At 55.9% G+C, this 57,671-nt stretch carries 51 protein-coding genes (2 of these 51 cut by a window edge); 31 read left to right on the forward strand and 20 right to left on the reverse strand.

What is annotated here, in order from left to right:
* From glmU to glmS, 3 genes are all read left to right on the forward strand, one after another.
* Positions 1–513, forward strand: partial view of a bifunctional UDP-N-acetylglucosamine diphosphorylase/glucosamine-1-phosphate N-acetyltransferase GlmU gene (glmU, locus tag AWM69_RS02825; RefSeq protein WP_218725709.1) — the final stretch only. The gene continues 855 nt to the left of window position 1, outside the view; the window shows 513 of its 1,368 coding nt (coding positions 856–1,368); its start codon lies beyond the left edge, outside the window; the stop codon is at positions 511–513.
* A 266-nt stretch (positions 514–779) separates the two neighbouring features.
* Positions 780–1,547 (forward strand): DeoR/GlpR family DNA-binding transcription regulator, encoded by a 768-nt coding sequence (locus tag AWM69_RS02830; RefSeq protein ID WP_048381566.1) that lies wholly within the window; start codon positions 780–782, stop codon positions 1,545–1,547.
* A 9-nt stretch (positions 1,548–1,556) separates the two neighbouring features.
* On the forward strand, positions 1,557–3,392 hold the full coding sequence (glmS, locus tag AWM69_RS02835; RefSeq protein ID WP_131654210.1) for a glutamine--fructose-6-phosphate transaminase (isomerizing): 1,836 nt from the start codon (positions 1,557–1,559) through the stop codon (positions 3,390–3,392).
* Between the two features lie 182 nt (positions 3,393–3,574).
* Here the strand turns inward: glmS and AWM69_RS02840 are convergent, their stop codons facing one another.
* Entirely contained in the window at positions 3,575–4,537 is a 963-nt protein-coding gene (locus AWM69_RS02840; protein WP_218725710.1) for a bifunctional GNAT family N-acetyltransferase/nucleoside diphosphate kinase regulator, read from the reverse strand.
* A gap of 234 nt (positions 4,538–4,771) precedes the next feature.
* Between AWM69_RS02840 and AWM69_RS02845 the strand changes: the two genes are divergently transcribed.
* Both AWM69_RS02845 and cfaB read left to right on the forward strand, forming a co-directional pair.
* The gene (locus AWM69_RS02845) at positions 4,772–6,103 is read left to right on the forward strand and encodes a serine hydrolase (RefSeq protein WP_218725711.1); all 1,332 of its coding nucleotides are present in this window, start codon (positions 4,772–4,774) and stop codon (positions 6,101–6,103) included.
* Between the two features lie 153 nt (positions 6,104–6,256).
* Positions 6,257–7,444: a C17 cyclopropane fatty acid synthase CfaB gene (gene cfaB, locus AWM69_RS02850; RefSeq protein WP_131654208.1), complete on the forward strand. Its 1,188-nt coding sequence runs from the start codon at positions 6,257–6,259 to the stop codon at positions 7,442–7,444.
* A 52-nt stretch (positions 7,445–7,496) separates the two neighbouring features.
* Here cfaB and cls read toward each other — a convergent pair whose 3' ends face one another.
* Positions 7,497–8,936, reverse strand: a complete 1,440-nt coding sequence (cls, locus tag AWM69_RS02855; RefSeq protein ID WP_218725712.1) for a cardiolipin synthase — start codon at positions 8,934–8,936, stop codon at positions 7,497–7,499.
* Positions 8,937–9,070: 134 nt separating this feature from the next.
* Between cls and AWM69_RS02860 the strand changes: the two genes are divergently transcribed.
* Positions 9,071–9,589: a DUF3617 domain-containing protein gene (locus AWM69_RS02860; RefSeq protein ID WP_218725713.1), complete on the forward strand. Its 519-nt coding sequence runs from the start codon at positions 9,071–9,073 to the stop codon at positions 9,587–9,589.
* Between the two features lie 32 nt (positions 9,590–9,621).
* Here AWM69_RS02860 and folE2 read toward each other — a convergent pair whose 3' ends face one another.
* Positions 9,622–10,518: a GTP cyclohydrolase FolE2 gene (folE2, locus tag AWM69_RS02865; RefSeq protein ID WP_218725714.1), complete on the reverse strand. Its 897-nt coding sequence runs from the start codon at positions 10,516–10,518 to the stop codon at positions 9,622–9,624.
* 146 nt (positions 10,519–10,664) lie between these two features.
* Here folE2 and zigA point away from each other — a divergent pair, with 146 nt between their 5' ends.
* From zigA to AWM69_RS02880, 3 genes are read left to right on the forward strand one after another with little or no spacing between them, the layout of a single operon-like run.
* On the forward strand, positions 10,665–11,873 hold the full coding sequence (gene zigA / locus AWM69_RS02870; RefSeq protein ID WP_218725715.1) for a zinc metallochaperone GTPase ZigA: 1,209 nt from the start codon (positions 10,665–10,667) through the stop codon (positions 11,871–11,873).
* Complete coding sequence (locus tag AWM69_RS02875) at positions 11,873–12,523, forward strand: DUF1826 domain-containing protein (protein ID WP_218725716.1); 651 nt, start codon at positions 11,873–11,875, stop codon at positions 12,521–12,523. Before zigA ends, AWM69_RS02875 begins: the two co-directional genes overlap by 1 nt.
* A 40-nt stretch (positions 12,524–12,563) precedes the next feature.
* Positions 12,564–13,544, forward strand: a complete 981-nt coding sequence (locus AWM69_RS02880) for a GTP-binding protein (protein ID WP_218725745.1) — start codon at positions 12,564–12,566, stop codon at positions 13,542–13,544.
* A 332-nt stretch (positions 13,545–13,876) separates the two neighbouring features.
* Here AWM69_RS02880 and AWM69_RS02885 read toward each other — a convergent pair whose 3' ends face one another.
* On the reverse strand, positions 13,877–14,278 hold the full coding sequence (locus tag AWM69_RS02885; RefSeq protein WP_131654202.1) for a DUF3301 domain-containing protein: 402 nt from the start codon (positions 14,276–14,278) through the stop codon (positions 13,877–13,879).
* A 113-nt stretch (positions 14,279–14,391) separates the two neighbouring features.
* Between AWM69_RS02885 and pdxY the strand changes: the two genes are divergently transcribed.
* Complete coding sequence (gene pdxY, locus AWM69_RS02890) at positions 14,392–15,264, forward strand: pyridoxal kinase PdxY (protein ID WP_218725717.1); 873 nt, start codon at positions 14,392–14,394, stop codon at positions 15,262–15,264.
* A gap of 21 nt (positions 15,265–15,285) precedes the next feature.
* Here pdxY and AWM69_RS02895 read toward each other — a convergent pair whose 3' ends face one another.
* Complete coding sequence (locus tag AWM69_RS02895) at positions 15,286–15,771, reverse strand: acyl-CoA thioesterase (RefSeq protein WP_048381721.1); 486 nt, start codon at positions 15,769–15,771, stop codon at positions 15,286–15,288.
* A 286-nt stretch (positions 15,772–16,057) separates the two neighbouring features.
* Here AWM69_RS02895 and AWM69_RS02900 point away from each other — a divergent pair, with 286 nt between their 5' ends.
* Positions 16,058–17,818, forward strand: coding sequence for a cation:proton antiporter (locus AWM69_RS02900; protein WP_131654200.1), 1,761 nt, complete (start codon positions 16,058–16,060; stop codon positions 17,816–17,818).
* A gap of 46 nt (positions 17,819–17,864) precedes the next feature.
* Here the strand turns inward: AWM69_RS02900 and AWM69_RS02905 are convergent, their stop codons facing one another.
* The 3 genes from AWM69_RS02905 to uvrD form a co-directional block, all read right to left on the reverse strand.
* Entirely contained in the window at positions 17,865–18,272 is a 408-nt protein-coding gene (locus tag AWM69_RS02905) for an SMI1/KNR4 family protein (RefSeq protein WP_048381724.1), read from the reverse strand.
* Positions 18,273–18,406: 134 nt separating this feature from the next.
* Positions 18,407–19,249, reverse strand: a complete 843-nt coding sequence (locus tag AWM69_RS02910; RefSeq protein WP_218725718.1) for a Tim44 domain-containing protein — start codon at positions 19,247–19,249, stop codon at positions 18,407–18,409.
* Positions 19,250–19,546: 297 nt separating this feature from the next.
* A complete protein-coding gene (gene uvrD, locus AWM69_RS02915) occupies positions 19,547–21,730 on the reverse strand; it encodes a DNA helicase II (RefSeq protein WP_131654198.1) in 2,184 nt (727 codons plus the stop codon).
* A gap of 235 nt (positions 21,731–21,965) precedes the next feature.
* Between uvrD and AWM69_RS02920 the strand changes: the two genes are divergently transcribed.
* From AWM69_RS02920 to AWM69_RS22755, 3 genes are all read left to right on the forward strand, one after another.
* A complete protein-coding gene (locus tag AWM69_RS02920; RefSeq protein ID WP_218725719.1) occupies positions 21,966–23,849 on the forward strand; it encodes an EAL domain-containing protein in 1,884 nt (627 codons plus the stop codon).
* Positions 23,850–24,005: 156 nt separating this feature from the next.
* A complete protein-coding gene (gene hexR, locus AWM69_RS02925) occupies positions 24,006–24,872 on the forward strand; it encodes a transcriptional regulator HexR (protein ID WP_047279049.1) in 867 nt (288 codons plus the stop codon).
* Positions 24,873–25,066: 194 nt separating this feature from the next.
* Positions 25,067–25,279 (forward strand): PA3496 family putative envelope integrity protein, encoded by a 213-nt coding sequence (locus AWM69_RS22755; protein ID WP_131654196.1) that lies wholly within the window; start codon positions 25,067–25,069, stop codon positions 25,277–25,279.
* On the opposite strand, the gene AWM69_RS02930 is transcribed toward AWM69_RS22755, so the two are convergent.
* Complete coding sequence (locus tag AWM69_RS02930; RefSeq protein ID WP_131654195.1) at positions 25,221–26,183, reverse strand: LysR family transcriptional regulator; 963 nt, start codon at positions 26,181–26,183, stop codon at positions 25,221–25,223. The genes AWM69_RS22755 and AWM69_RS02930 overlap by 59 nt on opposite strands.
* A 190-nt stretch (positions 26,184–26,373) precedes the next feature.
* Between AWM69_RS02930 and AWM69_RS02935 the strand changes: the two genes are divergently transcribed.
* The 4 genes from AWM69_RS02935 to AWM69_RS02950 all read left to right on the forward strand — a co-directional run bounded on the left by AWM69_RS02935 (position 26,374) and on the right by AWM69_RS02950 (position 31,429).
* Positions 26,374–27,789: an acetyl-CoA carboxylase biotin carboxylase subunit gene (locus tag AWM69_RS02935; protein WP_048381600.1), complete on the forward strand. Its 1,416-nt coding sequence runs from the start codon at positions 26,374–26,376 to the stop codon at positions 27,787–27,789.
* Positions 27,790–27,800: 11 nt separating this feature from the next.
* A complete protein-coding gene (oadA, locus tag AWM69_RS02940; RefSeq protein ID WP_218725720.1) occupies positions 27,801–29,609 on the forward strand; it encodes a sodium-extruding oxaloacetate decarboxylase subunit alpha in 1,809 nt (602 codons plus the stop codon).
* Between the two features lie 222 nt (positions 29,610–29,831).
* Positions 29,832–31,157, forward strand: a complete 1,326-nt coding sequence (locus AWM69_RS02945; protein ID WP_218725721.1) for a type II toxin-antitoxin system HipA family toxin — start codon at positions 29,832–29,834, stop codon at positions 31,155–31,157.
* Positions 31,154–31,429: a helix-turn-helix transcriptional regulator gene (locus AWM69_RS02950; RefSeq protein ID WP_218725722.1), complete on the forward strand. Its 276-nt coding sequence runs from the start codon at positions 31,154–31,156 to the stop codon at positions 31,427–31,429. The genes AWM69_RS02945 and AWM69_RS02950 overlap by 4 nt, the downstream gene beginning before the upstream one ends.
* 55 nt (positions 31,430–31,484) lie before the next feature.
* On the opposite strand, the gene AWM69_RS02955 is transcribed toward AWM69_RS02950, so the two are convergent.
* The 3 genes from AWM69_RS02955 to AWM69_RS02965 are packed head-to-tail and all read right to left on the reverse strand — an operon-like array spanning position 31,485 to position 33,266.
* The gene (locus AWM69_RS02955) at positions 31,485–32,165 is read right to left on the reverse strand and encodes a GNAT family N-acetyltransferase (RefSeq protein WP_218725723.1); all 681 of its coding nucleotides are present in this window, start codon (positions 32,163–32,165) and stop codon (positions 31,485–31,487) included.
* Between the two features lie 14 nt (positions 32,166–32,179).
* A complete protein-coding gene (locus tag AWM69_RS02960) occupies positions 32,180–32,632 on the reverse strand; it encodes a GNAT family N-acetyltransferase (RefSeq protein ID WP_218725724.1) in 453 nt (150 codons plus the stop codon).
* A gap of 4 nt (positions 32,633–32,636) precedes the next feature.
* The gene (locus tag AWM69_RS02965; RefSeq protein WP_131654189.1) at positions 32,637–33,266 is read right to left on the reverse strand and encodes an FMN-binding negative transcriptional regulator; all 630 of its coding nucleotides are present in this window, start codon (positions 33,264–33,266) and stop codon (positions 32,637–32,639) included.
* A gap of 89 nt (positions 33,267–33,355) precedes the next feature.
* Here AWM69_RS02965 and AWM69_RS02970 point away from each other — a divergent pair, with 89 nt between their 5' ends.
* Positions 33,356–34,903, forward strand: a complete 1,548-nt coding sequence (locus tag AWM69_RS02970) for a PLP-dependent aminotransferase family protein (protein WP_218725725.1) — start codon at positions 33,356–33,358, stop codon at positions 34,901–34,903.
* 53 nt (positions 34,904–34,956) lie between these two features.
* Here AWM69_RS02970 and AWM69_RS02975 read toward each other — a convergent pair whose 3' ends face one another.
* The 6 genes from AWM69_RS02975 to aspA all read right to left on the reverse strand — a co-directional run bounded on the left by AWM69_RS02975 (position 34,957) and on the right by aspA (position 42,708).
* Positions 34,957–36,057, reverse strand: coding sequence for a polyamine ABC transporter substrate-binding protein (locus AWM69_RS02975; protein WP_218725726.1), 1,101 nt, complete (start codon positions 36,055–36,057; stop codon positions 34,957–34,959).
* Positions 36,058–36,062: 5 nt separating this feature from the next.
* Complete coding sequence (locus tag AWM69_RS02980; protein WP_131654186.1) at positions 36,063–37,100, reverse strand: histone deacetylase family protein; 1,038 nt, start codon at positions 37,098–37,100, stop codon at positions 36,063–36,065.
* A gap of 214 nt (positions 37,101–37,314) precedes the next feature.
* Positions 37,315–38,307, reverse strand: a complete 993-nt coding sequence (locus tag AWM69_RS02985; RefSeq protein WP_131654185.1) for an AraC family transcriptional regulator — start codon at positions 38,305–38,307, stop codon at positions 37,315–37,317.
* Between the two features lie 60 nt (positions 38,308–38,367).
* Complete coding sequence (locus AWM69_RS02990) at positions 38,368–39,366, reverse strand: asparaginase (RefSeq protein ID WP_131654184.1); 999 nt, start codon at positions 39,364–39,366, stop codon at positions 38,368–38,370.
* Between the two features lie 57 nt (positions 39,367–39,423).
* Entirely contained in the window at positions 39,424–40,845 is a 1,422-nt protein-coding gene (locus AWM69_RS02995) for a sodium:alanine symporter family protein (protein WP_218725727.1), read from the reverse strand.
* Between the two features lie 438 nt (positions 40,846–41,283).
* Complete coding sequence (gene aspA / locus AWM69_RS03000) at positions 41,284–42,708, reverse strand: aspartate ammonia-lyase (protein ID WP_131654182.1); 1,425 nt, start codon at positions 42,706–42,708, stop codon at positions 41,284–41,286.
* Positions 42,709–42,887: 179 nt separating this feature from the next.
* Here aspA and AWM69_RS03005 point away from each other — a divergent pair, with 179 nt between their 5' ends.
* The 5 genes from AWM69_RS03005 to AWM69_RS03025 all read left to right on the forward strand — a co-directional run bounded on the left by AWM69_RS03005 (position 42,888) and on the right by AWM69_RS03025 (position 46,610).
* Positions 42,888–43,805, forward strand: coding sequence for a LysR substrate-binding domain-containing protein (locus AWM69_RS03005; RefSeq protein WP_048381627.1), 918 nt, complete (start codon positions 42,888–42,890; stop codon positions 43,803–43,805).
* 241 nt (positions 43,806–44,046) lie between these two features.
* A complete protein-coding gene (gene purE / locus AWM69_RS03010) occupies positions 44,047–44,538 on the forward strand; it encodes a 5-(carboxyamino)imidazole ribonucleotide mutase (RefSeq protein WP_003438120.1) in 492 nt (163 codons plus the stop codon).
* A gap of 11 nt (positions 44,539–44,549) precedes the next feature.
* On the forward strand, positions 44,550–45,635 hold the full coding sequence (locus tag AWM69_RS03015) for a 5-(carboxyamino)imidazole ribonucleotide synthase (RefSeq protein WP_218725728.1): 1,086 nt from the start codon (positions 44,550–44,552) through the stop codon (positions 45,633–45,635).
* A gap of 106 nt (positions 45,636–45,741) precedes the next feature.
* Complete coding sequence (locus AWM69_RS03020; protein ID WP_048381630.1) at positions 45,742–45,990, forward strand: GlsB/YeaQ/YmgE family stress response membrane protein; 249 nt, start codon at positions 45,742–45,744, stop codon at positions 45,988–45,990.
* Positions 45,991–46,073: 83 nt separating this feature from the next.
* A complete protein-coding gene (locus AWM69_RS03025) occupies positions 46,074–46,610 on the forward strand; it encodes a DUF3299 domain-containing protein (RefSeq protein WP_218725729.1) in 537 nt (178 codons plus the stop codon).
* A gap of 50 nt (positions 46,611–46,660) precedes the next feature.
* Here the strand turns inward: AWM69_RS03025 and AWM69_RS03030 are convergent, their stop codons facing one another.
* Both AWM69_RS03030 and AWM69_RS03035 read right to left on the reverse strand, forming a co-directional pair.
* On the reverse strand, positions 46,661–47,560 hold the full coding sequence (locus tag AWM69_RS03030; RefSeq protein WP_218725730.1) for a D-hexose-6-phosphate mutarotase: 900 nt from the start codon (positions 47,558–47,560) through the stop codon (positions 46,661–46,663).
* 57 nt (positions 47,561–47,617) lie between these two features.
* Positions 47,618–48,019, reverse strand: a complete 402-nt coding sequence (locus tag AWM69_RS03035; RefSeq protein ID WP_003438129.1) for an acyl-CoA thioesterase — start codon at positions 48,017–48,019, stop codon at positions 47,618–47,620.
* A gap of 367 nt (positions 48,020–48,386) precedes the next feature.
* On the opposite strand from AWM69_RS03035, the gene AWM69_RS03040 reads away from it, so the two are divergent.
* From AWM69_RS03040 to AWM69_RS03070, 7 genes are all read left to right on the forward strand, one after another.
* Complete coding sequence (locus AWM69_RS03040) at positions 48,387–49,676, forward strand: MFS transporter (protein WP_218725731.1); 1,290 nt, start codon at positions 48,387–48,389, stop codon at positions 49,674–49,676.
* Positions 49,677–49,846: 170 nt separating this feature from the next.
* Entirely contained in the window at positions 49,847–50,851 is a 1,005-nt protein-coding gene (locus AWM69_RS03045; protein ID WP_048381639.1) for a phosphate ABC transporter substrate-binding protein PstS, read from the forward strand.
* Positions 50,852–51,011: 160 nt separating this feature from the next.
* The gene (locus AWM69_RS03050; RefSeq protein WP_218725732.1) at positions 51,012–53,297 is read left to right on the forward strand and encodes an ABC transporter permease subunit; all 2,286 of its coding nucleotides are present in this window, start codon (positions 51,012–51,014) and stop codon (positions 53,295–53,297) included.
* Positions 53,298–53,312: 15 nt separating this feature from the next.
* On the forward strand, positions 53,313–54,983 hold the full coding sequence (gene pstA, locus AWM69_RS03055) for a phosphate ABC transporter permease PstA (RefSeq protein WP_048381643.1): 1,671 nt from the start codon (positions 53,313–53,315) through the stop codon (positions 54,981–54,983).
* A 161-nt stretch (positions 54,984–55,144) separates the two neighbouring features.
* On the forward strand, positions 55,145–55,978 hold the full coding sequence (pstB, locus tag AWM69_RS03060; protein WP_048381645.1) for a phosphate ABC transporter ATP-binding protein PstB: 834 nt from the start codon (positions 55,145–55,147) through the stop codon (positions 55,976–55,978).
* Between the two features lie 110 nt (positions 55,979–56,088).
* Positions 56,089–56,850: a phosphate signaling complex protein PhoU gene (gene phoU, locus AWM69_RS03065; protein WP_218725733.1), complete on the forward strand. Its 762-nt coding sequence runs from the start codon at positions 56,089–56,091 to the stop codon at positions 56,848–56,850.
* A 161-nt stretch (positions 56,851–57,011) separates the two neighbouring features.
* Positions 57,012–57,671: the 5' portion of a response regulator gene (locus AWM69_RS03070; protein ID WP_218725734.1), read on the forward strand. The gene runs 240 nt beyond the window's last position; the window shows 660 of its 900 coding nt (coding positions 1–660); it begins with the start codon at positions 57,012–57,014; its stop codon lies off the right edge, out of view.

Raw genomic sequence — 57,671 nt, forward strand, 5'->3', positions numbered from 1 at the left:
GACGTGATCATTGGTCCTAACTGCGTGATCAAAGACAGCACTTTGCGCAAGGGCGTCGTGGTTAAAGCCAACAGCCACCTCGAGGGTGCTGTTATGGGCGAGGGCAGTGATGCTGGCCCATTCGCCCGCTTGCGCCCCGGCAGCGTGCTCGATGCCCGTGCCCATGTGGGTAACTTTGTTGAGCTGAAAAATGCCCATCTGGGTGAGGATGCCAAATGTGGTCATCTGACGTACCTGGGCGATGCCGAAGTTGGGCCGCGCACCAATATTGGTGCGGGGACCATCACCTGTAACTATGATGGAGCCAACAAGTGGAAAACCGTATTGGGCGCTGATGTCTTCATTGGTTCGAACAACTCACTGGTTGCCCCTGTGGATATCTCCAATGGTGCAACGACTGCAGCCGGTTCAACGATCAATCAGAATGTGACCGCTGAGCAGCTGGCGGTGGGCCGCGCACGCCAGCGCAACATTGATGGCTGGAAGCGTCCGGTTAAGCTGCCAAAGCCTTAAAGAATGTTATCCACAAGCCTGAAAGCTCTGCTTGTGAGTAATTCAAGTTATCGTATAACTGTTTTAAATCAATGCCTTATATAAAAGCCTTATCCACTGTCTGTGGATAAGGCTTTTTTGTGTTGTCTCGTTAACTCGTCTGAGTGCCCAGTCACACGGCTTTTTATTGAGTTATGCACAGAAAATTATCTCAACAATTTCTTGACGAGAATTTCGAGATAAGGTCTTATTGCTTTCGTTATCTTTCGAAACGAAACTTAAGCGCTATGTCGAAACGCAACACGCCTCAACGCAGACACAACATCCTTGCTTTGCTCGCCCAGCAAGGCGAAGTCAGTGTGGATGAGCTGGCCAAACGTTTCGAAACGTCGGAGGTGACGATTCGTAAGGATTTGGCTGCTCTCGAAAGCAACGGATTGCTGCTTCGACGTTATGGGGGGGCAATCAGCATGCCGCAAGAGTTGGTCAGTGATCTTCCTCAGCCTGTTTCTCATTACAAGCAAGCAATTGCTCGTGCGGCAGTTGGCCTGATTCGAGAACATGCCCGCATCATTATTGATAGCGGCAGTACGACGGCTGCAATGATTCCACAGTTGGGCCAACAACCTGGCCTGGTGGTAATGACCAACTCTCTGCATGTTGCCAATGCGTTAAGCGAGCTTGAACATGAACCTGTGTTGTTGATGACGGGTGGCACCTGGGATCCCCATTCCGAGTCCTTTCAGGGACAGGTAGCTGAACAGGTGTTGCGCTCGTACGACTTTGATCAATTGTTTATCGGCGCTGACGGCATCGATCTGTTGCGCGGTACGACAACTTTTAACGAGTTGTTGGGTCTGAGCCGGGTCATGGCTGATGTCGCGCGTGAAGTAATCGTGATGGTCGAATCCGACAAGATTGGTCGAAAGATACCCAATCTGGAACTGCCCTGGAGCAGTGTCCATACCCTTATTACTGATGATCGCTTGCCGATAGAGGCGCGCGAACAGATTCAGGCCCGGGGCATAACACTGTTATGCGCCGCCGTTAGTTAGGAGAACATTATGTGTGGAATCGTAGGCGCAATTGCTGAACGTAATATCACGGCCATTTTGCTCGAAGGCCTGAAACGCCTTGAATACCGGGGCTATGACAGCGCCGGTGTTGCAGTGTTTACTAACAACGGCACGCTAGAGCGCATACGCCGTAACGGTAAGGTTTCAGAGCTGGAACAAGCGCTGGCCGGTGAGCCTTTGGTAGGCCGTCTGGGTATTGCTCACACGCGTTGGGCTACTCATGGTGCTCCGTGCGAACGCAATGCACACCCGCACTTCTCTGGCTCTGACCTGGCTGTAGTGCACAACGGCATCATTGAAAACCATGAAGCCCTGCGTGAGCAACTCAAAGGTTTGGGTTATGTATTTACCTCTGACACTGATACCGAAGTTATTGCTCACCTGCTCAATCACAAGCTCAAAGACAACAGTGATCTGACCACGGCCCTGAAAGCGACGGTTAAAGAGTTGCACGGTGCTTACGGTTTGGCTGTGATCAGCGCGCAGCAACCGGATCGCTTGGTCGCTGCGCGTAGCGGTAGCCCATTGGTGATTGGTTTGGGGATGGGTGAAAACTTCCTGGCCTCCGATCAATTGGCACTGCGTCAAGTGACTGACCGTTTCATGTACCTGGAAGAAGGCGACATTGCAGAAATTCGCCGCGACAGCGTGCAGATCTGGGATGTAAATGGCCAGACGGTTCAGCGTGAATCCGTGCAGTACCGTGATGGTGCCGAAGCCGCTGATAAAGGTGAGTACCGTCACTACATGCTCAAGGAAATCCACGAGCAACCAGCCGTTGTACAACGCACCCTGGAAAACCGTCTCGGTCAGGATCAGGTTCTGGTTCAGTCCTTCGGCCCACAAGCCGCGGAACTGTTTGCCAAAGTACGCAATGTTCAGATCGTTGCCTGTGGCACGAGCTACCATGCCGGGATGGTTGCCCGTTACTGGCTTGAAGCACTGGCGGGCATTCCGTGTCAGGTCGAAGTCGCGAGCGAGTTCCGTTACCGCAAAGTAGTGGTCCAGCCGGACACACTGTTTGTTTCGATCTCGCAATCGGGCGAAACGGCCGACACCCTGGCGGCGCTGCGTAATGCCAAAGAACTGGGCTTCTTGGGTAGCCTGGCTATTTGCAACGTGGGGATCAGTTCCCTGGTGCGTGAATCTGACCTGACACTGCTGACCCAAGCCGGTCGTGAAATTGGCGTCGCCTCGACTAAAGCCTTCACCACTCAGTTGGTTGGTTTGCTGCTGCTGACACTGTCGCTGGGTCAAGTGCGCGGCACCCTGGAAGAGGGCGTCGAAGCTCAATTGGTAGAGGAACTACGCCGTTTGCCTGCGCGCCTTGGCGAAGCGTTGGCGATGGACGGCATCATTGAAAAAGTTGCCGAACTGTTTGCCGACAAGCATCACACCTTGTTCCTTGGCCGCGGTGCTCAGTTCCCGGTAGCAATGGAAGGAGCACTGAAGCTCAAAGAAATTTCGTACATCCACGCAGAAGCTTACCCGGCGGGTGAATTGAAGCATGGTCCGCTGGCGCTGGTTGATAACGACATGCCAGTGGTGACGGTTGCACCTAACAATGAATTGCTGGAAAAGCTTAAATCCAACCTGCAGGAAGTCCGTGCTCGTGGCGGTGAACTGGTCGTGTTTGCGGATGAGCAGGCAGGCATGGTCAACGGCGACGGGACGCATGTGATCAACATGCCGCATATCCATGATGTACTGGCCCCGATCCTTTACACCATCCCGCTGCAACTGCTGTCTTACTACGTTGCAGTGCTTAAAGGTACCGACGTAGACCAGCCGCGTAACCTGGCTAAATCCGTTACCGTGGAGTAATCCTTCGGTACCTGATTCAGCGTTGGATTAAGTTAATCAAAACGGTCGCGGGAGCCGGGCAGGACTGTCCTGCCGCCTCCTGCCCTTGACCCTCCAACGGGTCGCATCAGGCACGCAAAGCGAGGCCCCGTCCTTTGGGGGATCCTCGCGCCTGACGGACAAACATTGAGCAGAAGGCTCAATTACAGGTGGAAATCGCCCGCAGCCTCCGGCTGGTAAAGCACTTTCCTGATCTCAATCCGTCGGGTCCGATCGGAAATTCGCCAGTTGATGGCATCCCCCTCCTGATAGCCCAGGATAGCGGCTCCGATTTCGGAATCCACGGAATGCTTCCCCGCGTTGCTGTCCGCATCTTCAGGGTATACCAAGGCCACTTCGATCTCTTCGTCGTCCAGCTGCAGCAAGGCTCTGGAGTTCATCGTGACGACATTGCACGCCACCTGCTGCGGCTTGACGACAATGGCTCGCTCAAGCTCATGTTCGAGTTCAACAACGGCCGGGCCTTGCTCGAGCGCGATTAGGCTCTCAAGTCTGGCCTTGTCGATTTCAGTGATGTAGATCCTGGTGGAGTCGTTAACGGCACTTTCGCGCAAGAACTGGCGATAGCGCCCCGCCGTCATGGAAAATGATTTCAATGTCGGCGTTTCGCTCTCGAGCAAAAAGCCGCTGCGCAGAAAGGCCTTCAGCGAGCGCGCGTTGTCCGGGTGGATCTTGGCGATGAGCTTCTCGGCGCGCATGTCGAGGAATGCCAGTTTCATGCCTTCGCGGATTGTGCGGGCGCCAAGGTTCCGGCCCCATTTGTCGCTGTCTCCAATGACCAGGACTATCTCGCAATTTGAGCCGGTCTTGATTAGACGGACAAAGCCTACCGGGGCATCATGCCGGTCATAAGCCATGAAGAACCGGCCACCCCGGTTGAATAGATGGGTCAGGATCGGCAATTGAGTCCGATCGATGGCTTGCCCGATGGAGCGGGAGACATGACGCGAATCGCTCAGATAGCAGGTGACGCGCTCATCCTCCAACCAATCCATCAGCTTCAGCGCGTGCGTTCGAGTAATTTCTGGGCACAGCGAAATGAAAGGCTTGTTCATCTTCACCCCAATTATTTGTAAAGGATGAAAGCCTGTCATGGCTATGACCATGATGGTTCTTTCGGCAACCGGCTATTTTAAGACATATCGCGGGCGTGTTTCGACTCGACCCGCACTTGTCCTGCAGGTCGAGCCGTCTTTTGCCCCCTGATATTGGCCAAGGCTAATCCGAACGTAGCTATACAAGGCACTGGCTTTATCGCAAGGTGAATGCGGTCATGAGCTGAAAAGGAACATTCAGTTCAGTGCTTGGCCTGAGTCTCGTTCCTTAACTGAGGCGTTTGTATGTTTAAAGATTTATTAAAACCCGCCCGGAAAAGCGCGTTTTTTTTGCTCTCATGTCTGGCGGCCTCCGTAGCCAGCGCTGTGGATAAAAATGCTTATCCGGATGCTGCTGCCAGTGATCCAGCAAAAATGGGCTGGATGGTGGGTGCTCCGCCACCGCCCGATCGTATTATTCGCTTCGCCGACGGTAGTTATTTTAATTTCCCTGCCATGCGCTGGAGCGTTTCACATTTCCGTCAATTGATGCCCACCACGAATGTGTCCCGGGGGTTAGGGGCGCCAGTTCCGTTGGCGCGAGCATTACGAGGCGACATCGATACATTGAGTTTTGTGCCGTTGGGCGCCACGCAACCGATGACGTGGGAACAATCCCTGGCGGCGAATTACACCGATGGCATCGTAGTGTTGCATCGCGGAAAAATTGTTTACGAACGCTACTTCGGTGTCCTGACTCCGGAAGGGCAGCACGGTGCCATGTCTGTTACTAAATCAGTGGTCGGCACTTTGGGCGCCATGTTGGTGGCGGATGGCACGCTGGATGCGAATAAAAAAGTCGCGGACTATGTGCCGGAGTTGGCGGCGTCTGCCTTTGGTAGTGCCACGTTGCGTCAGGTACTGGATATGACCACCGGGCTCAAATACAGAGAAGACTATTCCGATCCGAATGCAGAAGTCTGGCAGCACGCTCAAGCCGGCAGCCCGTTGCCAAAACCAAAGGACTACACCGGGCCGCGCAGTTACATGGAGTTTTTATTGACGGTTAAACCGTTAGGCGAACATGGCAAAGCATTCGCTTATAAAACCGTGAATACCGATGTTCTGGGTTGGGTAATCGCACGAGTGACCGGGCGCAATGTTGCGCAATTACTGTCTGAAAAAATCTGGCAGCGCATCGGAGTGGAACAGGATGCCTATTTCACTGTTGACTCTATCGGCACGCCATTCGCCGGTGGCGGGCTGAATACGGGTCTACGGGATTTGGCACGCTTTGGGGAAATGATCCGTAACGAGGGCCAATATCTTGGCCAGCAGATCGTTCCCAAAGCGGTTGTGGAAGACATACGCAGCGGCGGTGACAAAGAGGCCTTTGCCAAGGCCGGGTATGACCTGCTCAAGGGTGGCAGTTACCGAAACATGTGGTGGGTCACTCACAATCCTGACGGCGCCTTCATGGCACGTGGGGTGTATGGTCAGCGCATCTACATCGACCCCAAAGCCGAGATGGTCATTGTGCGTTATGCCTCCAATCCGATTGCCAGCAACTCAGCAAATGATCCGGTGACTATTCCTGCGTTCGAGGCTTTGGCCAAGCAGTTGATTCATCGCCCATGATGAAACATGCGATCAGCCGCTGAGCTGATCGCATTGACTCTCCGTAACACCTCCGCGCTCAGACGTCTGCCCTCGGGGTCGAGAAGCTGAAAGTTTCAGTTAATCGTCTACCCTATCTATAGCTTCGATGCCTGAATGAGGGAGGACCCACTGATGCTCGCGCAATTGCCACCAGCCTTACAAAAACTTCAGCTTCCATTACGTCTAAAGCTTTGGGATGGGCATGAATTTAATTTTGGCCCTGCACCCAGTGTCACGATTGTGGTCAAGGATCCACAGCTTGTGGCTGAGTTTACTCATCCGAGCCTCGGACTATTGGGCAGTGCATTCGTTGAAGGACGCCTTGAGCTTGAAGGCTCCATCAGCGAAGTGGTTCGTGTGTGTGATGAGTTAAGCCAGGCGCTCGTGGACGATGATGAAGGGGCTGTTTCCCCTACGCGGATCTATCACGACAAGGCCACGGATGCCGCATCCATTTCATATCATTACGACCTGTCCAATGACTTCTATCAGTTGTGGCTCGACCGTGACATGGCCTATTCCTGTGGCTATTTCGAAACCGGTGAAGAGAGCCTTGATGATGCACAACAAGCCAAATTTCGCCTGCTGTGTCGCAAGCTGAGATTAAAGCCCGGTGAGTATCTGCTGGATGTTGGTTGTGGTTGGGGTGGGTTGGCGCGTTTTGCCGCGCGGGAGTTTGGGGTCAAGGTATTCGGCATTACTTTAAGCAAAGAACAGCTGTCCTTGGCCCGGGAGCGTGTCAACGCCGAAGGCCTGCAAGACAAGGTTGACTTGCAGCTACTGGACTATCGCGATTTACCACAGGATGGTCGATTCGACAAAATCGTCAGCGTGGGTATGTTTGAGCATGTTGGGCATGCCAACCTTCGTGAGTACTGTGAAATTCTGTTCAAGGCTGTTCGGGAAGGGGGCCTGGTGATGAATCACGGCATCACCGCCAAACATACGGATGGACGCCCGGTGGGGCGTGGTGCCGGAGACTTCATCGAGCGTTACGTGTTCCCCAATGGGGAGCTGCCACACCTTTCCATGATCACCGCGCAGATCAGTGAAGCAGGACTGGAAGTCGTCGATGTCGAAAGCTTGCGCCTGCATTACGCGCGCACCCTGGAACATTGGAGTCAGCGCCTGGAAAACAACCTTGAAGCTGCCGCCAAGCAAGTACCCGAACAAACCTTGCGTATTTGGCGGTTGTACCTCGCGGGCTGTGCCTATGCATTCGCACGCGGCTGGATCAACATCGATCAGATTCTGGCGACCAAACCTTTCGCTGACGGTTCGCTTGAGTTGCCGCCTACCCGACGTGATATTTACAGCTGAGTATTATTGCGAAAGACAAAAGGCCGTGCCGCTAAGAGCGACACGGCCTTTTTTACAGGACCGGCGAAACCAGGCGTGCCACGCGCATCCCAAGTTGTTGCAAGCGGTGGGTCGCCTTGATGTCGGCTTCGGTGATTTCCAGTGACAGGGCGAAGTCGTCGAGCAACATGTGTTCGACCTGTCTGGCAAACGCTCCGTCGACAGTGAGCAGCATCACTTCAAAGTTGAGACGGAAAGATCGGTTATCCATGTTGGCACTGCCGATGGCGCTAATCTCGTCATCGATCAACACTACTTTTTGATGCAGGAAGCCGGGTTGATAACGAAAGATTCGCACGCCGGCACGCACGGCTTCAAAGGCATACAGGCTTGAAGCTGCGTAAACAATCTTATGGTCTGGTCGGGAAGGAATGAGGATTCGTACATCAACCCCACGTAATACGGCGAGTCTTAGTGCTGCAAAGACCGCTTCATCGGGAACAAAGTAAGGGCTTGTGATCCATACCCTGTGATTGGCGGCATGGATGGCTTCGACGAAAAACAGCGAACAGGTTTCATATGAATCTGCCGGGCCGCTTGCGAGGAACTGACAGAGCACGCCACCCTCTGGATAGCTTTGCGGCAGAATCAGCGGCGGGAGTTTGCGCGAGGCCCAGAACCAGTCTTCAGCAAATGATTCTTGCAGGCACGCAACCACTGGGCCGCAAACGTCGACGTGAGTATCACGCCACGGCGACAACGGAGGTTTGGCTCCCAGATACTCATCCCCCACATTGTGCCCGCCGACAAATCCACGGACACCATCCACCACGACCACTTTCCGATGATTACGGAAGTTGATCTGAAACCGACTGATCCAGCCGGCACGGGTTGCAAATGCATGGGCCTGAACACCCCCCGCGCGTAAGGTCTCAGCATAGGATTTGGGTAGGGAGTGGCTGCCAATACTGTCGTACAGCAAATACACGGCAACACCTTCGACAGCTTTCTCTAGAAGTAAGGCATGTAATTTCATGCCTAACTCGTCGTCATGCACGATAAAAAACTGCACCAGAACCACTTCTTTCGCCGCACGAATCGCTTTGAAAATGGCATCGAAGGTATCGGTGCCATTGATCAATAACCGCACCGTATTGTTCGCCAGGCAAGGCATGCGTCCCAACTTCGGCATGGCTCGCAGAGAGGTGTAGGCTTTTGAATTGCGAGCGGCGAGCGCTTCCTCAACCCAGGGTCGCCAGTTCATGTCCGCAATGGCTTCACGCATTTCCTGGTTGGCTACGCGTCGGGCACGAATGTAATCATCGTACGAACTGCGACCGAAGATGAGATAGGGAATAAGGGTTAAGTAAGGAATAAAAAATAACGACATCGCCCAAGCGATCGATCCCTGGGCCGTTCTGACGGTTAAAACCGCATGCAATGCGGCAATTAAGCCTAAGCTGTGAATCAATAAAATAAGGTAGCCAATAATGTGTGGGGCTAGATATTCCATGCGTATCCTTGCTCCTGAAGGGTCCTGCGCTGAGTACTGACAGACTTGGTCTGTTTATGATGTCCCTTTTAATTGTTGTGCAACGCCCGTCCATTTTTGACGTCTAACACGGACACTTTCGAAGGAGTTACTTGATGAATGTTCGTCTTCTTGGGCTATTCATGGCCTGCGGTTTATCGATCCCCATGGCCCAGGCCCAGGTGCTGCAACCAGGACTTTGGGAGCTGACTTCCAGCAACATGCAAGTCGATGGTCAGCAGCTTCCTGATCTGCAGGTAATGTTAGGCCAATTGCAGAACATGTTAACCCCGGAACAAAAAGCTCAATTGGAAAGCCAAGGGCTCACCATGGGCGGTAAAGGTGTTCGAGTGTGCCTGACACCTGACCAAGTAAAATCTGAAGAGGTTCCGCTGACTGATCCTAAGTCAGGTTGTAACCAACAGATCACTGAGCGTAGTGGAAATCAGTGGAAGTTTCGCTTTAGTTGTCCAAAAGCGCAGGGCGATGGTGTGGCCACCTTCCTTAGTGATCGTGAGTTCACCACTCAGGTGAACGGTACTTTCAATGCAACGGGCATCCAGCAGAAAGGCAGCATGGATACCCGCGCTGTGTGGCTGGGACAAAACTGTGGCACCGTCAAACCACGCGCTTGACCTGATTGACCTGACGCAGTGACTGTTGCCGGTCATTGCGATTCCCAGTTCCAGCGGCTCTCGGCGACGGCGTCATGGCTGTGCAAACTTTCTGCATGGACGACTTTCAAGTCGAAACCTTTGACACCAGGAGATGCTTTAAGCGCGACATTCAAGCGCCGCGCAGCATCCTCACAGAACATCAAGTTCTGCCCGTTGGCTAGCGCGAAGGCTTGTTCATCTGCGCGTTTTACGGCGGTTTGTACTGCGGTACCTAATGCACCTTCGGCCATGTCGATGATCTGTATGAACGGAATGTCAGGCAGTTCTGTGTTCATGCGGAGCTGTAAGTAGGCCGTACTTCTTTGGCTATGAGGCGTTGCAACGATGCCGCGTGAACTTCCCAGCCAGCTTAAAACCTCTGCGTGCTGAAGTGATTTGTTGGCAAAGTCATCCACGAATTTTTGCTGAATTAACTGTCGGGCCAATGCCGCCGAGCAGGGGCAGGTTGAGGAATAGATCACTTCAGTTTTTAGTTCCACGTGGAACATTCCGTTTTTCAAAGCAGCATTGATGCTCACTGGGTAGCTCTTCCAGCCACTCAAAGGGCTGATCAATGCGGGGCGTTTGAGTAGCACGTGGGTATGGATTCGCAGGTAGGCACTGATTGATAAATCATCATGACTGTCCAAAAAATGCTGCAAAATTTTCTTCAAAAGTAACGGGTTCAGCTCCTGCGACTCGAGTACTTCTAGCGCTAAATATAAGCGCGACATATGAATGCCACGAGCCTCGCTGTCATCCAGGCTGACCCCCGCATCGGCTGTGGCGGACAGTCGCTGCCCATTTATGACCACGGGCAAAGCGATACCACACATTCCGACCCATTCAAGCGGTACAGCTTGAAGGGTGTTTTGTGACGCAACATCGGGGAGGGTCAAGGCATTCATAGAGACTTCCATCATATAAACGGGTTGGTGTTACAAGATAACAATTTAATGGCGCGCATTGTTATAATGTATCATTATCGGTCGATCGATATCGGTCATGCCAACAAGCGGGCGCTTTGACCTGCCAACCCTGATGAGGATCTTCCATGCCTGAACGTCTACCGGTGACTGTGCTGTCCGGATTTCTCGGCGCAGGAAAAAGCACCCTGCTGAACTATATTTTGCGCAACCGTGACAACCTGCGTGTGGCGGTGATTGTTAACGACATGAGCGAAATAAATATTGATGGCGGGGAGGTTCAGCGCGATGTGAGTTTGAATCGTGCGGAAGAAAAACTGATCGAAATGAGCAATGGCTGCATCTGTTGCACCCTGCGCGAAGACTTGCTCATGGAGGTTGGCAAGTTGGCCCGCGAGGGTCGATTTGATTACTTATTAATCGAGTCGACCGGTATTTCTGAGCCTCTGCCCGTCGCTGAAACGTTCACTTTTCGAGATGAGTCCGGCCAAAGCCTGGCGGATATTGCTCGTTTGGACACCATGGTGACGGTGGTCGATGGCCTGAATTTTTTACAGGATTATCAGGCTGCAGACTGTCTTGCTTCACGAGGTGAAACCCTCGGAGAAGATGATGATCGTTCAATTACGGACCTTTTAATTGAACAAATTGAATTCGCTGACGTTATTTTGATCAGCAAAATCGATCTCATCAGTCGCGCAGATCGCGAGGAATTAATCGCCATTCTGGAGCGCCTGAACGCCCAGGCTGAAATCATCCCGATGGTCATGGGTGAAGTCCCGCTGAAAAAAATTCTTGATACTGGCCGTTTCGACTTTGATCGGGCAGCGCTTTCGCCTGGCTGGTTGCAAGAGTTACGTGGCGAGCATGTGCCTGAAACCGAGGAGTATGGAATCGCCTCCACGGCTTATCGCGCGCGTCGTCCATTTCATCCCGAGCGGTTTTTCAATTTTATTGATCGTCCTTGGACCAATGGCAAATTGCTGCGCTCCAAGGGCTTTTTTTGGCTGGCCAGCAAATACCAGGAAGCGGGCAGTTGGTCGCAGGCGGGCGGCTTGATGCGCTATGGATTTGCCGGGCGCTGGTGGCGCTTTGTTCCTAGAGAACATTGGCCGCAAGACCCGGAAGCCAAGGCTGAAATCCTCCAAAAATGGTTGCCGGACACAGCGGACTGTCGTCAGGAGTTGGTGTTTATCGGTCAGCACATCGATTTCACTCAACTGGCGTCCGAACTCGATGCCTGTTTGTTGAATGAAGATGAAATGGCCTTGGGAGTTGAAGGCTGGTCACAACTTAACGATCCGTTTGGTGACTGGCACGAAGAGGTGACGGCGTGATGAAAGCACAGGTCATGCCCGCGCCAACTACGGTTCAGCACGCCGCAGGGCCAACGCCTGACGTGCTGGCGCGAATACTGGACGATGGCGTTAATCTGGCGATCTGGCAGCGTCAGTTACCTGTGCATATCTCGGATTTCGGGGCTTTGTTGCTCTCTTTTGATGAGCCCTTGGCTGATTCAATCAGCCTTGAAATGGGCAATGAGCACGCATCGCCCAACCTGCAAGGTCTTGCATCGAGGTTTAACGACCTGGAAGGCTATGCAGGCTTCATTTCGGATATTTCCTGGCTGGTCAGTGCCTACAGTTGTCTGTTGGGCGCAAAACGCATTGGGCTGCGTCTCAGGGCCCTGGATAAAGCTATGTGCCCACGTTTTCACGTTGATCATGTGCCGGTGCGTCTTATCACCACTTATGCAGGGGTCGGTAGCCAATGGCTTGAAGAGGGTGCGATGGAACGACGTTGCCTGGGGCAATTACAGGCCGAGCCAACGCAAGCAGGCTTGATCCAGCAAATAAACCAGGGTGAAGTCGCTTTACTCAAAGGAGAGAAATGGCAGGGTAACGAAGGCGCGGGCTTGATCCATCGTTCCCCCGCCTTGGGGCAGGGGGAGCGGCGCTTGATTTTGACCCTGGATTGGCTGGCCTGAGGCATATTGTTTGCTTCGATCAACACAGAAGCTGGCGATGATGTTGCAGAACATTCCTACCCATGTGATTGCCGGGCCTCTCGGTGCCGGCAAAACCAGTCTGATTCAGCACCTGATGACGCAGAAGCCCGTTCAGGAGCGCTGGGCTGTGCTCGTCAATGAGTTCGGTCAAATTGGACTGGACGCAGCCCTGATGAGCCAGGGAGACGAGGCTGTCACGATTGCCGAAGTAGCGGGCGGATGTGTGTGTTGCGTCAATGGTGCACCCTTTCAGATTGGTTTGAGCCGCCTGTTACGCAGGGCAAAACCCGATCGATTATTTATCGAACCCTCCGGTCTTGGACATCCTGCACAAATCCTGAAGCAGCTCAGCGAAGCCCCTTGGCTGGGTGTTCTGGCGGTACAGCCCTGTGTCGTAGTGCTGGATGCGCAAGCAATGGCTCACGGTAAACCGTTGCCTGAGACTCAAAAAACGGCCTTGAAAAGTGCTGGTTTAGTGGTCATGAATAAATCTAATACTGTGCAAAATGAGCAACGTGAGGAGATTGCATACGGCCTGCCAAAGTGCCCTGTTTTGTGGGTAGAACATGGCTGCATCCCGCTAAATTCGCTGCCTGCAGCCAATATGAGCGTTATTCATGCTGTGGATAACTCGTTGATTTATAAGGATTTTAATCAATCTGGAAGCCTCTTTCTCAACCCGAAAACCCCACTGGTCATGCCCCAATTGCAACCTGAGGGGTGGAGTGTGGGTTGGCGTTGGCATGCCTCGATGCAATTCAAGCCGGATGCTCTTGAGCGGTGGTTAAAAAGCCTGGATTGGCGTCGCGCAAAGCTGGTTATCCATACGCCAGCAGGGTGGCTTTCAAGTAATTCTGTGGATAACTCCATCGCGCAGTGGAAACACAGCGAGTGGCGCGCCGATTCACGAATTGAGTTGATCTTTGATCGGGTTCACGACCTGGATGCGCTCCAGTCAGCGCTGAAAAACTGCCTTTTTGAGCTGCCAGATGAGGCTTGATGCTGTAGCGGATGCCAACTGTGCTGGAAAAGAGCTCTGCCTTGAATATTTCAGGGGGGGCGTAGGAGAAAAAGCTCGAAAACAGGGTGTTTTAGGCTGATTCTGTGCTGGTAAAATTGTCCTACAATTATAAATTGTATATGTGAATAACGATCGAAATAAATCCGAAAACATGTCTAAGTCGCGGGTTTTCAGCGGGATCAGGTCGAAGCGAAGAAAAGTTATCCACAGGTACAGTGTTGGGAGCGCGAAACTACCCATAACGTGGACTTTCTTGTGACTGGGCAGGAGGGAAAGCAGCCTGCAGAGCTTCACGGCTGCTTAATAAGGGCTCAATGACGCGTCTTGCGGTGTTCTTCACGCCACTGATTGAGCTCAATGATCTGAGCACTGGGGACTTCTTGCGGCTCGGGCTCGGTTTTGAACGGGTAGGGTGGCAATTCTATTTTTGCGCTATGGGCGCCGAATTGCGTGATGGTCCCGGTATGACGTTGATCACCCGTCACGGTGAATTCAAAGTTGTACACACGTGCCAGACGTTTGCGGCCGTTGCCATCGTGGATGAACCCGATTCTTTTAAGTGCGACATTTTCATCCAGCAACTCGATATCGAGTTTTTTGCAGTGTTGCTTAACCCGCTCCAGCGCCCGCTCGCGCATACCGTGGTTATGCCACAGCCAGGCAGCGCCAGTGGCCAGCAGCATTAGCACAAACATATTTCCAAGGGTCAGCATTACGTGTGCTCCAACAGGTTCAGCCCAGCTTAACTGCGTCTTCAGCCTGTCGTACAGGCTGCTTTTCATCGCATACTGCGTGGCTTGAATCCACCCGTAGTCTGGAATCCGGCATGAAACGTACACCTCATTTACTCGCGATCCAATCCCACGTGGTTTTCGGCCATGCCGGCAACAGCGCAGCCGTTTTTCCTATGCAGCGCCTCGGGGTGAATGTGTGGCCTTTGAACACGGTGCAGTTCTCTAATCACACCCAGTATGGCCAATGGACAGGCGAAGTACTGGCTCCTGAACACATTCCTGCGCTGGTGGAAGGGATTGCTGCGATTGGTGAGTTGGGCAATTGTGATGCGGTCCTGTCGGGCTACCTGGGCAGCGCCGCCCAAGGGCAGGCCATATTGAGAGGGGTGGCGCGCATCAAGGCAATCAACCCTCAAGCACTGTATCTGTGTGATCCGGTGATGGGGCATCCTGAAAAAGGCTGCATCGTGGCCCAAGAGGTCAGCGACTTCCTGCTCGACGAAGCCGTCGCGATGGCGGATTTCCTGTGCCCTAATCAATTGGAGCTGGACAGTTTCTGTGGCCGCCATCCGCAATCATTGTTCGATTGCCTGGCGATGGCGCGCAGCCTTTTGGCGCGCGGACCAAAGGCCGTGCTGGTGAAGCATTTGGCTTATCCCGGCAAGCCGGTAGAGAGCTTTGAGATGTTGTTGGTGACGGCTGAGGGCAGTTGGCACCTGAGGCGTCCTCTGTTGGCCTTCCCGCGTCAACCTGTGGGCGTGGGTGACCTGACGTCCGGATTGTTCCTGGCGCGCGTGTTATTGGGGGACAGCCTGGTTGCGGCCTTTGAGTTCGCGGCCGCAGCGGTGCATGAAGTCCTTCTTGAAACGCAGGCCTGCACCAGTTACGAGTTGCAACTGGTGCGGGCCCAGGACCGCATTGCTCATCCGCGTGTGCGGTTTGAGGCTGTGCCGATCGATTTTTAGTCGTTTCGCCCCTAGAGGGCGTTACATCGATTCGTCTTTCAACTCACGGTAGCGCTGTTCCAGTTCCTGGCGGATCTGGCGGCGTTGCTTGCCCTGGATGAAACGACGCTTGTCTTCACTGTTGAGCGGCTGCAAAGGCGGGACAGCGGCTGGTTTACGAGCGTCATCGACAGCGACCATCGTGAAAAAGCAGCTGTTGGTGTGGCGCACCGAGCGTTCACGGATATTCTCGGTAACGACTTTGATCCCGACTTCCATTGACGTGTTGCCGGTGTAGTTGACCGACGCCAGGAAGGTCACCAGTTCACCGACATGAATCGGCTCACGAAAAATAACCTGATCCACTGACAAAGTGACCACATAGCGGCCCGCATAGCGGCTGGCGCAAGCGTAAGCGACTTCGTCGAGGTACTTGAGCAATGTTCCACCGTGAACATTGCCAGAGAAGTTGGCCATGTCCGGGGTCATCAAGACCGTCATCGATAGTTGGGCGTTTCCGGGTTCCATAGCAGCAGGCTCGCGGTTGTGTTGCAGCAGTGAAATGGGCATCTCTACGGATACTTGTCGATTTTTGAAACAGTATTTAACGGGACGCTGCGGTTTTGACTGCCGTCACGCTTGGGTGCATCTGTTTCCATATATTGCACTGCCTTTTTAGGGGAAGTCGCGGTGTTAACCTGCAAAAGCCCGACAAACGGGTAATTCCTACATTTAAAACGGTTTGTACATACAGCCTAATGGGCTGTGCCTGACGTTCTGTTGTTGTGTAACCATTGAGCAAGGAGCCCACGCCATGCATGCCATCAGTTTTATTCAGGATCTGGCAGTCATCATGCTGGTCGCGGGTGTAGTGACCATCCTTTTCCACCGTTTCAAGCAACCGGTGGTGCTTGGTTATATTGTTGCGGGTTTTATTATCGGCCCGCATACCCCGCCTTTCGGCTTGATCCATGATGAAGAGACAATTAAAACCCTCGCCGAGCTGGGGGTGATTTTTTTGATGTTTTGCCTGGGGCTGGAGTTCAGCCTGCGCAAGTTGTTCAAGGTGGGGGCCACGGCTTTTATCGCAGCGTTTATGGAAATTACGCTGATGATCTGGATCGGCTATGAAATTGGCCGCTGGTTCGACTGGAACACCATGGATTCGCTGTTTTTGGGGGCGATCCTGGCCATTTCGTCGACCACCATCATCGTTAAAGCGCTTAACGATCTGAAGATGAAAAACGAACGCTTTGCGCAGCTTATTTTTGGCGTATTGATCGTTGAGGACATCTTGGGTATCGGGATCATTGCGCTGCTGTCGAGCATTGCAGTCAGCGGCAGTGTCAGTCCCGAAGAGGTGTTTTCGACGGTCGGCAAACTGTCGCTCTTTATGATCGTAGCGCTGGTCATCGGCATTTTGCTGGTACCGCGAGTGCTGGCTTACGTGGCCCGGTTTGAGAGCAATGAAATGTTGCTGATTACCGTGCTCGGGCTGTGTTTTGGCTTTTGCCTGCTGGTGGTAAAGCTGGAATACAGCATGGTTCTTGGAGCCTTTTTGATCGGCGCCATCATGGCTGAATCTCGGCAGTTGCTGAAAATAGAACGCCTGATCGAGCCGGTGCGTGATCTCTTCAGCGCTATTTTTTTCGTCGCCATCGGGCTGATGCTCGATCCGGCAATCCTTTGGGAATATGCGCTGCCGATCGTGGTGATCACCATCGCAGTAGTGCTGGGAAAAATGCTTTCCTGCGGTCTTGGCGCGTTTATCGCTGGTAATGACGGACGTACTTCGTTGCGCGTAGGGATGGGGCTTTCTCAGATAGGCGAGTTTTCATTCATTATTGCGGCGCTGGGTATGACTCTTCAGGTCACCAGCAGCTTCCTGTACCCCGTAGCCGTCGCGGTATCGGTGTTGACGACCCTGATGACGCCTTACTTGATACGCGCCGCAGACCCGCTCTCGCTGAAGCTGGCGAAAGTGGTCCCTGGCCGGTTGTCACGGGTATTCGGGTTGTATGGAGAATGGTTGCGAAGTATTCAGCCTCAGGGACAAGGGGCGTTATTGGCGGCCATGATCCGAAAAATCCTGCTGCAGGTTGGCGTAAACCTGGCATTGGTTATCGCTATTTTCTTTGCGGGTGGTTATTTCGCTCCCAGGATCGGGCGCTATTTACAGGGCTGGATTCTGGAGCCGAGCTGGCAGAACGGGATGATTTGGGGGGCCGCGTTATTACTGTCGCTGCCGTTCTTGATTGCGGCATACCGCAAGCTCAAGGCGCTATCGATGTTACTGGCAGAGATGGGGGTCAAGCCTGAAATGGCCGGACGTCATACGCAGCGTGTGCGTAAGGTGATCGCTGAAGTGATCCCGCTGCTGTCGTTGCTGGTGATCTTTTTGCTGCTCTCGGCATTGTCCGCGAGCATTTTGCCTACCAAAGAGCTGCTGATGGTCATTGCTGTGGTAGCGGCGGGTGTCGTTGCGGTGCTGTGGCGCTGGTTTGTCCGCGTCCATACGCGCATGCAGGTTGCGCTGTTGGAGACGCTGGACAATCACAAGGATAATGGCCAATGACCGCCCGCTGACCAATGGCTGGAAAGCGGGCTTGCCGAGGCAGGTATCAGCTTTCCAGCCAGACGTCCCGCGCCCAGTGCCAGACTGATTCCCAGGTTTCTTCGGTAACCAGTTCTTCTTCACCGGACCATAAAACGACGGTGCCGTCTTCTTCAACACAGTAGTAGTCGTCGCCGTCCTGGCAGATCGGGATCAGTTCGCGTGGGACGCCCAGGTCCCAAGCGGTCGCAGCGACTTCTGGCAGGTAGGTGTGGGACTGCGGATCGGTCACGGTGACCGGTTCCAGGCTGCCGTACACCACATCACTGACGGTCAGCAAAAATTCTCTGAAGACAAACGGGATGTCGATGAACAATTGCTCTTCGATTTCCACCAACTGGTCTTCCTCAGGCAGTTCCAAAGGAACTGGCACAGGCTCGTTTTTTTCGCGTAGCTCTTCGATGATTTCTTCCACGACCTCAATCCTCATACTCTATGGCGCGGTTTATATGACGCGCTTTATACAGTAGCTCGTTATAAGTGCAATCGTGAAATGCAAAGCCCCGGACAAGTCCGGGGCTTTGGGTGTAGCAGGTGATGCGTGCAGGATCAGCCGTTTTGGCGAATACCGGCGACCAGCCACGGCTGGTTTTCACCTTGCTGGCGTTCCATGTTCCAGCTTTCGCTGAAGACTTCACCCTGATCAAAGCGCGAGGACTTCGATACGCCGCTGAAGGTCAGCGTGGCGATGGTTTTGTCTGCGCGATCATCCAGACCGTCCAGTTGCACGGTCAGATTGTCGATGTAGGTGGACTGGAAACCATCCCCCAGGTCGGCACGCTCGCGCTTGAGGAAATCGAGCATTTGCGGAGTTACGAACTCGGCGATTTTGTCCATTTCATTGGCATCCCAGTGCTGTTGCAGGGATTGGAAATGGTTGCGCGCAGCTTCCAGGAAGCTTTGTTCGTTGAACCAGGCCGGTGCGTTGATCACCGGACGTGCTGCCGAACTGCCGCCGAAGATCGACGGAGCTGCAGGCTTGGCATCGAAGGCTTCACGTTGCATCGGTGCGTGACCGGCAGGCGCCATGAAAGTCTGTTGTTTACGACGACGCGCGGCGATGAAGCGAAAGATCAGGAAGGCAATGACTGCCATGATCAGGATGTCGAAGATCTGCATGCCCTGGAAGCCGTCGCCCATGAACATGGAGGCCAGCAGGCCGCCAGCAGCGAGGCCGGCCAAAGGGCCTAACCAGCGCGAAGCACCACCGGCCTTGGCTGCTGCGCCCGCAGCAGCAGGAGCGGCGGCTGGAGCGGCTGGAGCGGCTTGGCGAGTTTGGTGGCTAGGGGCCGAACCAAAACTCTTGCCACCGCCGAAGCGTTTGGCGTTTGCGTCGAGGCTCATCGTCAAGCCGATGCACAACGCCATGGCGATGCTAAGAAAACGTTTCATAAAGGGTTCCCATTTGTGGATGACACGCGCGCCATGTTGCACAGGTGAGGTGTGTCTGGCTAGCGCTAGAGTGTTTCGGGCTTTTGCCTAGTTGTAGGTAGGACGAGTCTCTATATTTTGTAGGTATAGATGAATGTCTCGATGGCAAAGCCCGTGATGAAGTACTCGAGCCGACTCTGGCAAAGAGGGCGGACAACGCCGCAAAGGTAGCTGGCAACAGGGCCCAGAATGTTCAGGAGGAAAATACACCTGAGCCCATGTTGTTCACTTTATCGTCTGAAGGCTGTCGTGTTGCTGTCAGACAGCCTCAAGTTTGGCATAGCCCATCATCAGCCACTTGCTGCCTTCGGAGAAGTTAACTTGCACCCGTGCTTGAGCGCCAGCGCCCTCAAAGTTGAGGATAACGCCTTCACCAAACACGGCGTGCTTCACCATCTGACCGAGTTTGAATTCGGTTTCAGGGATCTCTGACCCGCCAAACAAAGTGCTGGCGCTTTGCTTTTGGCCGCCGCCGAAAGGACGGCTGACGCTGTTGGACAGCCGAACTTCCTGAATCAGGCCTTTGGGTACTTCACGGACGAAACGCGAAACCTTGTTATAGGTTTCGCTACCGTACAAGCGTCGGGTTTCAGCATAAGTCATGACCAGATTGTGCATGGCCCGAGTGATGCCCACGTAGGCCAGACGGCGTTCTTCTTCAAGGCGGCCGGGTTCTTCCAGGCTCATCTTGTGAGGGAACAGACCTTCTTCCATGCCGACCAGGAACACATACGGAAATTCCAGCCCTTTGGCGCTGTGCAGCGTCATCAACTGGATGCCGTCTTCATGTTCTTCAGCCTGTGTGTCACCGGCTTCCAGCGAGGCGTGACCGAGGAAAGCCGCCAGAGGCGACAGTTCTTCGTCTTCGTCATTGCTTTCGAAGTTGCGCGCCGCGCTGACCAGTTCCTCAAGGTTCTCTACCCGGGCCTGGCCTTTTTCGCCTTTTTCCGCCTGGTGGTAGGCAATCAGCCCGCTTTGTTCAATCACGGTTTGGGTCATCAGATGCAGAGGCATCTCCATGACTTTTGCCGACAGGTTTTCGATCAGTTCGACAAAGCCGGCGATGGCGCCCGAAGCGCGACCGGGCAGGGCTTTATTGGCGATCAGTTGGCGCATCGCTTCCCACATCGACACGTCGCTGTGTCGAGCATGTTCGCGAATGGCTTCGACGGTTTTTTCGCCGATGCCGCGAGCCGGTACGTTGATGACCCGCTCTAGAGCGGCGTCATTGCCTCGACCTTCCAGCAGGCGCATATAAGCCATGGCATTTTTGATTTCGGCCCGCTCGAAGAAGCGTTGGCCACCGTAAATACGGTACGGAATACGCTCACGCAGCAGCGCTTCTTCAAGCACACGTGATTGGGCGTTGGAGCGGTACAAAATAGCGATATCGCTGTGAGCAAGACCGGTTTTCAGGGCGCTTTCGATGGTTTCGACAACGTAACGTGCTTCGTCATGTTCGTTGAAGGCTGCGTATAGATTGATCGCTTCGCCTTCGCCGCCGTCGGTCCACAGCTCTTTGCCCATACGTCCGCTGTTATTGGCAATCAGGGCGTTGGCCGCTTTGAGGATGCCGGCGGTGGAGCGATAGTTTTGCTCCAGGCGGATGGTTTCGGCATCCGGGAAGTCGGTCGAGTACTGGTAGATGTTCTCAATCTTGGCGCCGCGCCAGCCATAAATCGACTGGTCGTCATCCCCTACGACCATCAGGCTGTCGCCGCCCTGGGCCAGCAATCGTAGCCACGCATACTGGACGGCGTTGGTGTCCTGGAATTCGTCCACCAGAATATGCCGGAAACGCTTCTGGTAATGCGCCAGCAAGCCCGGATGGTCACGCCAAAGATCCAGGGCACGCAACAGCAGTTCAGAGAAGTCGATGACGCCTGCGCGTTGACAGGCAACTTCGTAGGCCTCGTAGATGTTGCGCATGGTGGCCAGGAACAAGTCGCCGCTGGCTTGAATATGTTTAGGGCGCAGACCTTCGTCTTTTTGACCGTTGATAAACCATTGTGCCTGACGCACTGGCCAACGTTGTTCGTCCAGCCCCAGTTCACGAATCACACGTTTGACCAAGCGTTGCTGGTCATCGCTGTCGAGAATCTGGAAGGTCTGGCTCAGTCCGGCTTCTTGCCAGTGCGCCCGCAGCAGACGATGCGCGAGGCCGTGGAAGGTGCCTACCCACATGCCGGCCGGGTTGATGCCCATGAGCTGTTCGATGCGGTGGCGCATCTCGGCAGCGGCCTTGTTGGTGAAGGTCACCGACAGCACAGAGTGCGGGGAGGCGTTTTCGACCTGGATCAACCAGGCGATACGGTGCACCAACACACGGGTTTTGCCGGAACCTGCGCCGGCCAGAACCAACTGACGCCCGACACTGGCCGTGACGGCCTGACGTTGGGCATCGTTGAGGGAATTTAACAAGAGAGAGAGATCATCGCGCATCGGCGCATTCTAGGGTGCTGGCTCAAACCGGGCAAACCCCAATGCGGCTTAGTGTTGTCCTGTGCTCGTCCGTCCGTCGAGGTCTTGGGTTGAGTGCTTCAAAACGGAGCACGCAATGCGGCCTTATTCAGCATATTTATTTCATCTATTTAATGACGCGTCACCGTTTGGCCGCAGGCATTGCTTGTGTATGCTCGGGCAACTTTTGGTTGATCCACTGATAAGAATTTTGCCGATGATTCAGAGTTTCAGCTCTCAGGGTGTTTTTTTCGGCATTGGGCTGGGATTTTTCCTGGCACTGCTGGGCGTTTTCGGCTGGCAAGTGAGTCTGACCAACCGGCGCCGTCAGGCGCGTCATGCACACCCTCACGCATTATTCGAAGACTTGCAGCTCGCCAATGTACGCAGTGAGCAGCTGAATGCAGAGCTGGTGCGGGAGGTGGAACAGCGTCACCTGGCCGCCACCGTATTTGAAGCGGCCAGTGAAGGCATTGTCATTCTCGATCCGTCTTACACCGCATTGACGGTCAATCGGGCTTTTAGTCATATCAGCGGTTACTCCGTAGAAGAGTTGATCGGGCGTCGAGTGGATGAGCTGGCCTGTTGCCGCGATGCCAGTCGACATTTTCCGACCATTCAAATTTCGCTGGATCAACTGGATCGCTGGCAAGGCGAACTGGTTGAGACGCGAAAGAACGGCGAGCTGTATCCACAATGGCTTCAGCTCAAGGTGGTACGGGATGATAGCGGGCACATCAGCCATATTGTGGCGTTTGTCAGCGACCTCTCGGCGCGACGAGAGTCCGAAGCACGTGTGCGTCACCTCACGCATTTCGATGAACTGACCGGCCTGGCCAATCGGCTGTTATTCAAAGAGCGTCTGGAGGAGGCCAATCTGCGTGTGCGGCAGGGCTCGCGCAGCCTGGCGTTGCTGCACATCAACCTTGACCGCTTCAAACTGCTCAACGACAACCTGGGGCATGAACTGGCTGATCAAGTCCTGCAAAAAGTTGCGAAACGGATGGTCAAGGCCATGCCTGAAGCCGTCACAATCGCGCGTCTGTCGGGTGATGAGTTCGCGGTGTTGTTCGATGCTTATGGCAGCCTGACCAGCCTGGCGCGAGTCGCCACCCGCCTGCTGAGCAAGCTGAGCCGGCCGCTGGTGATTGAAGACCATGAACTGGTCATCAGTGCCTCCATCGGTATCAGCCTGGTATCTGACATCGCGCGGGATGCTGGCACGCTGGTCAATCAGGCAAACAAGGCCATGCAGCAGGCCAAGCATCTGGGCGGCGGTCGTTTTCAATTTTTTAGTCATAGCCTGCAACACAGCACCTTTGAGCGGTTGCAGTTGGAAAATCAGCTGCGTAAAGCCATCGCCGAACATCAGCTCAAGGTTTTTTATCAGCCCAAGTTATGCCTGGCGACAGGGAAGCTGCAGGCTGCCGAAGCGTTGGTGCGTTGGGATCACCCGCAATTGGGCCGCGTCCCCCCAAGCGACTTTATTGGTCTGGCCGAAGAGACAGGGCTGATCGGTGCCATCGGCGAGTTTGTGCTGCGTGAAGCCTGCCGGCAGGCGTGTGAGTGGCAGCGCGAAGGGCTGGCGCCCATTCGGGTGTCGGTGAACCTGTCGGGGCATCAGTTGCGCCAAGGGACGTTGGTAAGTCTGGTACGTCAGGTATTGGAGGACACCGGTCTGGCGCCGCATTTCCTGGAGCTGGAGTTGACGGAAAGTCAGTTGCTCGAGAATGTTGAATACGTCATTGCGACGTTCCAGCAATTGCACAGGCTGGGGGTGAAGCTGTCGATCGATGATTTCGGTACCGGTCATTCATCACTCAGTTACCTCAAGCGTTTTGAGGTGGACTACGTGAAGATTGATCAGACGTTTATTCAGGGTGTTGGTCGCTGCAGCGAAGACGAGGCTATCACGGTGGCGATCATTGCAATGGCCCACAGCCTTGATCTAAAAGTGGTGGCCGAAGGTGTCGAAGATGAAGTGCAACTGGCATTTCTCAAGGCTCAACACTGTGACGAAGTGCAGGGGTACTTGATCAGTTGCCCGGTCAACTCACTGGAATTGAGTGATTTATTGCGTAGAAATGTAGTCTTTTTGTAGTGCGGTAAAGGGCTACATAGCGCAAAAGCTGCGTGATTGTGGGGCAGGAAGGGCTTGGTTCGTGTGGATTGACTGGGCAGAAAGCGAATTCTTGTAGTATAACTACAAGATTGCTACATCCCCGGTAGCCAACCTTTCCAGACCGAGTCCTGCCCTTTGAACTTGCTGCAACATATTGCCCAGTCACGCCACTTGTTACGTAAATCGGAACTCAAGGTCGCCGATCACGTGCTGCTTGATCCTGCGGCTGTTATGCACAGTTCCATGGCCGACCTTGCCCACAGTGTTGGCATCAGCGAGCCGACCATCGTGCGCTTTTGTCGGGCGATCGGGTGTTCAGGATTTCAGGACCTTAAACTCAAACTGGCGCAGAGCCTTGCGGCAGGTGCCAGTTTTGGTCAGTTTGCGATCCATGAAGACGACTCTGTGGCTGACTACAGCCTGAAGATTTTCGATACCACGCTGCACACCTTGATGGATGTGCGCGAAAAGCTGGACCCGGTTGCGCTGCAGCGTGCCGTGACAGCCATGTCGCAAGCCCAGCGGGTCGAATTTTATGGTTTTGGAGCGTCGGGCGCGGTGGCGGCTGATGCCCAGCACAAGTTTTTTCGCCTGTTGCTGACCGCAGCGGCTTATTCCGACCCGCACATGCAGGCCATGTCGGCTGTCACCTTAAAGCCCACCGATGTGGCGATTTGCATCTCCCAGTCCGGGCGTTCCAAAGATTTGCTGATCACCGCCAATCTGGTGCGTGAAAGCGGCGCGACCCTGATCACCTTGTGCCCGAGTCAAACCCCGCTGGCCGAGCTCGCGACCGTCAATCTGGCGATTGATGTCCACGAAGATACCGAAATCTACACCCCTCTGACTTCGCGCATTGCCCATCTGGTGGTGATTGACGTGCTGGCGATGGGCGTAGCCATGGCTCGGGGTCCGAGCCTGGTCAACCACCTCAAAAGCGTCAAGCGCAGCCTTCGGAGTTTGCGACTTTCACCCAAGTCATTGAAAAATATCGAAGATTAAGCATTTTCGCGTCCGCTTTAGTCGAACCTGTAATCCGGCTTCATGAGGGTCTGCGGTTTTAATTGCAGCCTTCGGGAGCGGTTTCAAGATTGGGTTCGAACGATAGCGTTCATGTTTTTGTCATCCTGCCTTCGCCAAGCCGTCACAAACAAAGTCCATCGTGAAGCTCCCGTATACGCCTTGGGAGACTCGAAATGGCTCAGTCCTACGAAGAACGCAATAGCGCCGTCAAAACTCGCCGTCAGCAGGAAGATCAGCGCCGCATGGCCTTCCGTCGCGCGATTGAAGACCATACGAGCCAGCGCCAACTGCGCCTGGAAACGGCTGATTACCCCGATCTCAATGGGATCAACTATTGGCAGGCCGCGCCGGCAAGTGACCGGAGAAGCGCTCGACCAGCGCGCTGATTAACAGGCGCTCACTGCGAATAAACCCCAGAAATGCATGGGCTACCGGTGACAGGCGCTTGGCTTTGGCCTGCACCACGCACCAGCTGCGATACAGCGGCAACTCTTCGATCGGCAGCTCGCGCAGCAGGCCGGTCGCCAGCTCCAGGCTGACGGCGTGGCGCGTCAACAAGGCCACGCCCAACCCGGCCACTGCACACTCACGCTGAGCATCGGTAGAAGCCACTTCCAGGGTCTGGCTGAAGTGCACACGCTTTTCTTTGAAATACTCTTCGCAGGCAAGGCGTGTGCCTGAGCCCTGTTCGCGCATCAGCAACGTAAAGGGTTCCAGATCTCTTAAATACAAAGGGCCCTGCGCGCACAGCGGATGGTCGGCCGGTGCAACCGCGATGATCGGGTTATTCAAAAAGGGCAAAAACTCCAGGCCCATGTCCTGCGGCACCATCGACATGATCACCAGGTCATCGCGGTTATCAGACAGTCGGCGCACGGCCTGTGCCCGATTCACCACTGTGAGTTGCAAATTCACTTCCGGGTGCTGGCGTTTGAAGGCCGCAAATAAATGCGGAATAAAATATTTGGCACTCGATTCAACCGCTAATTTCAGTTGCCCCTGCAGTGACCCCAGCATGTCCGACAGCTGCATATCGAGGTTTTCCAGCCGCCCGAAAATATCTCTGCTGGCTCGCTGAAGCGCTTCAGCGGCCTCGGTCATGTATAGCTTTTTGCCGACGTAATCGAATAAAGGTTGCCCAATCAGCTCTTCAAGCTGGCGAATTTGTAGGCTCACGGCTGGTTGTGTCAGAGACATTTCTTCAGCTGCGCGGCTGTAAGAACGTAAATCGCAGACTTCATTGAAGATTTGAAGCTGGCGTAATGTGATACGCATCAATGACTTACGCATTTTTATGCTCTTATTGGAGGCGATGAGTCCTTCAACTATAAGTCTTTGCTTATGATCAGCCCAAGAATTATTGATTTTTATTAATCACTACACAGGACTAGTGTGACAACGCAACGGTTCAGACACATTTGGACACGTGCCGACTTGGTCTAGCAGGTCGTTTGTTCCATGGGCTTTAGGAAACCTCCAAGTGATAAAAAAGATCCTGATCGCCAACCGCGGAGAAATTGCCGTCCGTATCGTGCGCGCTTGTGCCGAGATGGGTATTCGCTCAGTTGCGGTCTATTCCGAAGCTGACCGGCATGCTTTGCACGTAAAACGTGCCGATGAATCACACAGCATTGGTGATGACCCGCTGGCCGGTTACCTCAACCCGCGCAAGCTGGTGAACCTGGCAGTTGAAACCGGTTGTGATGCCTTGCATCCCGGTTACGGCTTTTTGTCAGAGAATGCCGAGCTGGCTGATATCTGCGCTGAGCGCGGGATCAAGTTCATCGGGCCGGCGGCTGAAGTCATTCGCCGCATGGGTGACAAGACCGAAGCGCGCCGCAGCATGATCAAGGCGGGTGTACCGGTTACCCCGGGCACTGAAGGCAACGTTGCCGACATCCATGAAGCATTGCTCGAAGGCGAGCGCATTGGCTATCCGGTCATGCTCAAGGCCACCTCGGGTGGTGGCGGTCGTGGTATTCGTCGCTGCAACAGCCGTGAAGAGCTTGAACAAGCGTTCCCGCGAGTGATCTCTGAAGCCACCAAAGCTTTCGGCTCGGCTGAAGTATTCCTCGAAAAATGCATCGTTAACCCCAAGCACATCGAAGCCCAGATTCTTGGCGACAGCTTTGGCAACGTGGTGCACCTGTTTGAGCGCGATTGCTCGATCCAGCGCCGTAACCAGAAGCTCATCGAAATCGCCCCAAGCCCTCAGCTGACCCCGGAGCAGCGCGCCTACATCGGTGACCTGTCTGTGCGCGCAGCCAAGGCCGTGGGTTACGAGAACGCCGGTACCGTGGAGTTCCTGCTCGCCGAAGGCGAGGTGTACTTCATGGAGATGAACACTCGAGTACAGGTGGAACACACCATCACCGAAGAAATCACCGGCATCGATATTGTTCGCGAGCAGATTCGCATCGCCTCCGGCCTGCCGCTGTCGATCAAGCAAGAAGATATCCATCACCGGGGTTTTGCCCTGCAGTTCCGAATCAACGCTGAAGATCCGAAAAACAACTTCCTGCCCAGCTTCGGCAAGATCACCCGTTACTACGCGCCCGGCGGTCCTGGCGTGCGTACCGACACGGCGATCTACACCGGTTACACCATTCCACCGTATTACGACTCCATGTGTCTGAAGCTGGTGGTGTGGGCCCTGACTTGGGAAGAGGCGATGGACCGTGGTTTGCGTGCCCTCGACGACATGCGTCTGCAAGGGGTGAAGACCACCGCCGCGTATTACCAGGAAATTCTGCGTAACCCGGAATTCCGTAGTGGTCAGTTCAATACCAGCTTCGTAGAAAGCCACCCTGAACTGACCAACTACTCGATCAAGCGCAAACCCGAAGAGCTGGCTCTGGCCATCGCTGCTGCCATCGCCGCCCACGCAGGCCTGTGAGGAATATTTCAATGTCCAAGAAGATTTTCGTAACTGACACCATCCTGCGTGATGCTCACCAGTCGCTGCTGGCCACTCGCATGCGCACTGAAGACATGCTGCCGATCTGCGACAAGCTCGACAAAGTCGGCTACTGGTCCCTGGAAGTGTGGGGCGGTGCCACCTTTGACGCTTGCGTACGTTTCCTTAAAGAAGACCCGTGGGAGCGTCTGCGCCAGTTGCGTGCGGCCTTGCCTAACACGCGCCTGCAAATGCTGTTGCGTGGGCAGAACCTGCTGGGTTATCGCCATTACAGCGATGATGTGGTCAAAGCGTTTGTGGCCAAGGCTGCGGTGAACGGGATCGACGTGTTCCGCATCTTTGATGCCATGAATGACGTGCGCAACCTGCGCGTCGCTATCGAGGCGGTCAAAGCTGCCGGCAAGCATGCTCAGGGCACCATCGCGTACACCACCAGCCCTGTGCACACCACTGAAGCGTTTGTGGCTCAGGCCAAGCAAATGGAAGCCATGGGTTGCGACTCGGTGGCAATCAAGGACATGGCCGGCCTGCTGACGCCGTTCGCGACGGGCGAACTGGTCAAGGCGCTGAAAGCTGAAATCAGCCTGCCGATTTTCATTCACTCCCACGACACCGCCGGGCTGGCTGCCATGTGCCAGCTCAAGGCGATCGAAAACGGTGCTGACCATATCGACACCGCGATCTCCAGCTTCGCCTGGGGTACCAGCCATCCGGGAACCGAATCGATGGTTGCAGCCCTTAAAGGCAGCGAATACGACACCGGTCTGGATCTGGCGCTGCTGCAGGAAATTGGCATGTACTTCTACGCTGTGCGTAAGAAGTATCACCAGTTTGAAAGCGAATTCACGGCTGTCGACACCCGTGTTCAGGTCAACCAGGTGCCGGGCGGGATGATTTCCAACCTTGCCAACCAGCTCAAAGAGCAAGGCGCTCTGAACCGCATGAGCGAGGTGCTGGCCGAGATCCCGCGCGTGCGTGAAGATCTGGGCTTCCCTCCGCTGGTGACGCCGACCTCGCAAATTGTCGGCACCCAGGCGTTCTTTAACGTGCTGGCGGGTGAACGCTACAAGACCATCACCAACGAAGTGAAGCTGTATCTGCAAGGTGGCTACGGCAAGGCACCGGGTGTGGTGAATGAGAAGCTGCGCCGTCAGGCCATCGGTAACGAAGAGTTGATCGATGTGCGTCCGGCTGACTTGCTCAAGCCTGAAATGGTCAAGCTGCGTGGTGAGATTGGTGCGCTGGCCAAATCCGAAGAAGACGTGCTGACCTTCGCCATGTTCCCTGACATCGGTCGCAAATTCCTTGAAGAGCGTGCTGCAGGTACTTTGTCCCCAGAAGTGTTGCTGCCAATCCCGGAAGCGGGTGGTGTCAGCAAGGCGGGCGGTGAAGGTGTGCCAACCGAGTTCGTGATCGACGTGCACGGTGAAAGCTACCGCGTCGACATTACCGGTGTTGGCGTTAAGGCTGAAGGCAAGCGCCACTTCTACCTGTCCATCGACGGTATGCCGGAAGAAGTTGTGTTTGAACCGCTCAACGAATTCGTCGGCGGCTCTGCAAGCAAGCGCAAGCAAGCCAGCGAGCCGGGTCATGTCAGCACGGCCATGCCGGGCAACATCGTTGATGTACTGGTCAATGTTGGCGACACCGTCAAGGCAGGCCAGTCGGTACTCATCACCGAAGCCATGAAAATGGAGACCGAAGTACAGGCCGCGATCGCTGGCAAGGTCGTCACCATTCACGTGATCAAGGGTGACCGCGTCAACCCGGGCGAAATTCTTATCGAAATCGAAGCCTGATACGCCTTTGATCCAAACGCTTTAAACCTCGGGGGAGCATGTGCTCCCCTTTTTTTTACCTTGAATTTGATATCTGCACTTTAGTGCAGATATCAAGGTTAAAAGGGCAACTTGTCTGCAATAAAATGCATGAAAGCAAAGGAAATATCGGTATGCCTGCACTATATTGCAGGTATGTGTTATTTCTCGGTCGTGAAAGTGCATTAAATTGCAGGTGACGTTATGGTTCAGCTGACCCTTCAGCTCTACAGTGCCGGCCAATGGCTGGATGCGATGACGCTGGCTTTTCCTGAGCCGGAAAAAGGCCTCGATGGTCCGTGTCGCTTTGGCTATAAACAGGATTATCTGCTGGATAATCTGGGCGCCATCGACAGTCCTTTCGCCGCATCGGTGAGCGCGTGTGTTCCTCTTGAGTGGGATGCCAGACACACGAAGCAGGCCCCGGCGTTTTTGCATGACATCGCGCCTGCGGGTGCGGCGAAAAAAGTGCTGATCAAACAAATAGGCCGTGAAAAGCCGGAGCACCTGAGCGATGACTTGTTTTTGCTGGGGCGAAGCACGCTCGCGCCTATTGGGCATCTGCGAATAAAAGAATCGTTTGAGCGGCTCGATCAGCGTCAGGCGATGGGTTTTTCGCGTGAGGATGTCATCGTTCGTGACAATAGCTTTCTGGAATACGCCCACGAACAGGGTGCGGCGATTGGAGGTGCAACGGGTGCGGGTGGCGAGGCTCCCAAGCTATTGATGGCTGAGGGTGCTGACGGCTTGCTGTACCCGGACGCCACCCTCGCAGACGCTCAGGTTAAACAGCACTGGTTTATCAAGTTTGCCCGCAACCAGGCCCTCGAGCGTGATCAGGTCATTTTGCGCAGTGAGTTTCTTTACTACCAAGCCTTGCAGGCGCTAGGAATTGAAACTGTTCCGGCCCAGGGCCTGGCGTTGGAAGAGGGGCGCAAGCCAAGCCTGTGGATGCAGCGTTTTGACCGTCACATCGAGGCTCAAGGCGTTCAGCGCTACGCCGTAGAGTCGATCTACTCCTTGGCCCAAGTCTCGGAGCCGGGGAGCACCATGACTCATCTGGAAGTTGTCGAGTTGCTGGCCGCCCTTTGGACACAGGCGGGGCAGCAAGCGCAAATCCCGGATTTGGTCGCTGAATATCTGCGCCGCGATCTGCTGAATAAAATTCTGGGCAACAGCGATAACCACGGGCGCAACACTGCGATCATTCGTGGCTCGGATTCGTTTCGCCTGGCGCCGATTTATGACCTGGCGCCGATGGTGATGGATGACGAAGGCATTACCCGAACTACTAAATGGCCTTTGGCTATCGAGGGAGCGGGGGCGGTTGATTGGCGCGCTGCGTGTGATTCATTGCGCGGCGTTATCGACCCGCAATTGGCCTTTGATCGCTTGCGCCACGACGCGCAGCAACTATTGGCATTGCCCGATCTACTCAGCGCCAGCGGCTTACCGGATGTGACGATGAACCATCCGCAAATTGCGCTGAGGAATCTCGATCAGCGACTGCAGGAATGGGGCTTGAAATGACGCTCTCTATCGACGTTCGCCAGGCAAAAATCCAGAGCATTGAAGATGACCTGGCCCAAGGCAAAATCACCTTGGGCGAGGCGGTGAAGCGCTTTCGGGTGGATGTCACTCAGTTGCAGCAAACCCAGTACGCCCGCATGTGCAAAATCTCGGTGCGTACGTTGATTCAAATCGAGCACGACGAAGGTAATCCCACGCTTAAATCCCTGAATGCAGTCTTTAAGCCTTTTGGGTTGCAGATGGGTGTCGTGCGCCGGTCTCGAAAGTTTTAACCCCTGCCTGACACAAAAACGCCCGACAGTCCTTGTCGGGCGTGCTGATCATTTTTTATACAGTTGAGTCTCTGCATTCTTCCAGGGTTCTTATTTGGCCGCTTTCTGGTTGGTTATCCAGTGCCAGCCATTTTTCGAAGCCTGCGGCTATAGGCGCCCATTGTGTACTGATAATGCTGTACCACGTGGTATCACGATTTTTGCCTTTTACCACCATATGCTGGCGAAAAACCCCTTCTAACGTGTACCCCAATCGTACTGCGGTACGCTTGGATCTGGTGTTGTCGTTATTGCACTTCCATTCCAGACGACGGTAGCCCAGTGCGAAGGCTTCCTTGGCCAGCAGGTATACGGCTTCGGTACTTTTCGGCGAGCGCTGCATCGGAGCGCCAAAGGCCACGTGGCCGATTTCGATTCGCCCATGATCAGGAACGATGGACATCAGGCTGAGCAGCCCTTGTGCCTGGCCATTGGATTTATCGATAACGCTGTAGAAATGCGGATCAAGGCTGGCGGCGTGGTTCTTGAGCCAGGCATCGAAGGCGGTGCGCTCGTGGAAAGGTCCGTAGGGCAAGTAGTCCCACAGCTTGGGGTCGCTGTCTGGCCCTTGTAAGGCTAGCCATAATTCATCGCCGTGACGTATCGGGTCTAGCTTTTCCAGACGAATGAAGCGCCCTTCGAGGGGCCTGTTGTCGGGCGCTTGGGCCGGTTGCCAGTGTTGTAGAGATTCCGACATTGCGCGTTCCTTTTTTATGACAAGGCTTTGCGAAACTGAATAAACCCGGGGCGTTCGGCAATACGTTCATAAAGCCGAATCGCCGTGGCATTGGTTTCCTGGGTCAGCCAGTGGACTTTGGCACACTGCGCGGCGCGGGCGGCGGCGTAAACATGTTCGATCAACTGACGGCCGACACCTGTACCGCGCACCTCCGGGCTGGCAAACAGGTCTTGAAGGTAGCAGGAATTACCAATGCTCCAGTTAGAGCGGTGATAGATGTAGTGCACCATGCCCACGGCGGTATCACCCTTCCATGCCAGCGCCAGGTAAGTGGGCTCGGAGGGGTCGAGAAGGCGCTGCCAGGTGGAGTGGGTGACTTCGTCCGGTAACTCGGTCTTATAGAAGCGCAGGTAGGCCTGCCAGAGCGGCAACCACTGATCATGATCGAGGGCCGTTGCGGGTTTGATCTGGATGTGCGGGGACATGGTGCTATTCCTTAGCGATTAAGTGAGCGAGTGCATGGTCATGCGGGTTGTTGCTGGCCAAAAGTCCTTCGCGTACACCGGTTTGATCCTTGATGCTCCGGTTTTGGCTGAGTTTGCGTTTGCCGAGCAGGCGCGTTACGGGCAGCCTGAAACCGACAATCGCCTTGAGCATGCTGTCGATGTAGTCCGCGGGGGCGTCACTGACCGACCAGGGATCCGGGCGTCCAGCTTCGTGTTTGTTGCTCAGGCGACTGACCAGATCCAGGAGGCGCGAGGCGTCATCGAAGACTTCAGCGTGGCCATAGGCATGCACGGCAACGTAGTTCCAGGTGGGGACTGCTTTGCCGTGTTCGGCTTTATCGGGATAAAAAGACGGGCTGACATAGGCCTGTTCGCCAGCGAATACCACCAGCACTTCGGCCCCCTCGGCCAATGCCTGCCATTGCGGATTGGCACGGGAAAAATGTCCGTAAAGCGTGCCGTAGATGCCTTCGTGCGGGTTGAGCAACAAAGGTATGTGGCTGGCTGTCAGGCCTTGGCTGCCGTCGGTGACCAATACGGGCAGCGGGGTGGACTGCATCTGTTCATGCAAGGTGGGCGTGTGCATTTCTTCGAAGGCGCGGGGGATATACATAGAGGTTTTCCTTGGCGAATGTAGGCATCCTAGGCAGGCTATTGGTTTGTTGTAAGAGCCATTAATGGTCATTTTCAGAGGTCCAATTCATGCCTGATTCAGCGCTGTCGATAGCCTTCAACCCGGCCGGTATCGAACTGGACCCTAAGCAAGGGCTGAGCCGGCAGCTTTACCAAGCGTTGCGTCAGCGGGTACTGGATGGGCGTTTAAGCAGTGGCTCGCGGTTGCCTGCAAGTCGTGATCTGGCGGCAGCCTTGGGTATCTCGCGTAACAGCGTGGTACGGGCCTTTGATCAGCTGTATGCCGAGGGCTTTATCGAAGGGCGGGTAGGGGATGGCACTTACGTTGCGCAATTGCCTGAAAAATCCCTGCCGCTAAAAAAGTTGTCCACCAAGTTGTCCACAGGGTTTTCAACAGGCTTATCCCCAGGGTTATCCACAAAAACAGACAAATTACCTGTAATTACATCCAGTAAAGTTATCCACAGTACCGCCTTGAACCGGGTGGCGACGCACTCACTTGACCTGCCTCCCAGCGGTCCTCCCCGAGCATTTCGGGTGGGCGTACCAGCTTTTGACTTATTCCCTTTTGAGGTATGGAGCAAGCTGCAGGCGGCTTTTTGGCGTAAGCCGGACTTGCAGCAGCTGTGCTATGGCGACCCGGCGGGGGATGAGCGTTTACGAGGGCTCATTGCGGCCTATTTACGAACTTCCCGGGGTTTATCGTGTACAGCTGAGCAAATTTTGATCACCAGTGGTGCGCAGCAAGGAATTAGCCTTTGTGCACAGCTGCTGGTTGAGCCGGGTGAGGGGGTGGCTGTGGAAAACCCGGGCTACCGTGCTGCCGCTTATGCCTTTGCGATTGCCGGGGCTCAAGTCCAGGGTGTGGCGGTAGATCAGGACGGTATGAAGTGTTCTGCGCTGGGGCATTTGAGCAACTGTCGGCTGGCCTATGTCACACCGTCCCATCAATACCCGACCGGTGTCACCATGAGCCTGGCCCGGCGACTGGAGCTGCTGGCCTGGGCAGAGCGCACCCAAGGCTGGATCGTCGAAGACGACTACGATGGCGAGTATCGCTATAGCGGTGCACCGCTGGCACCTTTGGCAGCGCTGGATCGGCAAGGGCGGGTGATTTATGTCGGTACCTTTGGCAAGGTCGCCTTCCCGGCATTACGGTTGGGGTATTTGGTATTGCCCGCGGACTTGATCGAGCCATTTGCCCGTCGACGCTCGCTGGATATGCGTCATTCCGAGGTCGGTACCCAGGCGGTGATGGCTGAGTTCATGGCAACGGGACATTTTCAGCGTCATATCCGGCGTATGCGTCGGGCCGCATTGAGCCGGCGTAACGCGTTAATGGCCGATTGGCCATCCGGGCTGGCGGGCGTGGGGGCTTTGCCGAGCATTGTGGCGGGGCTACATGTTGCCGTACCGGTAGCAAGCCTTGAGCGTGAGCAGCAACTGCTGACCCAGGCCGGGGCCGTCGGTGTAGAAATCAACGGGCTAAGTCGTTATTGGCAAGAAGACTCAGCTGAGCCTGTGGATAACCGAGCCGGGTTAGTACTGGGCTTTGCTGCCGTGCCGGAAGGGGACATCAAGGCGGCATTGAAACGATTGAGCGCAGCCTGGGCATGACGTCATCCTTGTAGACGCGAGACAAACCCGCGTCTACAAGGCGGTGCACTGCGTTAAGTTCCGGATTTTATCTTGGTCCATATCCGTGTCCGGACACGCTCGGCTTCGCGTGGCAGCGGAGTGAGGGTGTAGAGCGAGCTCATGGCCGTTTCGGTGGGGTACAAATTAGGGTTGTTGCGAATGGTTGGGGCCACCAGATCAGTAGCGTCTTTGTTCGGATTGGGATAGCCGACAAAATCACTGATCGGCGCAATCACTTTGGGCTCAAGCAAGTAGTTGATGAAGGTGTGGGCGTCTTCCGGATTTTTGGCCCCTTTAGGGATCGCCAGCATGTCGAACCAGATCGGCGCACCTTCTTTAGGCAAGCGCATGTCGACGGTCACACCATTGTTGGCGTCTTTGGCCCGGTTGGCTGCTTGCGAGAAGCTCCCCGAATAACCTACCGCTACGCAGATATCGCCATTGGCGATGTCGGCCATGTACTTGGAGGAGTGGAAGTAGGTGATGTACGGACGAATTTTCATCAGCAAGGCTTCCGCTTTGGCGTAGTCCTTGGGATCGCTGCTATTGGGCGGTAAGCCCAGGTATTGCAGCGCCAGCGGCACTATTTCGGAAGGTGAATCCAGCAACGCGACACCGCATTGCTTGAGCTTGCTGATGTTTTCTTCTTTGAAAATAAGGTCCCAACTGTCGACCGGTGCGTTTTCGCCCAGCGCAGCTTTGACCTTGTCCGGGTTGAAGCCGATCAGAATGGTGCCGTACATATACGGCACGGCGAATTGGTTGCCGGGATCATTGGCCTCGATCAGTTTCATCAGCTTGGGATCCAGGTGGTTCCAGTTGGGCAGTTTACTGCGGTCCAGTGGTTGAAAAACCCCGGCTTCGATTTGCTTGGCCAGAAACACATTGGACGGGACCACCACGTCGTACCCCGAGTTACCGGTCAGCAGCTTGGCTTCCAGTGCTTCGTTGGTGTCGAAGATGTCGTAGATCAGCTTTATCCGGGTGTCTTTTTTAAAGTCGACCAAGGTTTGCGGCGTGATGTAATCGAACCAATTGTAGACCCGCAGGATGCGCTCTTCGGCCTGTACGAGGCTGCTCAGCAAAGCGCTGGCGCATAGGGCGGGAGTCAAGAAACGCGTGAGAGTGCTCATTGTTTTCATTCCTCGGTAGCGCGCTGGAAACCTTCAAGTACGTTGACGGCATTGATGCCGATTTCCTCTACGGCGTATCCCCCCTCCATCACGAACAGAGTGGGTTTTCCCAACTCCGCGATGCGTTCACCCATGCGCAGGTAGTCCGGGCTATCAAGCTTGAACTGAGAAATCGGGTCGTCCTTGAACGTATCGACCCCCAACGAAATGACCAAAACATCAGCGTCGTAGCGTTCGACCTCGGCGCAGGCCTGCTCCAGTGCGGCGCTCCAGCGATCCCAGGCGGAGCCGGCGGCCAGCGGATAATTGAAGTTGAAACCTTCACCGGGGCCTTCACCACGCTCATCGTCGTAGCCCAGAAAAAACGGAAACTCAGCTTCAGGATGGCCGTGAATCGAGGTGAACAGCACGTCATTGCGCTCATAGAAAATCGACTGCGTGCCATTGCCATGGTGATAGTCGACATCAAGGATCGCGACCTTTTGATGGCCTTGATCGAGGAAGGCCTGAGCCGCAATGGCGGCGTTGTTCAGGTAGCAATAGCCGCCCATCAAGTCGCTTGCGGCGTGATGGCCGGGTGGCCGGCACAAGGCGAATGCACTGCGTGCGCCGCGCTGGATTTCTGCCTGAGCGGTCAGGGCCACCTGCGCTGCGCTGTAGGCCGCCTGCCATGTGCCTGCGGTAATCGGTGCACCGCCGTCAAAGCTGTAATACCCCAATTGGCCGTGCAGGCTGGTGGGTAATACCGAGCGCAAGGTGCGGGCGGGCCACGTGTAGGGCAGTAAATCGCCGTCTCGGCCCTGTTCGCTCCAGCGCGCCCACGCGCCCTGGAAAAAATCCAGGTAGGCGGCGCTGTGGATACGCTCCAGGGGGGCGCGGCCAAAGTCTTGCGGAGCAAGTACAGGTCCCAGCGCTCGGGCTTGTACGCGTTGCAGAATATGGTCGGCGCGAGAGGGCATTTCAAAGCACGGCATCAATTGACCGTCCATCAACTCGCAACGGCCGTGATGCAGATGATGATCATCTGAGTAGATTGTCAGCATTTTCTTATTCTCCACAGGCTTAACTGGTGGGTAACAGTCTTGCGGGGTTGGATCTTTCAGAGAACGGCCAGAGCGGCCAAAAGGGGATAAATATGGCCAAAATGATTGACCGAAATTCGCCTTTTTCAAGCGCACGCGTGCCCCTTTTTTGAGCAACAAAGAATACGGGGGCGTTCGGTCATGGCCAGCTGAAACGGCCGATGGGCAAGATTTTTCAGGCGCGAAACTGACTGGGTGATACGCCGCTCCAGCGGATAAACGCGTGTCGAAAACTGGCCGTCTCGCTGAAACCCAGCGTGTCGGCGATCCGGTAAATCGGCCATTCGGTTTCGTTTAGCAGGAGCTTGGCGCGCTCAAAGCGCAGGTCATCGAGCAAGGCCTGGTAGCTGCAGCCCACGGCATGCAGATGCCGGCGCAGGGTGCGAGGTGAGCAGTTCATTTGTTCGGCCAGCCCCTCAACGCCCGGTGCGGCGTGAAGTTGGTCGGCCAGTAGCTGGCGGATTCGGTCTAGCCAGGTCTGGCGACCGGTAAACTCCCTGTTTTGTCTTCGACAACGCTCAGCCATCGCTTGGTGAGTGACGGCATCTGCCAATGGCAAAGGGTGTTCCAGCCAGTGTCTGGCAAAGGCAAATGCATTGTCCGAAGCATCGAAACGGTGCGGGCAGTCGAGGCTCTTGCCGTATTGAGCCCGGTAGTCCGGGGCGCTATGGGCGAACCGCGCAGCCAGCAAGGGCAAAGGCTGACCGAGCAGGTCATTGCAAATAGTCTTCAGTGAAACCAGGCACAGTTCGGTGTTGAAAACAGCCAGTTGCGGGTTCTCTCGGTAGCCATTGGCGCAAAACCAGACAATGTCGTCCTGAACCTCAAGGCTTAAATCGAACAACGTTCCCAGTAGCGCCGGGTAGCACAGGGCCAAGCGTAAAGCGTCACCTAAGGTGGCACTGGTAAGCAGGGCATAACCGAGCATGCCGTATGAAGACACGTGCATGCGTAGCCCCAACTCCAGCCCGATCTCACGCCGTAACGCGACAGCGTTGGCACACACGCGCATCTCTTGGTCGGTAGTGATTCGGCTGTCTGCGCGGCTCAAGTCCGCAGCCCGTATGCCACTACCGGCTAACAGCGCCTCGTTGGGCATGCCTTCGGCCTTGAAGGTGCTGAGCACCAGCGATACTGCATTGAGCGTTGTGAGGTGGGAATGGGGCATGCTCGCTTCCTGCCTAAAGGTGCTGGGAGCGAGCAAGTTATGTGCCGGGAGGGGATGTACTTAAGCCAGCTCTGAACACACGTCCAGTTCGATCAGGCGTCGCACTTCAGCCAAGGGCAAGTCTGCACCCAGCAGGGCGTGCAACTTGCCGAAGACAGCTTCGCGGGTCATGCCGCCGCCCGAGAGCACGCCTGCTCCACGTAAACGACTGCCCGCTTCGTACACGTCCAGCTCCACGCCGCCTTCATGGCATTGGGTAATGGCGACAACTACGATGCCGTCTTTCTGAGCCTGTTGCAGGCTGGCCAGGAATGCCGGGTTGTCGCTTGGGCCGGTGCCGCTGCCGAAGCATTCCAGCACCAGCGCCTGAATGCCACTGCTCAGCATGGCATCCAGTTGTGCGGCGTTGATTCCCGGCACCAGCGGTAATACGCCCACGCAGGCTTCGCGTCGGGGCTGGTTGTAGTTCAGTGCGACAGGGAGCGTCTCGGCCTTGGCAGCACCGCCATTGCGATTGAGCGCCATGAACGGGTTACGTCCGAAGCTGCGCACTTTGGCACAGCGGGTAGGCGCCAGCAGCGCGCCGTGAAAGTACAGCTGCACACCGTGGGGCTGACCTTGTGCGAGGGCCGTCAATGCACCGCGGATATTTTCCCAGGCATCGCTGTCAGGCACACCGGCTGGCAGCATGGACCCGGTGAACAGCACCGGCGCCGGTAGCCCTAGCAGTTGAAAGCACATAGCCGCCGCACTGTAGGCCAAAGTGTCAGTGCCATGCAGGACCAATACCGAGTCGCAGCCGTCCTGTTCGATAGCTTCGACAATCGCGGCACGCAGACGCAGCCAATAAGCAGGCGTCATGTTAGCGCTGTCGATCAGCGGGCTCATTTCGCGAAAGCGCCATTGCGGCACCTGCAGTTGGGGTTGGCTGGCGAGGAATTCACCCATGCGCGCTTCGAAGCCGGACGCGGGTGCCAGGCCGTTGGCGCTGGCTTGCATGCCGATGGTGCCGCCGGTGTAGAGCACCATGACGCGTTGGGCGATGTGATGAGTGGTCATTTATGAGTCCCCATAAGCAAAAACGCAGCGGTTCTGGTCAGAACCGCTGCGTGAGTGTCAGCGTTTGGTCTCTGTGGCCTTGGCGGCCGATCTTGGCGGCCAGGCTTTCAGATCCAGATCCAGATCCGGAAATTTACTGGAATCGAACACAGGTGTCTTGATCCCCGCACAGCGCTGGTCGTCGTAGTCCTTGAGTACACGCATGCAGATTTTGAACAGCATCGCCAAGGCAACCAGGTTGACGAAGGCCAGCATGGTCATGGCGATGTCGGCGAACGCGAAGACGGTTTGCAGGTTTTCGATAGACCCCCAAAAAATCAACACAAGCACCAGCACGCGATAACCAATCAGCGCCTTGCGGCTTTCACCGACCAGAAAGCGCAGGTTGTTTTCACCCAGGTAGTAGTTGTAGAGCATTGAGGTGAACACAAACAGTGCCAGGGCCACGCTGATAAATACACGGCCCCATTCGCCCACAACAGCTGCCAAGGAGTTTTGGGTCAGGGCAATGCCATCGCCTTCAAAGCCCGGTGTGTAGAAACCAGACAGTAGAATCAGCAACGCGGTGCAGGTGCAGATTACGAAGGTGTCGAGGAATACGCTGAATGCCTGAACCACGCCTTGAGCAATCGGGTGATCAACATCGGCCACGGCAGCGACGTTCGGGGCACTGCCCAGACCGGCTTCGTTGGCGAATACGCCGCGTTTGACGCCCATGACAATGGCACTGCCGATCAGGCCGCCAAACACCGGATCAAGGCCGAAGGCGCTCTTGACGATATGGCCCAGCATGGCTGGCACGTGATCGAACTGCAGCACAATCACGTACAGGGTGACTGCGATATAGGCCAGGGTCTTGACCGGAACCAGAAGGTCAGCCACCGAAGCGATACGTTTGATGCCACCGATAAACACCAGACCCAGCAGCACGGCGATGGCCAGGCCCGAGTAGTTGGTTTCAAAGCCGAAGGCATCTTGCAGCGAGTGGGTCACGGCATGGGCTTGCAGGCCCATAAAGGCAAAACCGAAGGTGATCAGCAGCAAGACGGCCATCAGCTGGCCCATCCACTTTTTGCCCAGGCCGTATTTCATATAGAAGGACGGGCCGCCACGCAGCTGACCTTCAGCGTCACGACGCTTGTACAACTGGCCGAGAGAACATTCGATCAGGCTGCTGGACATCCCGACCAGGGCTGTCACCCACATCCAGAATACTGCGCCGGGCCCGCCGAGGGTTACGGCGATGCCGACACCGGCAATGTTGCCTGCACCCACACGGCCTGCCAGGCTCAGCATCAATGCCTGAAACGAACTCAGTTCACCGGCGCTGCTGCGCAAGCTGTCTTTGAATACCGAAAACATGTGCAGGAAGTAACGAAACTGAACGAAACGCGAGCGAATCGTGAAGTAGCCCCCGAGCCCAACCATGAGCACGATGAGCACTTTCCCTGAGAGGAAGTCATTGATGACTTCAAGCATGATTATTCCTCGCTGTTTTTATCTGATGGCAAAACGGCCGGATCGAAATATCGCGTTACATCCCAGGCGAGGGGCGTAAAAGTAGGCGATGGACCCTGGCCATGTTGCTGCTTGGTTTACGATGCTGTTTTCGCGTTGCCAGTGGCTGCTATTGCAGGCCTACACACGCAAGAGGGGCGGCACTATACCTATACGTGTAGGAAGCGTCTCCATAAGCGATTGATTTTTCATGTATCACCCGCCTCTAAACGTGGCAGCAAGCGGTGCTGGCGTTCTGTTTACGGGAGGTCTTTCGGTCGTTGTTGCTGTGTTCGCCCGCGACTGACTAGAGAAAGAAACTCTCAAATTACGGGCAAAAAAAGGGCTCGCAGATGTATCTGCGAGCCCTCAAAAGGTGAGAGGTGTCTAGTCTCTCGACCTGGTGAGCGTGTTACAGCGTTAGGCCTTCAAAGGCACCAGACGCGGGGCAATCATGTTTTCCGGGCGCAGGATGTCGTCGAGCATGGCATCGTCGAGCAAGCCTTCTTCGCGCACCAGTTCCAGCACGCCACGACCGCTTTCGAGGGCGATTCGGGCAATGCGGGTGGCGTTTTCGTAGCCGATGTACGGGTTCAGTGCAGTGACCAGGCCGATCGAGTGCTCGACCAGTTCGCGGCAGCGTGCTTCGTTGGCAGTGATGCCGACGATGCAATGTTCGCGGAGCATGTCCATGGCGCGTTGCAGCAGGCGGATCGAGTCGAAGATCTTGAAGGCGATCAACGGTTCCATCACGTTCAGTTGCAGCTGGCCGCCTTCGGCTGCGATGGTCAGTGCCAGGTCGTTACCGATGATCTGGAAGGCCACTTGGTTAACGGCTTCCGGGATAACCGGGTTGACTTTGCCAGGCATGATCGAGCTGCCAGGCTGACGCGCAGGCAGATTGATCTCGTTGATGCCGGTGCGTGGGCCGCTGGACAGCAGGCGCAGGTCGTTGCAGATTTTCGACAGCTTGACCGCGGTACGCTTGAGCATGCCGGAGAACAGTACGAAGGCGCCCATGTCCGAGGTGGCTTCAATCAGGTCGGCTGCCGGAACCAGCGGATGGCCGCTGATGGTCGCCAGACGTTGAACGGCCAGGTGCTGGTAACGCGGGTCGGCGTTGATGCCGGTACCGATGGCGGTACCGCCCAGGTTCACTTCGGTCAGCAGTTCAGGTGCCAGTGTTTTCAGGCGCGCCAGGTCTTCACCCAGGGTCGTGGCGAAAGCACGGAACTCTTGGCCCAAGGTCATTGGCACGGCGTCTTGCAGCTGGGTACGGCCCATCTTCAGGACGTGGCTGAACTCTTCACCTTTAACGGCGAATGCCTGGATCAGGCTATCGAGGCTGGCAAGCATGGCGTCGTGACCCAGCAGCAGACCCAGGCGGATCGCGGTCGGGTAGGCGTCGTTGGTCGACTGCGCCATGTTGACGTCGTTGTTCGGGTGCAGGTACTGATATTCGCCTTTCTGGTGGCCCATGGCCTCCAGCGCGATGTTGGCGATAACTTCGTTGGCATTCATGTTGGTTGAAGTGCCAGCGCCGCCTTGAATCATGTCGACCACGAACTCATCGTGGAAATCGCCGCGGATCAGACGGGCACACGCTTCGCTGATGGCAGCGTGCTTGGCATCGCTCAGATGGCCCAGCTCGCGGTTGGCGTCAGCAGCGGCCTGTTTGACCATTGCCAGGCCTACGACCAGTTTTGGGTAGTGCGAAATCGGGACGCCGGAGAGACGGAAGTTATGCACCGCTCGCAGGGTCTGGATGCCGTAATACGCTTGAGCGGGTACTTCGAGTACGCCAAGCAGGTCTTTTTCGGTACGGAAAGATGCAGCGGAGGACATGATAGAAATCATCTCGATAAGGACCCGGTCTGAGCCGGAACGCTGTGAATCCTAGGCCTGCGCCCAATTTAGGGCCAATGCCTTTAAACACTATCCTATGCATAAACGGCATAATGACGACGTGACGCGGAGAGCGCGTCGAGCGTGTGACCCAAATTGGTGCGCGTCCGGGAGGACTCATGAACCTAGAAAGTAAATGGCTGGAGGACTTCAGTGCCCTGGCCGCCACTCGCAGTTTTTCCCAGGCGGCAGAGCGTCGTTTTGTCACTCAGCCGGCCTTCAGTCGACGCATTCGAAGCCTCGAAGCGGCACTTGGACTGACCTTGGTGAATCGTTCCCGCACCCCGGTGGAGTTGACTGCAGCCGGGCAGCTTTTTTTAGTGACGGCACGGACGGTGGTCGAGCAGCTGGGTGAAGTCTTGCGCCATCTGCATCACCTCGAAGGCGGGCAAGGAGAGGTCATGCAAGTGGCTGCTGCGCACTCTCTGGCACTGGGTTTTTTCCCGCGCTGGATCGCTCAATTGCGTAATGAAGGGTTGAACATTGCCACACGGCTGGTTGCGACTAACGTCGGAGACGCTGTGCATGCGTTGCGGGAAGGTGGCTGCGATTTGATGCTGGCATTTTATGACCCTGACGCGGCGTTGCAGATGGATCCGGAAATTTTCCCGTCATTGCACCTGGGTAATACCGAAATGCTTCCGGTCTGTGCTGCCGATGCTGACGGCAAGCCATTGTTCGACCTGGAGGGTGAAGCCAGTGTGCCGCTGCTCGCCTACAGTGCGGGTGCGTTTTTGGGGCGCTCGGTCAATTTGTTGCTGCGCCAGCGCAGTCTGCGCTTCACCACTATTTATGAAACGGCGATGGCCGACAGCCTTAAAAGCATGGCGCTTGAAGGGCTGGGCATTGCCTGGGTGCCGCACCTGAGTGTGCGGGCCGAGTTGGCGCGGGGTGAACTGGTGGTGTGCGGCGGCCCGCAGTGGCACGTGCCGCTGGAGATTCGCCTGTATCGCTGCGCCCTGGTGCGCAAGGCGAACGTGCGGTTGTTGTGGCGTAAACTGGAAAACCCTTCAACCCCAGCTCCGGCGCTTGCATAGCCAGCCTTTGCGGAGGTTGTTGGCCTGACCTGAAAGTCAGTAAAACCGGGCTCCGGGCCAGTTTTTACAGTGAAAGGCAGATGGTCGGGGGAATATGCGTTTTGTTTGCCTTTTTGGGTATACTGCCCGGCCTTCGGCTGGCTTGACCGGCCTTAATTCCTATAACAAGCCACGTCGGATTCTCCACGTGGCTTGTTGTTTTTTGACGCGCCTGCGGGCGCCCAAGAGAAGAGGCGCGACGATGAGTGCACTGGTAGGCGTGATCATGGGCTCCAAGTCCGATTGGTCCACCCTCAGCCACACCGCCGATATGCTGGAAAAACTCGGCATTCCTTACGAAGTTAAAGTGGTCTCAGCCCACCGTACTCCGGATCTGCTGTTCCAGTATGCCGAAGAGGCCGAAGGCCGCGGGATTGAGGTCATCATCGCCGGTGCCGGTGGCGCAGCCCACCTGCCAGGCATGTGTGCAGCCAAAACCCATTTGCCGGTACTCGGTGTCCCCGTACAGTCGGCCATGTTGTCGGGCGTTGATTCGTTGCTGTCGATCGTGCAAATGCCTGCTGGCATTCCGGTGGCGACCCTGGCCATTGGCAAAGCGGGTGCTATCAACGCTGCACTGCTGTCGGCGAGCATCCTGGGTGCCAAGCACCCACAGTTCCATACCGTATTGAAAGCATTCCGTGCTGAGCAGACAGACAGCGTGCTGGACAATCCAGACCCGCGCGAAGCCTGAGGTTTTTGACGATGAAAATCGGTGTAATCGGTGGCGGCCAGCTGGGTCGCATGCTGGCCCTGGCGGGTACTCCGCTGGGAATGAACTTCGCTTTCCTGGACCCGGCTCCGGACGCCTGTGCCGCCGCATTGGGCGAGCACATTCGTGCCGATTACGGCGACCAGGATCACTTGCGCCAACTGGCCGACGAAGTTGATCTGGTCACGTTCGAGTTCGAAAGCGTCCCGGCCGAGACGGTCGCCTTCCTGTCGCAATTCGTCCCGGTTTATCCGAGTGCCGAAGCCCTGCGTATTGCTCGCGATCGCTGGTTCGAAAAAAGCATGTTCAAAGACCTCGGGATCCCGACGCCGGCGTTTGCCGACATCCAGTCCCAGGCTGACCTTGATGCTGGCGTCGCCACTATTGGTCTGCCGGCCGTGCTCAAGACCCGTACCCTGGGTTATGACGGCAAGGGTCAGAAAGTGTTGCGCACGCCTGCTGATGTCGTGGGCACATTCGCCGAGCTGGGCAGTGTCCCGTGCTTGCTCGAAGGTTTTGTTCCATTCACTGGCGAGGTATCGCTGATTGCGGTGCGCGGTCGTGACGGCGAAACACGGTTCTACCCGTTGGTCCACAACACCCATGACAGCGGCATCCTCAAGTTGTCGGTAGCCAGCACCGACCACCCGCTGCAGGCCTTGGCTGAAGAATACTCTAGCCGTGTGCTCAAGCAGCTCGATTATGTGGGTGTGATGGCGTTCGAGTTCTTCGAAGTCGACGGCGGCCTCAAGGCCAACGAAATCGCTCCGCGTGTGCACAACTCTGGGCACTGGACCACTGAAGGGTCCGAGTGCAGCCAGTTCGAAAACCATCTGCGAGCCATTGCCGGCCTGCCGCTGGGGTCGACGGCCAAGGTCGGTGAAAGTGCCATGCTTAACTTTATCGGCAGCGTACCGCCGGTTGAGAAGGTCGTTGCGATTGCAGACTGCCATTTGCACCACTACGGCAAGGCCTTCAAGGTCGGTCGCAAGGTTGGGCACGCTAACCTGCGTTGTGCCGACATGGCGACGTTGCAAGCGCAAATCCTGCGCGTTGAAGCGTTGATCAACGAAGCCTGAATCGGTAATCGGCGGGAACCATTCGGTTATCGCCGCTCTCTGATGGCGTGATGCCAAAGTGCTGACTAGGCTTTGGCTTTACGTCATCAATACAGAGGAAGCGCCCATGGGCATCATTGGAACCATTTTTATCGGCTTGATCGTTGGCCTCCTGGCTCGTTTCTTGAAACCGGGTGACGACAAGATGGGATGGATCATGACCATCCTGTTGGGTATCGGTGGCTCGCTGGCGGCTACCTATGGTGGTCAGGCAGTGGGTATCTACAAGGCAGGCGAGGGTGCCGGCTTTATCGGTGCAGTCGTCGGCGCGGTCATCTTGCTGGTGATCTATGGCCTGGTGTCGAAAAAGAGCTGATTGAGCGCTGGGTCCTCTCTGCGCCCGTCGTAGAGAGGGCTAGAATGCGCAGCGTCATAAGCCCTATTTCTATTGAGCCTGTCATGCGCCGTCTTGTAGTGACTTTTCTATTGCTGGGCTGCAGCCTGGTGCACGCGGCAGAACTGCCGGAAACCGACTGGCTGGACCTCATGCCCAAGTCGGATCAGATTGCCCTCGAACAAATGCCTGAAATCGACCATGACTCGCCCGAGACCAATGGAACGTTTACAGACAAGGGTGGCTTGAAACAAAGCAAAGGCCTGCCGGCCGTGATGTATTCCAACAAAACCGTCGCAGCCATGAATGGCAAGCAGATCCGCTTGGGCGGTTATCCCGTACCGTTGGAAACCGATACCAAGGGGCGCAGCACTCTGTTCTTTTTGGTGCCATACCCGGGCGCCTGCATTCACGTACCCCCACCACCGCCTAACCAACTGGTGCTGGTGCGCTATCCCGATGGCCTGAAGCTGGATGATATCTACACACCGCTGTGGGTGACGGGGGCGCTGAAGGTCGAAAGCGTGAGCAATGATCTGGCGGATGCTGCCTATGCATTGGACGCGAGTAAGGTGCGGGTCGTGGAAGAGGCAGACTTGTAGCCACTGCACACAGTTTGCAGGCGCAAACGGCCTGCAGACGGTGTGGCGGGTTAACCGTGCAGGCGCTGGCTGCCGATACTCACACCCAGGGTGTGGCTGGCGCCAGGTTCAAGCGTGATGATGTCATTCATCACGTTCGCGGTTTCGATGCACAGCATGCGTTGCCAGCCGTCGTCCGCCATGTCGTCGAACTGCCTGGCGCGTTCGATCCACGGATTCCAGATGACGGCACTGTGTGAGCCGCGGCTGCTCAGCTCAATGCTGCGGGCCCAATCAGGATCAACGATGCTCAGTTGCTGCGGGGTATCGAGGTAGATGCGGTCGGTTTCACCGCTAAAGGTCAAATCACCGATTTGCTTGACGTGTTTCCAGTCATCCAGCGTTTCGATGTATGTCAGGCCATCCACACCTTTCACTTGAACCTTTCGCACATCGCTCACGGCGAAATAGTTGTGCAGTGCCTGGCTGATACTGACCGGAATATCGCTGCGGTTATGGCTGGTGAGGCTGATATGAAGCTGTGTATCAAGGCGGATACTCAAGGTCAGCGCTACATCGTGGGGCCAGCCGGGGAGGCCGCCTTCGAGGTGGGGCAGGCCAAGCTCGATATGCAGCGCTTCACCTGCATCATCGATCTCAAGGATTTCCCACTCAAGGGTGCGTACCAGACCATGGGCGGTGGCAGGTTCATCGCTGTGACGCATGGCCTGCACGCTTGGCGGATTCATGGCCAGGTTGCCAAACCACGGCCAGCACACCGGTACGCCGGTGCGAATGCCTTTGCCTGCCTTGTACTGTGCTTTTTCATTGAGCCAGATAACCGGCGGCTCATCGCCAACCTGGTAACTGAGTACCTGCGCGCCTTGTTTGGCGATCAACAGTTGCGCCTGACCATGCTGGAAGTGCCAGCACTCCAGTTCGTCCAGGGTGACCGACTCAATGTGGTGCATGGCAGGCTCTCTATTTCAATGACTGGGCAGCATTAGGCAGATGATGTGCCGTGGGGTTTAACGGCGGGGCGGAACGGAGCGCGTGCGGCCGCTGCCATCAATGGCGACGAACACGAACACGGCCTCTGTCACTTTGCGCCACTCGCTGGACAGCGGGTCGTCACTCCAGACCTCAACCATCATCTGGATTGAGCTGCGGCCGATTTCCAGTGCCTGGGTGTAAAACGACAACTGAGCGCCGACGGCCACAGGAACCAGAAACGCCATACGATCAATAGCGACAGTGGCGACACGTCCGCCCGCCACCTTGCTGGCCATTGCGGTGCCGGCGAGGTCCATCTGTGACACCAGCCAGCCACCGAAAATATCGCCGAAGCCATTGGTTTCGCGCGGGAGGGCGGTGATTTGCAAGGCGAGGTCGCCTTGCGGGATTGGATCTTCTTGTTCGAGCTCTAGCATGCCGAAGGGCCTCTGACCCGTGATTCATCATGTGTACTGCGGGTGAATAAGCGTCTATAGAAAAACGATTCAGCCCGAACATACTACGTTCGTCACGTTCTTCATAAGCCGCGCCAAGAGTAACTCTGCGAAATCGGCTGGGACTCACCAGCGGGCGTTTTCGCACAGCAACCTTAAAAGCTTTCCTGCGGCCAGCGAGTATATCGGGCGACAGCGTAGCCGACGACCTTCAGATTCTGCTTTTTAAGTGGGGCATGCGTCTAGCTCTGTGCTTTTACAGGCAATTTGTTATCTTTCCATGTCTGCCCAGCATCTGCCGGCGTAGTTGCAACTTTTTCGCCGAATCTAATAAGAGAAGCAATTCCCCATGATCACAGAGTCTTCCAGCGCAGCACCGCCTGCGCGGCCGTTAACCCGTAACGACTATAAAACTTTGTCGCTGTCTGCCTTGGGCGGCGCGCTGGAGTTCTACGATTTCATTATTTTTGTGTTTTTCGCCACTGTGGTCGGCAAGCTGTTTTTCCCGGCGGACATGCCTGAGTGGCTACGACTAATGCAAACCTTCGGCATTTTTGCCGCAGGCTATCTTGCTCGGCCATTGGGCGGCATCGTGATGGCGCACTTCGGTGATCTGCTGGGGCGCAAAAAGATGTTCACTTTGAGCATCTTCATGATGGCTGTTCCTACCCTGATCATGGGCTTGTTGCCGACCTATGCGCAGATCGGCATGTGGGCGCCGATTCTTTTGCTGCTGATGCGTGTGATCCAGGGCGCGGCCATTGGCGGTGAAGTACCCGGGGCATGGGTATTCGTGGCTGAACACGTACCGGCTCGCCATGTGGGCTATGCCTGCGGCACGCTGACTTGCGGGCTGACCGCGGGTATCTTGCTGGGCTCGCTGGTGGCCACCGCCATCAACTCGATTTACACCCCGGTCGAAGTCTCTGATTACGCGTGGCGGATTCCTTTCTTGCTGGGCGGTGTATTCGGGCTGTTCTCGGTGTACCTGCGTCGCTGGTTGCACGAAACGCCGGTGTTTGCCGAGCTGCAACTGCGCAAGGCCCTGGCCGAAGAAGTCCCGCTCAAGACCGTATTGCGTGATCACCGTGGGGCGATTGTGATCTCGATGCTGCTGACCTGGTTACTGTCTGCCGGCATCATCGTGATCATTCTGATGACGCCGACTGTTCTGCAAACCGTGTACGGCTTTTCGGCTACTACCTCGCTGCAAGCCAACAGCCTGGCCATCGTCTTTTTGAGCCTGGGCTGTATTGCCTCAGGAGCGCTGGCAGACCGCTTTGGTGCGGGCAAGGTGTTTGTGGTGGGCTGCGCTGCATTGCTGGTGACCTCCTGGGTTTTCTATCACAGCTTGTTGCAGCATCCAGATTGGCTGTTTCCGTTGTACGCTTTGAGTGGTTTGTTTGTCGGAACCATCGGTGCTGTGCCGTATGTGATGGTCAAGGCCTTCCCGCCTGTCGTGCGTTTCAGTGGTCTGTCGTTCTCCTACAACCTGGCTTACGCCATCTTCGGTGGTCTGACGCCAATGGCTGTGACCATGCTGCTCAAAGAAAGCGCGATGGGGCCGGCGTATTACGTGGCCATCATTTGCACAATGGGTTTGCTGGTCGGCGCCTACCTGTGGAAAAAGGGCCGCTGATTAGACTCTGTTGCCAGTAACCCATCTCGACCCCCTTCTCTTTAAAGGCCAGTCATTCGCTCCCGGATGCTGGCCTTTCATCTAATTGTCACAATCGGTTCATAGAGTAGTCACATGGCCTGCAGATACTGGCCCCCGATTCATCTAACCCCGTTTGCTAGGAGTAAGGCATGAAACTGAAGCGTGTGATGGCGGCTCTGACTTTTGTCGCCGCAGGCGTTGCGACTGCTAACGCAGTTGCCGCTGGTGTTGACCCGGCTATTCAGCCCTACGTGAAAACAACCGGCGTGTCGGGCAACCTGTCCAGCGTTGGTTCCGACACCCTGGCGAACCTGATGACGCTGTGGGCTGAGGCGTATAAAAAAGAATATCCGAACGTAAACATTCAGATTCAAGCTGCCGGCTCTTCGACAGCACCACCTGCGATCACTGAAGGCACCGCTAACCTGGGCCCGATGAGCCGCAAGATGAAAGACAACGAACTGGCTGCTTTCGAGCAGAAGTACGGCTACAAGCCTACCGCCATCCCGGTAGCGGTTGATGCCCTGGCCGTGTTCGTACACAAGGACAACCCGATCAAGCACATGACCATGGAACAGGTCGATGCGGTTTTCTCTTCGACGCGCCTGTGCGGCGGCAAGAGCGATGTGAAAACCTGGGGTGACCTGGGTGTGACCGGCGATCTGGCCAACAAGCCGGTGCAGCTGTTCGGTCGTAACTCGGTGTCTGGCACCTACGGTTACTTCAAGGAAGAAGCCCTGTGCAAAGGTGACTTCAAGCCGAACGTAAACGAACAGCCAGGCTCGGCCTCGGTGGTTCAGTCCATCAGCAGCTCGCTGAACGGTATTGGCTATTCGGGCATTGGCTATAAAACCGCCAGTGTGAAAACCGTACCGCTGGCCAAAAAAGGCAGCACCGAGTTTGTTGAAGACACCGAAGAAAACGCACTGAACGGCAAATACCCGCTGTCGCGTTTCCTCTACGTGTATGTGAACAAGGCGCCGAACAAGCCGTTGAACCCGCTGGAAGCCGAGTTCATCAAGCTGGTGCTGTCCAAGCAAGGTCAGGAAGTGGTTGTGAAAGACGGCTACATTCCGCTGCCGGCCAAAGTGGCTGCCAAAGCCCTGGCTGATCTGGGCTTGAAAGAAGGCGGCGCAGACGTCGCCAAGAAGTAACGCCTTCACTCCGGGATTGATTTGCGGAGTGGTGCAGGAGCGAGTTATTCGCTCCTGCACGCCCTTATTTTCCACCCCGCTCCCAGCACCACTGGGCGGCGGCTTTTCTGCGTCACTGCTTTGTCATCTTTTTGTCATACAGGATCGCTAGGGTGTGCGCATGAATGATCTGGCCAACTCTCCAATGACTACGACATCCGCTCCCAAGCGCATTGATTTCAATACGCCTGAATTACAACGCAAGCGTCGCATTCGCGCGCTCAAGGATCACCTGACCCGCTGGTATGTATTTATCGGCGGTCTTGCCGTGCTCGGCGCGATCACCCTGATTTTCTTCTTCCTCGGTTACGTCGTGTTCCCGCTGTTCCAGGGTGCCGACCTGAATGCCAAGCAGGCGTTAACGCCGGTCTGGATGCAGGATGCGGGCAAGCCGCTGATGATCTCCGTCGAGGAGCAGAATCAGGTCGGTATGCGGGTATCGGACAAAGGGATGGTGCTGTTCTTCAACGTGAAGGATGGCGAGGAGCTTTCGCGGGTTAACTTGCCGCTGCCAGCCGACACCCAAGTCACCTCGCTGGGTGAAGACCAGCCCGGCAATCCTGTAGTGGTGGTGGGCCTGTCCAACGGCCAGGCCCTGGTGTTCCGCCATACCTATAAAGTCAGCTATCCGGAGGGTAAAAAAACCATCTCTCCAGCCATCGAATATCCCTACGGTGAAACGCCGATCGTCCTCGACCCGCAAGGTCGTTCACTGGATCACGTGAACCTCAGTGTGAACGATTCGACGCTGGTGCTGGCGGGCTCGACCGGTGCGCAATTGCACGTGCTGTCGTTGACCAGCGAAGAGAACATGATGACCGGCGAGGTCACAAACTCTGAGACCCGTATCGACCTGCCGCAGATGACCGAACAGGTCAAAGAACTGTTTATCGATCCACGCCAGCAATGGTTGTATGTCATCAACGGTCGCGCTCAGGCCGACGTCTTCAGCCTGCGCGACAAAAGCCTCAACGGGCGCTACAAGCTGGCTGACGATGCCACCACCGAAATCACTGCCAGCGCGCAGTTGGTGGGCGGGATTTCGCTGATCTTCGGCAACTCGAACGGTGGATTGAGCCAGTGGTTCATGGCCCGTGACCCGGATGGCGAGCAGCGCTTTAAACACATTCGCAGCTTCCAGATGGGCACCACGCCTATTGTTGAAATCACCGCAGAACAACGTCGCAAAGGCTTCCTGGCCCTGGATGCTGCCGGTGAGATCGGCGTGTTCCACAGCACGGCGCATCGCACCCTGCTGGTTGAGAAAGTTGCAGAAGGCCCGGGCGTCATGGCGTTGTCACCACGTGCCAACCGCGTCATCGTCGAAGAGGGTGGCAAGCTGCTGCCGCTGACCTTGAAGAACCCGCACCCGGAAGTGTCCTGGAGCGCGTTGTGGAGCAAGGTCTGGTACGAGAACTACGACGAGCCCAAGTACGTTTGGCAATCGACCGCGGCCAACACCGACTTCGAACCCAAGATGAGCCTCGCGCCCTTGACCTTCGGCACGCTGAAGGCGGCGTTCTACGCCATGTTGCTGGCGGCCCCGCTGGCAGTTGCCGCTGCTATCTACACGGCTTACTTCATGGCCCCGAGCCTGCGCCGCAAGGTCAAGCCGGTTATCGAACTGATGGAAGCAATGCCGACCGTGATTCTGGGCTTCTTCGCCGGCCTGTTTCTGGCGCCGTATGTCGAAGGCCATTTGCCGGGGATTTTCAGTCTGCTGATGTTGATGCCGATCGGTATTTTGGTGGCGGGCTTCACCTGGAGCCGTTTGCCTGAGTCGATCCGTCTGCGTGTGCCGGACGGCTGGGAAAGCCTGATTCTGATTCCAGTGATTCTGTTTATTGGCTGGTTGTCGCTGTACATGAGCCCCTTCATGGAAGCCTGGTTCTTCGGCGGTGATATGCGCCTGTGGATCTCACACGACCTGGGCATCACCTACGACCAGCGCAACGCCTTGGTAGTGGGATTGGCAATGGGCTTTGCGGTTATTCCGAACATCTACTCGATTGCCGAGGATGCGGTGTTCAGCGTGCCTCGCGGTCTGACTCTGGGTTCGCTGGCACTGGGTGCAACACCTTGGCAGACCATGACCCGTGTGGTGATCCTGACGGCCAGCCCGGGGATTTTCTCGGCGCTGATGATCGGCATGGGGCGCGCGGTGGGTGAAACCATGATCGTGCTCATGGCTACCGGCAACACGCCGGTCATGGAAATGAACCTGTTCGAAGGCCTGCGCACCTTGGCGGCGAACGTGGCCGTGGAGATGCCTGAATCGGAAGTTGGCGGCAGTCATTACCGCGTCCTGTTCCTCTCCGCATTGGTACTGCTGCTGTTTACCTTTGTCATGAACACGCTCGCCGAGCTGATCCGTCAGCGTCTGCGCAAGAAATATTCGTCGCTTTAAGGAAGGTAGAAGTCTGTGAAACAGAATTCCCTCAAAGGTTGGTTCAAGAGCGGCGCTCCGGGTGTCTGGATCAGCGGTGGTGCAGTTTCCATCGCGGTCATCATGACGATCGGTTTGCTGTCAGTGATCGCGGTGCGCGGCCTGGGCCACTTCTGGCCGGCTGATCTGGTGCACGCTCAGTACGGTGTGCCGGGTGATGCCAATCACGTGGTGATTGGCGAAGTGGTGCAAAAGGAAGAAGTGCCTCGCGAACGCCTGAAAAGTGCAGGCTTGCCGGTGCCTGAGCAAGGCCCGGAATTCATGACCCGTGAACTGATCAAGGTCGGCAACCGCGACCTGAACGGCAACGACTTCTCGTGGGTAGTGGGTGAGTGGCTGACGGACCAGACCACGCCACCGGAGCTGATGGCGATTGAGCGCCGCGAGTGGGGTAACTTTTACGGTTACCTGGTCAATGTCAAAGAAAACGGCAAAGTCGTCGCTGAAGGTGCTGCTGCCTGGCCAGAGCTGCAAGCCCGGGTTAAACGGGTCAATGATCTGGCAGCGCAACTCAGCCAGCTCGAAAAGAAAGACATTGGTGCCATCAACTACGGTCTTGAGCGCATTCGCTTACAGGGTCGCAAGCTGGAGCTGGCAGGTGAACTGGATGCTGCCGCCCAGGCTGACATGGAAGTTGAGCGGGCCGAGTTGAACGCACGCTACAAGGCTATCGAGGATCGCTTGAGTGAACTGCACGCACAGTTCAACCGCGACAGCCTCACGGCCCGTGATGCCAACGGTAAAGAGCTGGAAATCAGCATCGGCAAGGTGGTCAAGGCCTACCAGCCGAACGCGATGAACAGCTGGCAAAAACTGGGTATGTATTTCAGTAACATCTGGGAGTTCCTCAGCCAGGATCCGCGTGAAGCCAACACCGAAGGCGGGATCTTCCCGGCGATTTTCGGCACGGTGATGATGACCCTGATCATGGCTATTATCGTGACGCCGTTTGGTGTACTCGCAGCGGTGTACCTGCGTGAATATGCCAAGCAAAACACCCTGACCCGTGTGATCCGTATCGCGGTCAACAACCTGGCGGGTGTCCCGGCAATTGTTTACGGCGTATTTGGTCTCGGCTTCTTTGTGTATGTGCTGGGTGGCTCGGTAGACCGGTTGTTCTTCGCTGAAGCCTTGCCCGCACCGACCTTTGGTACGCCGGGCCTGATGTGGGCTTCGCTGACCCTGGCGCTGCTGGCTGTGCCGGTGGTGATCGTGGCAACTGAAGAAGGGCTGGCGCGAATCCCGCGTACCGTCCGCGAAGGTTCGCTGGCGCTGGGGGCAACCAAATCTGAAACGCTGTGGAAGATTGTGCTGCCGATGGCCAGTCCGGCCATGATGACCGGCATGATTCTCGCCGTTGCCCGTGCCGCGGGTGAAGTGGCACCGCTGATGCTGGTGGGTGTGGTCAAGCTGGCGCCATCGCTGCCGCTGGATGGAAACTACCCTTACTTGCACCTTGATCAGAAGATCATGCACTTGGGCTTCCATATTTATGACGTCGGTTTCCAGAGCCCGAACGTCGAAGCCGCACGACCGTTGGTATATGCCACCGCGTTGTTGCTGGTCCTGGTGATTGCGACCCTTAACTTGTCGGCGGTATGGATCCGTAACCACCTGCGCGAGAAGTACAAGGCGCTGGAAAGCTAATAACGAAATACCTGTAGGAGCGAGCTTGCTCGCGAAGGCATCGGTAGGGTTTCAAGGTGGGACCGAGGTGTCTGGCTCGCGAGCACGTTCACTCCTGCAGAAGATGAAAAACCCGGTCAGATCCAACGACCGATACGAATTTTTAGCGTATGGAGCAACCCATGCAGCATGAATCCTCCTCCCACGGCATCAACATGTCGGCCTTGGGTCGCAGCAAGCAGAGCTTGAACCTGGCTGATGAAGCCGTCGCCATCGAAGTGCCGGGCCTGAACCTTTACTACGGCGACAAGCAGGCCCTGTTCGACGTCAGCCTGAATATCCCGAAACAACGGGTAACGGCGTTTATCGGGCCATCGGGTTGCGGTAAATCCACCCTGCTGCGCACTTTCAATCGCATGAATGACCTGGTGGATGGCTGCCGTGTAGAAGGCGAGATCAACCTGTACGGCAACAACATCTACCGCAAGGGCGAAGACGTGGCTGAGCTGCGTCGCCGAGTGGGCATGGTGTTCCAGAAGCCAAACCCGTTCCCCAAGACCATCTATGAAAACGTGGTCTACGGCCTGCGGATTCAAGGCATCAATAAAAAACGCATCCTCGACGAAGCGGTCGAATGGGCTCTCAAGGGGGCCGCGTTGTGGGAGGAGGTCAAGGACCGCCTGCACGATTCGGCACTGGGCCTGTCCGGTGGTCAGCAACAGCGTCTGGTGATTGCCCGGACCATTGCCGTTGAGCCTGAGGTGTTGCTGCTCGATGAACCATGTTCGGCACTCGACCCGATCTCGACGCTGAAGGTTGAAGAGCTGATTTACGAGCTCAAGTCCAAGTTCACCATCGTCATCGTGACTCACAACATGCAACAGGCGGCGCGAGTTTCCGACTACACCGCGTTTATGTACATGGGCAAAATGGTTGAGTACGGCGACACTGATACCTTGTTCACCAACCCGGCCAAAAAACAGACCGAAGACTACATCACCGGTCGATATGGCTAGTTGGCAGCCGCCAGTTTTCAGCTTCGGCGGCAAGTAAGGCAGTTTGGCGTAACGACACAATCAGCTTGCAGCTTTTGGCTTGCAGCTCACAGCTTTTGCGGAGCAAAACCATGATTTCAAAGGATGGCCTCACCCATCACATTTCCGCGCAGTTCAACGCGGAACTCGAAGACGTGCGCAGCCACTTGCTGGCGATGGGCGGCCTGGTCGAGAAACAGGTCAACGATGCGGTGACGGCGTTGATCGAGGCCGACTCCGGGTTGGCTCAGCAAGTGCGCGAGATCGATGACCAGATCAATCAAATGGAGCGCAACATCGACGAAGAATGCCTGCGCATTCTGGCCCGTCGTCAGCCTGCGGCCTCTGACCTGCGTCTGATCATCAGCATTTCCAAGTCGGTGATTGACCTTGAGCGTATTGGCGACGAGGCCACCAAAATTGCCCGTCGGGCGATTCAGCTCTGCGAAGAAGGTGAGGCGCCGCGGGGTTACGTTGAGGTGCGCCACATTGGCGACCAGGTGCGCAACATGGTGCGCGATGCACTGGACGCGTTTGCCCGTTTCGATGCCGACCTGGCTCTGTCGGTGGCGCAATACGACAAAATCATCGACCGCGAATACAAGACCGCTCTGCGCGAGCTGGCCACGTACATGATGGAAGATCCGCGTTCGATCACCCGTGTGTTGAGCATCATCTGGGTACTGCGTTCACTGGAGCGCATCGGTGACCACGCACGCAATATCTCGGAGTTGGTGATTTATCTGGTGCGCGGCACTGACGTGAGGCACATGGGCCTCAAGCGCATGCGCGAAGAAGTTGAAGGAACAGGCGGTGATAAGGCTAATGTTGAGCCTCGGTCTGACGATAAGTAAGACTGCCTGAGACAAAAAACGCCCGGCTCCTGCCGGGCGTTTTGGTTTTCAGCGTTCACATTCTGGTGCTCTGCGGACGTTAATGCAGTCGGGGTGCCCATCGGTCTTGGCACATGGCCACTATTTGGCGCATGGTTGTCAGGATTTTAAAGGAGCGGTCGATGAGCAAGGTCAGTGTGCTGGTGGTGGATGATGCGTCGTTTATTCGCGATCTGATTAAAAATTGCCTGCGTAACTATTTTCCGGGCATCAGGATCGAAGACGCGGTCAACGGTCGCAAAGCGCAGTCCCTGCTGATCCGCGAATCGTTCGACCTGGTGCTGTGCGATTGGGAAATGCCCGAGATGTCAGGTCTTGAACTCCTGACCTGGTGCCGTGAACAGGATCATCTGCAAACGCTGCCATTCATCATGGTGACTAGCCGCGGTGACAAAGAGAATGTGGTGCAGGCGATACAGGCCGGTGTTTCGGACTTTGTCAGCAAACCCTTCACCAACGAACAGCTACTCACCAAAGTGAAGAAGGCCTTTACCAAAGCCGGCCTGCTGAGTGCGGTGATGGCGAGTGCACCGTCCCGGGTCAACTCGGCCTTTGGTAACGACTCGCTGAATGCATTGACGGGGGGCAAGGCGCAGGTTGTTGCCTCTGCCTCTGCCTCTGCCTCTGCGCCGGTCCCGGAGCCAGTAGCTCGCCAGGCATCGGCTCCGGTTACCCCCGCGCTGACAAACCGCAGCCAGGGGCAACTGCGGTTGCCCAATGGTATCCAGCTGTGTGTGATCAAGGCGCTGAGCCTTAAGGAGGCGCTGCTGGTGGTACGTCGC

This window comes from Pseudomonas sp. D1HM, assembly GCF_019266105.1.
GTDB lineage: Bacteria > Pseudomonadota > Gammaproteobacteria > Pseudomonadales > Pseudomonadaceae > Aquipseudomonas > Aquipseudomonas taetrolens.

Coding starts and splice junctions, on each gene's coding strand:
- AWM69_RS03015 (WP_218725728.1), top strand. CDS start 44,550: ATGAAAATCGGTGTAATCGGTGGCGGCCAGCTGGGTCGCATGCTGGCC.
- AWM69_RS03005 (WP_048381627.1), top strand. CDS start 42,888: ATGAACCTAGAAAGTAAATGGCTGGAGGACTTCAGTGCCCTGGCCGCC.
- AWM69_RS22755 (WP_131654196.1), top strand. CDS start 25,067: ATGGCTCAGTCCTACGAAGAACGCAATAGCGCCGTCAAAACTCGCCGT.
- uvrD (WP_131654198.1), bottom strand. CDS start 21,730: ATGCGCGATGATCTCTCTCTCTTGTTAAATTCCCTCAACGATGCCCAA.
- AWM69_RS02950 (WP_218725722.1), top strand. CDS start 31,154: ATGACGCTCTCTATCGACGTTCGCCAGGCAAAAATCCAGAGCATTGAA.
- AWM69_RS02960 (WP_218725724.1), bottom strand. CDS start 32,632: ATGTCCCCGCACATCCAGATCAAACCCGCAACGGCCCTCGATCATGAT.
- AWM69_RS03045 (WP_048381639.1), top strand. CDS start 49,847: ATGAAACTGAAGCGTGTGATGGCGGCTCTGACTTTTGTCGCCGCAGGC.
- AWM69_RS02875 (WP_218725716.1), top strand. CDS start 11,873: ATGAAAGCACAGGTCATGCCCGCGCCAACTACGGTTCAGCACGCCGCA.
- AWM69_RS02880 (WP_218725745.1), top strand. CDS start 12,564: ATGTTGCAGAACATTCCTACCCATGTGATTGCCGGGCCTCTCGGTGCC.
- AWM69_RS03050 (WP_218725732.1), top strand. CDS start 51,012: ATGAATGATCTGGCCAACTCTCCAATGACTACGACATCCGCTCCCAAG.
- zigA (WP_218725715.1), top strand. CDS start 10,665: ATGCCTGAACGTCTACCGGTGACTGTGCTGTCCGGATTTCTCGGCGCA.
- purE (WP_003438120.1), top strand. CDS start 44,047: ATGAGTGCACTGGTAGGCGTGATCATGGGCTCCAAGTCCGATTGGTCC.
- AWM69_RS02840 (WP_218725710.1), bottom strand. CDS start 4,537: ATGGTCATAGCCATGACAGGCTTTCATCCTTTACAAATAATTGGGGTG.
- phoU (WP_218725733.1), top strand. CDS start 56,089: ATGATTTCAAAGGATGGCCTCACCCATCACATTTCCGCGCAGTTCAAC.
- AWM69_RS02895 (WP_048381721.1), bottom strand. CDS start 15,771: ATGGAACCCGGAAACGCCCAACTATCGATGACGGTCTTGATGACCCCG.
- AWM69_RS02920 (WP_218725719.1), top strand. CDS start 21,966: ATGATTCAGAGTTTCAGCTCTCAGGGTGTTTTTTTCGGCATTGGGCTG.
- AWM69_RS02910 (WP_218725718.1), bottom strand. CDS start 19,249: ATGAAACGTTTTCTTAGCATCGCCATGGCGTTGTGCATCGGCTTGACG.
- AWM69_RS02860 (WP_218725713.1), top strand. CDS start 9,071: ATGAATGTTCGTCTTCTTGGGCTATTCATGGCCTGCGGTTTATCGATC.
- glmS (WP_131654210.1), top strand. CDS start 1,557: ATGTGTGGAATCGTAGGCGCAATTGCTGAACGTAATATCACGGCCATT.
- AWM69_RS02965 (WP_131654189.1), bottom strand. CDS start 33,266: ATGTATATCCCCCGCGCCTTCGAAGAAATGCACACGCCCACCTTGCAT.
- pstB (WP_048381645.1), top strand. CDS start 55,145: ATGCAGCATGAATCCTCCTCCCACGGCATCAACATGTCGGCCTTGGGT.
- AWM69_RS02995 (WP_218725727.1), bottom strand. CDS start 40,845: ATGCTTGAAGTCATCAATGACTTCCTCTCAGGGAAAGTGCTCATCGTG.
- AWM69_RS03030 (WP_218725730.1), bottom strand. CDS start 47,560: ATGCACCACATTGAGTCGGTCACCCTGGACGAACTGGAGTGCTGGCAC.
- AWM69_RS02980 (WP_131654186.1), bottom strand. CDS start 37,100: ATGCTGACAATCTACTCAGATGATCATCATCTGCATCACGGCCGTTGC.
- AWM69_RS02900 (WP_131654200.1), top strand. CDS start 16,058: ATGCATGCCATCAGTTTTATTCAGGATCTGGCAGTCATCATGCTGGTC.
- cls (WP_218725712.1), bottom strand. CDS start 8,936: ATGGAATATCTAGCCCCACACATTATTGGCTACCTTATTTTATTGATT.
- folE2 (WP_218725714.1), bottom strand. CDS start 10,518: ATGAATGCCTTGACCCTCCCCGATGTTGCGTCACAAAACACCCTTCAA.
- AWM69_RS02975 (WP_218725726.1), bottom strand. CDS start 36,057: ATGAGCACTCTCACGCGTTTCTTGACTCCCGCCCTATGCGCCAGCGCT.
- AWM69_RS02985 (WP_131654185.1), bottom strand. CDS start 38,307: ATGCCCCATTCCCACCTCACAACGCTCAATGCAGTATCGCTGGTGCTC.
- AWM69_RS03035 (WP_003438129.1), bottom strand. CDS start 48,019: ATGCTAGAGCTCGAACAAGAAGATCCAATCCCGCAAGGCGACCTCGCC.
- AWM69_RS02885 (WP_131654202.1), bottom strand. CDS start 14,278: ATGCTGACCCTTGGAAATATGTTTGTGCTAATGCTGCTGGCCACTGGC.
- cfaB (WP_131654208.1), top strand. CDS start 6,257: ATGCTCGCGCAATTGCCACCAGCCTTACAAAAACTTCAGCTTCCATTA.
- AWM69_RS02955 (WP_218725723.1), bottom strand. CDS start 32,165: ATGTCGGAATCTCTACAACACTGGCAACCGGCCCAAGCGCCCGACAAC.
- oadA (WP_218725720.1), top strand. CDS start 27,801: ATGTCCAAGAAGATTTTCGTAACTGACACCATCCTGCGTGATGCTCAC.
- aspA (WP_131654182.1), bottom strand. CDS start 42,708: ATGTCCTCCGCTGCATCTTTCCGTACCGAAAAAGACCTGCTTGGCGTA.
- pdxY (WP_218725717.1), top strand. CDS start 14,392: ATGAAACGTACACCTCATTTACTCGCGATCCAATCCCACGTGGTTTTC.
- AWM69_RS02930 (WP_131654195.1), bottom strand. CDS start 26,183: ATGCGTAAGTCATTGATGCGTATCACATTACGCCAGCTTCAAATCTTC.
- AWM69_RS02990 (WP_131654184.1), bottom strand. CDS start 39,366: ATGACCACTCATCACATCGCCCAACGCGTCATGGTGCTCTACACCGGC.
- AWM69_RS02830 (WP_048381566.1), top strand. CDS start 780: ATGTCGAAACGCAACACGCCTCAACGCAGACACAACATCCTTGCTTTG.
- AWM69_RS03020 (WP_048381630.1), top strand. CDS start 45,742: ATGGGCATCATTGGAACCATTTTTATCGGCTTGATCGTTGGCCTCCTG.
- AWM69_RS03025 (WP_218725729.1), top strand. CDS start 46,074: ATGCGCCGTCTTGTAGTGACTTTTCTATTGCTGGGCTGCAGCCTGGTG.
- AWM69_RS02970 (WP_218725725.1), top strand. CDS start 33,356: ATGCCTGATTCAGCGCTGTCGATAGCCTTCAACCCGGCCGGTATCGAA.
- AWM69_RS02845 (WP_218725711.1), top strand. CDS start 4,772: ATGTTTAAAGATTTATTAAAACCCGCCCGGAAAAGCGCGTTTTTTTTG.
- AWM69_RS03040 (WP_218725731.1), top strand. CDS start 48,387: ATGATCACAGAGTCTTCCAGCGCAGCACCGCCTGCGCGGCCGTTAACC.
- AWM69_RS02945 (WP_218725721.1), top strand. CDS start 29,832: ATGGTTCAGCTGACCCTTCAGCTCTACAGTGCCGGCCAATGGCTGGAT.